We start from the raw sequence: 56977 nt of genomic DNA on the forward strand, positions 1-56977 counted from the left end.
GCGACGACATCCATGAAGCCTTCATGACCCTTGCCGCTGCGATCATCTGCTGGCGACGCCTCGTCCGCTGATCTTTCTGTTAGGACCTCTAAGTGGGTGGCTATTGGGAGAGCGCGCCAGCGGGGCTCTCCTCAAGGAGCGGCAGGGTCGGCTCGGGAGACTTAATCCCAAGCACCTCCATGACTCGCTTGGCTGTGACCCGCCCCGGCCCACGCACGGTGGTGATCTTGTCGCGGGTGATGATGTTGCCCTGCCAGATCTCGGCGTTGCGGCGCCAGTCGATCTTCGTGGCGCCATGCTGCGTCCGGGTTCTTTTCGATCTCATAGGCGACATGTTGATGTAGTTCTTGCGGAAGTCGACCACCTGGTTTGCCGGGCCGCCCGACGTGGGCGGCGCCACGATGGAGTTCCATGAGGCCATGTGCTCGGTGAGCGTGGTGAGCATCGCTTGGGTGCGCTCGACGAAAGCGTCCTGGGCCTCGGTAGTACCGATCACCTGTGCACTGCGGGCGGGGATGCTGGCCTCGCTGAGCGCGTAGTCATGGAAGAGGAGTTCCTTGACCATTCCTCGCACCTGGTTGAGGAGGAACACCGCCGGAGAATTCTTCGAGAGGCTCTTCGACGTCTCGTCGATGCGGCCTCGAAGGAACGGTGACTCGTCCACGATCTTCGTGAGGACCCTGTTCAAGGGCTCACGAGTGTTGAAGGCGGCGAGGAGGCTGGCGGCGATCTGCTTCGTCTGGGCGGCGTCCGCGAAGTCCTGGTGGATTCTCGCGAGGTCGGGTTCGACGACGATTGTTCTCAGGACAATGGAGAGTCCACCTGGACGGCTGTTCCTGCTGTCCCTCCTTGCGGTGCTTCGCACGCCCTTCTGAGCGCGCTGCGCGCGGAAGACAGGCTGTAACACCCTGGGGGCAGTCCCGGTGTTGCAGCAGGTTTTGGCCCTGGCGGGCTGCCCGGAAGGGACGGCCCGCCAGGCGAGCGATCACGAGCGATGGTGGTGTGCCATCCTCCGTCCGATACCAGGGCCAAGGCGCATGCTCACCTCCTGCACCCATCAGCAAACTCCCCGGCCTTTTGTCTTGAGCGTTGCACCGTCAGCAAGAAGAGTCGCTAGGTCATCGATTGGGTACTCCTTGCCATCCTCGATCGGACTGGGGACGATCACGACGGCCCTTTGCTAATCGGTTGCGGGCACCATCTGGCTCAGGACTGATGAGGCCGAAAGACTCGAAGTGGCAGAAAGGCCGAAGGACAGGAGCAGGCAGTGACCCAGTGGAACCAGATCGAGGACGTTCTGCGTCGGCACCACGTCACCGACGTCCTCGTCCCCGGTCTGATCGATCGGGACGAGGGCCCCTTCCCCATGTTCCGCCCGCAGCCGCTCGTTGTGCACGTGGTGCTCGGCGACGAGCAGGCGTTGCGGCTCGAATCGGTCGGTCAGAACGACCAGTTGACGGTGCGGGTGGTGGATTCCATATCCCTCGAAGGCGTCGAGTTCTTCGAGCGAGTCGAGGAGGAGACGGACGACGAGATCGCCCAGGCATCCTGGGGGGAACAGCTTTTCGGGGACGGTTGGTCCCAGCTTCGGTGTACTGTCGCCCGTCCGTACACGGATGGCGGGTCCAATGCCGCCGAGGGCGTCATCAAGTGTCTCGCCCTCGAACTCGAGTCCCGCTACTGGCTGTTCTTCGATCCGACCTGGACCTTCGGCATTAAGATCGGAACCGCCGAAGACATGCGGCGTTGGGAGCAGGAGCACTAGGTGAGCTCGTCGGGGCGGGGGTAAGTGCGGTGAAGACGAGGGCGAGGCGATGGCGAGACGCAATTTCACGCCAGAAGCCTGCAAAGGCCGCGCCCTCTCCCGTATCAGCCGACCGTTCGGGAGAACCTCTGGCGAAGGTCAGGTCTCTGCGTCAGTGAACATCCTGATGTCGTCCAAGGCGTTCTCCACCGCGCCGCCGATCTCGGGATCGTCCAGGAGGGCTTGGAGCCGGGGAACTACGAGGTCGTGGTCGATGTAGCGGTGGATGCGCGCCACATGGCCCACGGTGAGCGCCGCCGTGTGCCGCACGTCGGCTGACGGATGAGCGAGCAGTTCCAGCGCCCAATCCTGGACCCATTTCCCGTCGTCCTCATGGAAGGCGGCAGAAATCAGCGCCGTGCAGATGGCCGCGACGTCGCCTGCGGCCACCGCCGAAGGAAGCTGCTCTCGACCGCCCGGTTGTGGCTCCACGTACTTCATTAGTTCTTCGGTCTTCCCTTCTTGTCCAGGCCAAAGGCCCTGCGCAACACGGACTGCTGCTTGTTGTCCAGCTCCTCCCAGGATCGCTGGTGCCCGTGGTATTCGTCGCCCCTGGTCCTGTCGAACACGACGAACTCGCCAGTGCTCTCATCGCGCGCGAGCCGGCGGTCGGTGTTGGGGCCCTGCGCGATGGAGTTGTCGAGGGACTCCTGAGGACGGCTCGGTGCCGCGTTCGACCGGCCTCCCTGGCTGTTGCGGCCCTCTTGGTGCTTTGGGCTTCCGCCCCACCAGCGGCCCGACGACCCGCTGTTGCCCGACGACCCATTGCCGCTCGAGTTGTTCTGCGACGATCCGCCGTTCCCGGAGGACTCCCCCTGGTTGCGCTTGTTGCGGCGGCTCATCAGCGTCATGCCCGGCATGTCGCGATCCACCCCGGGCCCTCGCGAGGTGTTGAGTCTGGGCAGACCTCTGCGGACCTCGTCGAACCGGCCGGTGGAGCCGCGCGCGAGGGCGGGCCGGAACATCCGATGTACGCCCTCGGCGCCTTCGCGCCGGACCCTGAGGATCCGGATTCTGCCGCGGGCCAGCTCGCGCATCGTCAGCAAGCTCACTGCGGGCCCGCCCATCAGCATCGTCGTGAGCACCCGGGCGGAGGTGTAGATTGCGCCGCTGATCACCGCCACCTGGACGCCGGTGGCCAGAGAGGCGGCACCGGTCAGCAGCCGCGGCACGTACTCCACCGCCGATACCGCCTTGCCCATCAACTCCAGCGCCCCACCTGGAGCGCTGTACAGCGCGACCAGTTTGGTCGAGGACTCCCCCTGGTAGTTCTCGCCCACCGCACGCACCGAGGCAGCCACCTGCGCGGCTGTCTCTGCCGACCCGGCCAGCACAGCGTTCCAGGCGTCGCGCTGCCGCAGAATCTCCGGCACCCTGACGTCCGGGCGGGGGAGGCCCATTAATTCCAGGACCATGTCGGCTTCGGGGGGAAACGGCATATCCGGCATGTGGTATCCCTCAGCCTGGATAGGCGAGGTCGGCCGCCTGCGACTGGCCGAACGGGACAGACTCGACCTCGGCGATGTTGGCTCGAACTGTGTTCAGCCCGTCGCCGGTCTCGGTAAGGAAGCGAGAAACGCTCAGCAACGCTTCCACCCCGTAGCTGCCGCACCGGGCGTACTCGTCGTACAGCCCGGAGAACAGCCCGGTGTTGTCCCCCCACGATTGGCAGCCGTATCCGCTCTCCTGGAGCCGCTGCAGGGCGGCGGTGTACTGCTCGCCATGGAGACGCATCAGCCCCGCATAATGCGTGACCTGTGGTCCTGCGATCTCGATCCCCGAATTCATGTCGCGTCACCCTAGCGCAGTGAATTTATCCTAAGGCCATGGAAAGCAGCCATTGCCAGGCGATTGTCCCGTACCGCGCTGAAGTCTCTCTGAAGTTCCGCTGAATCAGCAGAACCGGTGTCTGTTTAGGCGCTCATGTTTACCTCCCGTCCGCCGTCGATAACGTTGGTCGCGAAGCGTGAGGGTGATGGCTGTTTGCGTGGGCCGACCGATTTGCTCGTGGCATCGACACTCCCGCACGGCATGAGCGAGCTATGTCGCCACGCGCGACATTCGCCATTTTTTGTGTGGCAGACTGGGCGATCGTAATTGTGCCGACCACTTGGAGTCACGTGACCCCGATTACCCCTTCGCCACAAGACGACGTCGAGTTGGCGGAGCAGATCCTGCGCCGAGGCCGTGAGGTGACCCGGCGGATTCAGCAGGCCAGAGCGCAGGTTGCGGACGTCACTGGACAGGCGGAGGGCGCAGATGGCATGGTCAAAGCGATCAGCGATGGACGCGGTGTCATCACGGAGCTGAGCTTGAACCCGCGCGCGATGCGACTCGGTCATCTGGCGCTCGGCGAGCAGGTGACCGCTGTGCTCCAGCAAGCCCAGCGGGATGCTGAGCGGCAGACCCAAGAGATCGTTGATGGCGCGCTCGCCGACACCGCTGATCTGCCGAGGCGACTGGACGAGACCTTCATCCGTGAGCGGCTCGAGCAGATCGCCCGTGACTTTCTCTGACTGCGGAGGTGAGTGTGCTCGGACCTCGTAAGATGCCCGCTGACATCAGCGCGGAAGAACACGCCTTCGACGCCGAAGAGGTCGAACGGATCCTCGCGTGGAGCGAGCGGGTGCAGGCCGACATCGAGAATGTCGTCGGAACCGGCGCAGGTGCCTCAGGTCAGATCACCGCGACCGTGGCGGCGGACGGCACGGTGCTGAAGGTCTTCATTGAGGAGCGCGCCATGCGGCTGGACAGCCGGACAGTGGCCGCAGAGGTGCTGTCCGCCGTCCACCAGGCCGGGGCGGACGTGGCTCGCCATATTGAGAAGCTGATCCGGGAGGGCCTGCCGGGCTTCGATCCGTCCCGATTCGCCGCCGGGTTCGAACGCCTGGTGAACCTCGACATATGAGGACTCCTGCGGGAGTACTGTCAACTCGGCAACGGCTCCGTCAGATTTCCTTGCCGCCTGGAGTGAGAGGGACGCGCTCGTGGCGCTAGAGACAATTGAACTAAAGGGATGAGCCCAGCGGGGTCCACGCATAGGCATCAAGGGGTGGCGGCGGCGCTGCCACTCGGCCATGGGCCTGCCGCCCACCAGGCATGCGACTTGGGAGGGATCGGCTCGGCAAAGCCACGCTGAGCCGCATCTTTGTCCCTAGCGCTCGAACGTCTTGCCGAAGCCGGGCTGATCATTGCTCCGAGTCAGTCTTGGTGCCTCGGCGATGCGTTGTCCACTTGCGTCGGACGCGGACGATGCCGGCCGACTAGGCCGGGGATGGTGGTGAACCAGAAGCGTTGCCCCTTCTTGGTCAGGCCGCAGCCGAGGGCGACCTCGCGCCAGGACGCCCGGATGCTGATGGCCGTGATCGGGAAGCCCACGACGAGCCAGAAGGAGTGGTAATGCCAGCGGAGCCAGGCCCGGAGCCCGGCTGTGATGGCGGCCAGGACGCCAAGCTCTCGGGGCGTTCACTTGTCGGGGTCGAGGTCGGTCCTGGCGATGACCGCGCGGAAGGCGCGTCGCACGTTGTGGGAGTCGAGCGGAGTGTCCACGGCCGAGGTGAACACGAGCGCGTGTTCCATCGCTCGCCCGCCTCTTCCTTGTCCGCCTCCTGCTGAGCCCTCTGCGCTTTGAGCGCTTCCAGGCAGCGCTGTGGGAGCGCCAGAGTGCGTCGGGACTTCCGGGTTTTGGTGTCCCCGCCGGTACGGCCGGACTGCCACACGGCCACGTATGGGGGAACGGCGCGGGAAGTGTTCCTGGTGTTCCTCGTGTCCCCGGATCGTCTCTGACCAGGGCAAACACGCCTGATCATGAGGTGCGGCAGAGGGGCACCGGCTCTACGTCTGCCCCTCGTTCGAGACTGAGTGCCTGTATGATCACAAACCGCAACAATCGCCCCATCCGTCACAGAGGCCTACAGAGTTCTGCGAGGACGGTGGGGCTCAGCGGAAGGAAGGGCATGAACATTCGGACCAAGCTCGCGGCCTTGGCCGGCGCTGCGGTGGTTTCCACCGGCCTGGTCGCCAGCGCTACGCCGGCATACGCGGCTGGCCCCTGCGGCAGCAGCTACTACCAGATCGACGTGTACAAGATCAGCAATAGCTCGGGCGGGACGGTCGGCCGCATTCATCTCTACTACTCCAAGTCCACCAAGAAGAACTGCGCCCTCACCTACGCCACGCCCACCAAGCGCGGCTACAAGGAGGTGAAAATCCGTAACTCGGATGGCACGCGATGGAACGACACTGACGCGGGGACCTTCAGCGAGTACGCGGGCCCGGCTTACGTCTCCGCTCCGGGCGACTGCATCGACATCTCAGGAAAGGTCGGCGGCAACGGCGCCACGTACTACGACAGGCATTGTGGCTGAGTCGTTCTAGGCCGCTCGTGAGTTGAGGCCCTCTCAGAGACGCACTGGGAAGGGTGAGACATTTGGCGCTTCGCGCGTCTATCCGCGCTCCGCGCGGCTCTGGAAGGGCGCGCGAAGCGCCATCTTCGTGTGACTTGTGAGTTACGTACTGAGTGACAACGACGGAAGGCGATCAGGGGGCAGGCCGTGAACGTAGGTAAACGTGCTGCCCTCCGCCGCTTCGGTCAGTCAGGCGTGCTTGTCAGGATTCCTGATCATCGCGCCATGCTCCCAGCAGCGACCGACAACACAGAATGCGCCCGAGGTTGCCGTCACGCCAGTCGGTATTAGGCCATTTCAGAGGCATCAAATATCATTTCCGGATCGGCTGGATGAGACTTTTCTCTCCGCTTTTCAAGCCGCCGCCCGTCGGGCGCCGGGCGCGTGGCCTCTCCGGCCGGTTCCGCCCGGCCGGCCTGCCGCACAACGGACGCGGGCAGAACCGCGCGCAGGATATTCATCAGCAAGACGCGGGACGCCCACTTCCGGACAGCGCCGACGAGGTCAAAGCTTGCCTCTGGCGGAGCAATCCGGCACCGAGGTGATCGCAAAACGGCCCTGGACGTAGATGAGTGGCTGAGGGCTGATCACCTAAGGGAACGACGACGTCGAGTGAGTGACCACATGGGTGACTATCGCGGTGGACGCTTTCGGATGTCCGGAGACGGTTGAAGACTTCCTGGCTGGTCAGGCGGGGCTTGTCCGGTGTCGGAGGCATGGGACAAGTGGCTTCGCATCGAGGCAGCGGTAGACGATGGCCGCTGTCGATCAGGTAGGGGAAAGGCAGGCCATGCTCCGGCGGCGCTACTTACGATGGTGGCTGGCTGCGCCGGCGACGTGCCTCCTGAGTTTCCTGTTCTTGTGGCTGCCGGCGTTCGTTGCCGGTGATGCGGGCGTGGCATGTGGCGGCCCGCTGTCGCTCAGCCCGTCCGAGATGAAGTCCGGTCTCGAACGGAAGTGGGAGCGTCTGCGCGAGCCCGTGACGTCCACGTTTGAGCAGGTTTTGGTTTTCAACGCTCTGCCTTCTGTGAGCGCCCTGCTGTCAGGCGCGTTCGCCGCCCGGGCGGGGCGGCGGCTCAGTACGGCGGTGGGGGCGCTGGCTGTTTCGGTCATGCTGGTAGTCGCGCTTGACTGGATGTACCTCGCGCTCGGGTACTACAGGCTGCTCAACTGTGCGGGCTGGGATGGAGAGCTTCCGTGGCTGCTGTGGCATCTTCTCCCAGTGCTTGGCTACAGCAGTGCTGCCGTTTTGCTGGCCGTGGGAGTCGTGGCCCGTTGGAGGTCGCCGCGGAGCGGAGGATCTGGTCCGGTGCGTTATGACGAGGTGATCGGTCCTCTCCGGACGGCATACGACGACGGTGCCCGACAACGTGATGTCATGGGTAAGGCTCCGTGGAAGCTGGCGGAGCGTGAGGCGTTTCTGAAACGTCTAAATGGCCATGGTTGTCGGCGGCTGCTGGAGGTCGGTGCCGGGAGCGGCCAGGACAGTGCGTACTTTCAGGAGAACGGTCTGGAAGTCGTGGCCGTCGATCTGTCGCCCGCCATGGTTGCTCTCTGCCGAGAGAAAGGAATTGAGGCCTATGTCATGGACTTTCTGGGTCTCGATTTCGCGGCCGGTTCGTTCGATGCCGTGTACGCGCTGAACTGCTTGCTGCATGTCCCCAACCGTGACCTCGCGGCGGTTCTGGATGCGATCCATGCGCTGATGCGGCCCGGTGGCCTGTTCTTTCTCGGTGTGTACGGCCTGGCCGACACGACTGAGGAGGGTCCCTTCGAAGGGGATGATCATTACCCGCCCCGGTTCTTCTCCTTCCGTAGCGATGAGCGGCTTCAGGAGTACGCGCGGAAGGCTTTCGAGATCGTGGACTTCCATGTCGTGGAAGCCGGCGGACACAGGTTTCAGTCGCTCACGTTGCAGCGGGCAGTGTGATCAACGGGTTATGGCGTCGTTCTGGACGAGGGCGTGAGAACGGTGTCGAGTTGGGCCTGCTGTTCCTGGGTGAAGGCGCGGCGGGGGAGGAAGCCGGTGAGTTGCCTGTTCACGAAGAACAGCCAGAATTCGGGGTCGTGCACCACCTGGCTGAAGAAGGACCATCGCATGGAGGTGGTGGTCTGCTCCGTACGGGAGTCGATACCGTCGTCTGTCACGTGGATCGTGGTGGGAATGCACAGGTAGCCCAGTTGTCTGCGCGCGGTCCGGCGGATCGACCAGGTCAGGGCGAAGGGGAACACGACCGCCCCGGCCAGCATGCCGATGCCCAGGCCCAGGTTCCCGAGGAGGAGGCAGAGCGCGCCCAGCACCAGCAGGACGGCTATCAGGGTCCGGATCGGGACCTTGAGCTGCCGTCGCAGGCCCAGCTTCAACGCTCGCGCCACTTCGTCGGGCGTGGGCTCATAATCGACGGTGAAATTCAACGTGCCGCCTTGGTGGAGGGGAATGCCGCGGGGGCGAGTGCGTGCTGCGGCCTGGTGGACGGTTGATCGGTCGCGCGGTCGGCGATTAGCATCGCGACTCCGATCTCCCGTCAATTGTCAAAGGGGCGGTCATGTCCGTGACCGGGAATGTTCGCAGGGCCGTGGCGGTGGCGTTAGCCGTCGTCCTGGCCATGACCGTGGCGTCTCAGGCCGGGGCCGGGACGGTTGTCAAGCCCAGACAGCCGAACGTCATCTTCTTTCTCGTCGATGATCTTTCGGCCGAATTGCTCCAGTATATGGACGCCGTGAGCGGGCTGGCCCGCGACGGTACGACGTTCAGCAACTACTACGTCTCCAACTCGCTCTGCTGCCCGTCGCGGGCCTCCATGTTCACCGGCCAGTTCCCGCACAACACGGGGGTCGAGACGAACAAGGGGTCGGACGGAGGCGGCTATCGGGCCTTCGAGAAGCATGAGGGACGGACGTACGCCGCCGCCCTCGACCAGGCCGGCTACCGTACGGGCTACCTCGGGAAATACATCAACGAATACCCGCTGAACGCCGACTACCGCGTGCCCGTCGGCTGGGACGAATGGCATGTGGCGGGCGGGGGCGGATACAGCGAGTTCAAGTACCAGCTCACGCGTTACGTCAAGGAGGAGTCGGCCGGAGAGAAGCCCATCGACCCCTCCGACGGGACCTACTTGGTGGACGAGCTCGGGCAGCGGGCCGTGGACTTCATCGAACGGTCGAGGCGGCACGCGCCGGGGGAGCCGTTCTTTCTCCAGGTCTCGCCGTTCGCGCCGCATTCCAGGATCGACGCGAAGCCGGGGGAGAAGGAGCCGCGTTTCCCGCCCGCGCGCCGGGACCGGCCGAAGGACCAGTTCCCCGCCGGGGAGTTCCCGCACGGTGACTGCGGCGGGCCCGACTGCGCCACGATCGACGTGGCCGCGCTGCCCGCGTTCGACGAGGACACGGCCGACAAACCGGCCTGGGTTCGCCGGGAGCCGCTCGGCCCGCAACTCGTCAAGGAACTGCGTCAGGACTTCCGGGATCGGATCCGCATGGTGCAGTCGGTGGACGACATGGTGGAGCGGGTGCTGGGCACGCTGTCGGACGCGGAGCGGCGCTCCACGTACGTGGTGTTCACCAGCGACAACGGGTTCCACCTGGGGCAGCATCGGCTCCTGCGCGGCAAGTCCACGGCCTACGACCACGACGTACGAGTGCCGCTACTGGTCAAGCGGCCGGCGGCGGGACGGCACGGCGACCTGGTGAGCGAGGCCATCGTGCAGAACGTGGACCTCTTCGCGACCTTCCTCGACCTGGCCGGGGTCCGGAACGCGGGAGACCGCGACGGACGCAGCCTGGTGCCGCTCGTCCAGGGGCGCAAGGTCGGGCAGTGGCGGCAGGCGGCGCTGATCGAGCACGTCAGGCCGGATCCGGCCGCGCCCGGCGAGCCGGACCCCGACGCGGAGGAGATGCAGGCGGGAATGCCCGGCTACGCGGCGGTACGTACCGCTGGCGAGCTGTATGTCGAGTACGAGGGGGTTGAGCAGCCCGAGTACTACGACACCGTGCGGGATCCGCATCAGGAGTCCAACGACCCCGGCAACGCGAGGACGGCGGAGCTGGCCAAGGTGCTCGATCGGTTGCGGGGGTGCGGGCAGCCTGGGGCCGAGGACTGCTGGCGGGCCGCCTCACACCTGCGCTGAGGCCGGTACGGCTACGGGCACGGGAAATGGGTGGGGCTGGGTTTGGCTCAGAGGGGAACGAGGGGTGGGTGTCAGTTGAGCAGGGTTCTGGTTTCGGCCAGCAGGTCGACCTGGGCTCGCCAGTCGTCGCCGCCCGAGATGCCGATGATCGCGTGGGTCGCCCCGGCCTCGCGGTACTCGGCCAGCCGCTCAGCCGCTGCCTCCGGGCGGCCGGTGAGGGGGATGTCGATGACGTCCTGGAGGGGACGGCCGTAGGCGGAGCCGATGCCTGAGGCGAGCGCCTCTCGGGACGGGAGCCCCGGGCCGTCTCCGAGTGCGGAGGTGCCGCCGATGGCGATCAGCGGGGTGGGGCGGCCGTGTTCGGCGGCCAGTTCCGCCAGCCGGGCCCGGCCCTCGGCGACCTCGCGGGGAGAGATGAGTGACGGGAACCAGCCGTCGCCCAGCCGGGCGGCTCTCCGGATGGCCGCGGGTGAGGCGTTCCCCACCCAAACGGGTGGCATCGTGACGGCAGGGGTCAGCTCGACGGGCTCGCCGCGCTCAATGGCAGGGGGCAGCTCGACGGGCTCGCCGCGTTCAACGGCGGGGGTCAGCTCGACGGGCTCGCCGTGCTCTACGGCGGGGGTCAGCTCGACGGGCTCGCCGCTCTCCTCCGGGAGCGTGGCGGCCGAAGCCTGCTCGTACGGCAGCCGCGTCGGCTCGCCCGCCAGCAGCCGGGGCAGCAGTTCCAGGGCCGTGTCCGTACGCCGCCCCCGCTGTGCGTACGTGACCCCGGCCGCCGCCCACTGCCCAGCGCCCCCGCCGGACCCGACCCCGAGCACGAGGCGGTCCCCGGAGACGTACTGGAGGGTCGCGATCTGCTTGGCGGCCCAGGCCAGGGGGCGGATGGCCGGTACGAAGACGCTGGTGCCGATCCGGATGCGGCTCGTGGCCGTGGCGGCGGTGGCCAGGACGATGGGCGCGTCCAGCGTGGGCGCGCCGATGGCCAGGTGGTCTCCGTGCCAGACGCCGTCCAGTCCCACGTCCTCCACGTGCCTGGCGGCCGCCGCGGGCGTGATGCCTTCCCTGCGCTGTACGGCCACCCCGGGCAGGATGACGCCGATCTCGAGATTTCCCACGAGGACCACCCTGCAACCTCAAGTCAGGTTGACGTCAACGGGGAAACCGATGGCGGGGACGGGTGATCGGCGAAACGATGTCGCGCTATGACCGAACCAGTCCATGCCCTCGTCCGTCCGGCCACAGAGCGGGACGCGGCCGTCCTGGCGGAGTTGAACCGCTTCGTCCACGCCCTCCACGTCGAGGCGCGGCCGGACGTCTTCAGGACGGCGGCCTCCGAGACCGGCGAACTTGCCGCGATCTTCGCCTCCTTCCTGGCCGGGGACGACACCCTGGCGTACGTCGCCGAGGTGCGGGGGCGGCCGGCCGGTTACGTCACGGCGGTCGTGCATCGGCGTCCGGGGGACGAGATGACGCGGGCCAGGAGTTTCGTGTCCGTGGAGCACCTCGCCGTGGATCCCGGGGTGGCCCGTGGCGGGGTCGGTACGGCGCTGGTCGAGGCGGTGCGTACGGCCGGACGGGAGGCGGGCTGCACCGCCGTGCTCACCGACGTCTGGGACTTCAACCAGACCGCCCTGGACTTCTTCGAGGGCCTGGGTTTCACGCCCATGCGACACTGGCTGGAGCACCCGCTGTGAGCGGTTTGTCCCGAAGCGTGGGAGTGCTCTTGCAAGCCCGCTCCTAATCGCTTAGGAAGGTTTCCTATCTATATATAGGGAGTTGAGGCGGGTGCGCGCAGTCTTAGCGATCCTCGGGCTCCTCCTGGCCACCGCCTGTGGGCAGGCCCAGCCCGAGTCGCCGGTCAACGCCGAGGACGTGATGTTCGTGCAGATGATGGTGCAGCATCACCGCCAGGGCATCGAGATCGCCAAGGTGGGCACGTCCCGTACCAAGAATCCCGAGGTCAAGACGTTGACCGCGGCCATCGAGAGCACGCAGCAGGACGAGGTCGAGAGGATGCTGCGCTGGCTGCACGCCTGGGGACAGCCGCTGACGCCCGCGACCGGCGCGCACGACCACCACGGCGGCATGCCCGAGACCGACCTCAAGCAGATCCAGTCGCTGCGGAAGTCGAAGAACTTCGACTACGACCTGCTCAATCTGCTGATCGCGCATCAGGACGACGCCGTCCAGATGGCCGCCGCAGAGGTGTCGGGCGGGGCCAACCCCGAGGTCCAGGAGTGGGCGGCCCAGGTGCAGACGTCCCGCCGGGGGCAGATCGACATGATGATGAACCTCGTCAAGCGGTGAGGTGGCCGGTGCCGCTTCACCGCGCCCGCTCCTAGCGGGGTGCTCCCGGCGTCGGCGTCGACGCCCGCGCGTGCCGGGCGCCTCGACGCCGACGCCGACGGCATGCAGGGTGTCTCGACGTGCCGTGCGCCGGGCGTGACGACGTCCTCCGAGCCTGGCAGGCCCTGGACGGGTGTCGCAGAACGCGTCATCACAGCTCTCAAGTAACGAAATCCAAGTTCCTCATAGACGGCAAGGGGAGAAAAGTGATTAGATCACTTGATATGTCCGAGGTAGCGCGGCCCACGCTTTCCGACGCTCTGACCGAGCGCATGCTGGAGCTCATCCGTACGGGAGGGCACCGGCCAGGCGACAGGCTGCCCTCGACCAGGGAGCTCTCCCAGCGCTTCGCCGTCACCACCCCGACGCTGCGCGAGGCGCTACGCAGGCTCGAGGCCACCGGGGCCATCGAGATGCGCCATGGCTCCGGCATCTATGTCGGAGCCGACATCGAGCGGCTGGTCCTGCCCAACCCGAACATGCGCGAGATGCACGCCGCGCAGCTCCTCGACCTGCTCGGCGCGCGGATCGTCATCGAACCCCCGCTGGCGGCCCTGGCCGCCGAGAACGCCGGTCACGAGGAGCTGGCGGCGCTCAAGCGGGTGCTCGACGAGGCGGGCAGGCACCTGCGCGGCGAGGACGCCGAGCTGCACGACGCCAACATGACCTTCCACCGGGCGACGGCCGGGATGGCGGGCAACAGCGTGCTGCACGAGATCGTCGACTCGCTGCTCACCGTCCACGGCCCGGAGCAGCGGGAGATCCTGCAGATCTTCGACGACCGGCGCCGTGACTACGACGAGCACCTGGCGATCCTGGAGGCCATCGAAGCACGTGACGCGGCGCAGGCCGAGGCACGGATGAGGGCCCACCTGGTCGACGTGAAGACGGTTATAGAGCACAGGGTGCAATCCCCCCGATGAGATCCAAGGAGGCCGGCCCATGTTCCGGTCACGTGTGGCCACGCTCGGCGTGGCGGCTCTGGTCCTGACCGCCTGCGGTGGCAACGGCGCCGCGACGCAACAGAAGAAGACCGAGCTGACGCTGTACAACGACAAGGGCGCGTGGACGAAGTACTTCGACGAGATGGGCGCGCTGTCCAAGCAGCGCATCGGCCTGGGCATGAAGCCGACCGGGTACACGGACTCGGCGCAGTACCAGGCGTTCATCAAGGCGTCGTTCCGTACGAACGTCAAGCCCGACCTGTTCACCTGGCAGACCGGGGGGATGCTGGCGGAGATCGTCGAGCAGAAGCAGGTGGCCGACACCACGGCCATCTGGCAGGAGGCGATCAAGGCGGGCGACCTCTCGCAGGACCTCCTGCCGTACTACACGGTCGGCGGCAAGCAGTACTGCGTGCCCATGAACGTCGCCTACTGGGGCATGTTCTACAACAAGAAGATCTTCGACCAGTACGACCTGAAGCCCCCGCAGACGTGGGACGACCTCGTGCAGGTCGCCGAGACCCTCAAGAAGAACGGCATCAAGGCGTTCTACCACACCAGCGTGCTGTTCTCGTTCGTCTGGTTCGAGCAGCTCATGGCCGGCACCGACCCCGACCTGTACGACCGGCTGTCCACCGGCAAGGCGAAGTACACCGACCCCGGTGTGGTCCAGGTGATGGAGAAGTGGAAGCAGCTCATCGACGCCGGCTACTTCATCAACCCGGGCGACAAGACCGACCCCGGTGACGTGCTGAAGAACGGCAAGGCCGCGATGGTGTCGTTCGGCACCTGGTTCAACACCAGCATGACCACGCGGGAGATGAAGGCGGGCACCGACTACGACTTCTTCGTCATCCCCAACGTCAACCCGGCGCTGCCCAAGACCTCGATGATCTTCGAGAGCGGCCCGCTGTGCTCGCTGACCAAGGCGGCCGATCCCGAGGCCGGCATGAAGTACCTCAAGTGGTGGACGTCGTCGGAGGCCCAGGAGAAGTGGGCGACCAGCCGCGGTGACGTGAGCGCCAACCCGAAGGTCGTGATCGACGACAAGGCGCTCGGCGCGGTCACCAAGGACGCGGGCGGCGGCAAGTACCGCCTGGTCAACCGCTACTTCGAGGCAACGCCGCCGCCCGTGCTGAGTGCCGCGCTCGACGGGTTCAGCAAGTTCGTGACGGAGCCGGGCACGTACAAGGAGGTCCTGGAGACCATCCAGAAGGCCGCCGACGAGTACTGGAGCACGCATCAGTGAGTGCTCGAGCCCCGAGGTTCGGCCGGTTCAGGTATGGCTACGTGGCGCCCGCGGCGCTGCTGGTCGCGGTGCTGCTCTACGCGCCGTTCCTGTGGACGGCCTACCTGAGCCTGACCCGCTACGACGGCCTGGAGCCGCCCGCGTGGAGCGGCCTGGCGAACTTCGCCAAACTGTTCGACGACGCCGCGCTGCTCACCTCGACCCGTAACACGCTCATCTGGGTGATCGGCACGATGGTGCTGCCGGTCGGGCTCGGCCTGCTGGTCGCGGTGCTGTCGTACGACATCAGGGGCGGCGCGTGGTTCCGGGTGCCGTTCATGCTGCCGTACGCGCTGAGCGGCGCGGGCCTGGCCATGGTGTGGAGCCCGATCCTGTCCCATGACGGCATCGCGAACCTGCTGCTCGGCGTGGACACCGCGTTCCTTCAGGAGGCCCCGGCCAACACGTTCGCGATGCTGGCCGTCTGGACGTGGCAGCAGCTCGGCGTGAACACGCTGCTGTTCGTCGTGGGGCTCCAGTCGATCCCCAGGGAGCCGGTCGAGGCCGCGCGGATCGACGGGGCCTCGGGGTGGCGGTTGTTCCGGCACGTGATCTGGCCGCTCATGCGTCCGCTGACGGCGGTCGTGGTGGGGCTGGCGCTGGTGGCGAGCCTGAAGACGTTCGACATCGTGTGGGTGCTGACGCAGGGCGGGCCGGGGCGCAACTCGGAGACGCTGGCGGTGACCATGTACAAGGAGACGTTCGTGGCCGGCGACTACGGTTACGGCTCGGCGGTGGCGGTGCTGCTGACCGTCGTGACGGGGCTCGCGTCCTACCTCTACCTGCGCAGGCAGGTGACGGCCACATGATCAGGCGTGCCGTGCTCGTCGTGCTCGGGCTGGTCTGGCTCGGGCCGACGTACCTGCTGCTCGTCAACGCCTCGCGGCCGGCGAGCTCGTACGACCCGGGCAGCGCCTGGGCGCCCTCCGGGGACTTCGCGCTGTTCGAGAACTTCGGCAAGGCCCTGGAGAGCGCGAACCTCACGCAGAGCCTGGCCTCCACCGCGCTCTACAGCATCCTGTCGCCGCTGCTCGGCGTGATCATCGGGGCGCTGGCCGGGTATGTGATCGTGGTGCTGCGGCTGAGGGGCGGGTTCTGGTGGTTCCTGCTGATCTTCGGCGGCACCGTGTTCCCCTCCCAGATGCTGCTCGTGCCGCTCTTCGTCGGCTACAGCGACGCCGGCCTGTACGACAGCCGCCTCGGCATGATCCTCATCTACACGGCCGTCAACGTGCCGCTGGCCGCGTTCGTCCTGCGGAACTTCTACACCGGCGTGGCCTTCTCGATCTTCGAGGCCGCCCGGATGGACGGCGCCTCGACGTGGCGCATCTTCTGGCGCATCTACCTGCCGATCTCGCTCACCGCGCTGACGGCCGTGTTCATCCTCGAGTTCACCTTCATCTGGAACGACCTCGTCTTCGGCCTGACCCTGACCCAGACCGAGGAGGTACGGCCGGTGATGACGGCCATCGCGGGCCTCATGTCCGACGTGTACGCCGGCACCCCGGTGCCCGTCGGCCTGGCCGCCGGGCTCGTGGTCTCGTTGCCGACCGTGCTGTTGTTCCTCGCCACCCAGCGCCTCTTCGCCAGGGGCCTGTCTCTAGGGAGTGTTCAATGACCAGCCGGTTGCTCCAGCGCAGCCTGGGGAGCCCCGACTACGACGGGATCAGGCAGGCGCTGCGCGACGACACCTCGACGCCCGTCATCAGCGTGCGCGGGCTGGAGGTACGGGTCGCGGTGCTGCCGCTGTTCACCCACGACGGCCGCCAGGCGGTCCGGGTCTCCAGCACCGAGCCACTGACGCACGTGCTGGTCGGCGTGGACAGCGCGTCGGGCCGCGACGTGACGCTGCTGGTGCCCGAGGTGGACGCGCCGCGCGTGCTGACCCTGGAGTGCCGCGACGACGCCGGCGTGGTCGGCAGCGCGCAGGTCACGGTGACCCCGCAGCGCAAGTGGAGCGTGTTCGTGGTGCACCACTCGCACCTCGACATCGGCTACACCGACCCGCAGGGCACCGTGCTGCGCCACCACCTCGACTACCTCGACGCGGCGGTGCGGCTGGCCGAGGAGACCGCGTCCTGGCCGGACGACGCCAGGTTCAGGTGGTCGGTCGAGTCGTCGATGCCGGCGCTGAAGTGGCTCGACGCCCGGCCCAAGGAGCTGGTCGACTCGTTCGCCGCGCTGGCCAGGGCGGGCCAGATCGAGGTGACCGCGCTGCCGTTCCAGCTCCACACCGAGGCGTGCTCGACCGAGGAGCTGCACCGGCAGCTCCGCTTCACCGCCCAGCTCGAACGCCGCCACGGGTTCACGACCAGGTCGGCCATGCACACCGACGTGCCGGGGGCGGTCGTGGGCCTGGTGGACGCGCTCAGCGCGGCGGGGGTGCGCTACCTGGCCGCCGCGCACAACTGGGCGGGCCGGTCGGTGCCGTACCTGCACGGCGGCGACAAGCTCACCCGGCCGTTCCGCTGGCGGGCGCCCAGCGGGAACGAGATCATCGTGTGGTTCACCGACACGCCGCACGGCATGGCGTACATGGAGGGCAACACGGTCGGGCTGACCGACTCGTACGAGCTGGCCGACGACCTCCTGCCGCGTTACCTGTCGGCGCTGGCCACGCGGGGTTACCCGTACGGGCCGGGGACGTTCGGCTGGCAGGGGCCGGACGCGCCGAAGGAGCCGTACGAGCTGGACGCGCTGCACCTGCGCGTGCAGGGCGCGCACGCCGACAACGCGGGCCCGTCGATCGTGCCGGCCACGATCGCGCGCCGGTGGAACGAGCAGTGGGCCTACCCGCGCCTGCGCTCGGCGGTCAACAGCGACTTCTTCGAGCACGTCGAGGAGCGCTACCACGACCGGCTGGCCGTGCACGAGGGCGACTGGACCGACTGGTGGGCCGACGGGCTCGGCTCGGGCGCGCGCCCACTCGGCTACGTACGCAGGGCGCAGTCGGCACTGCGGGTGGCGGAGACGCTGCACACCATCGCCGGCGTGGACGCCACCGAGCAGGTGGACGCCGCCTACGACAAGGTCGCCCTGTTCAACGAGCACACCTGGGGCGCGGCCAACCCGTGGGAGGACGCAGAGGAGGGGGGCGACTCCGGCGGCCTGCAGTGGACGCGCAAGTCGTCCGGCGCGTACGCGGCCCAGGACGACGCGTCCGACCTGTTGCAGGCCGGGATCCGCAGGTTCGCCGCGGCGCTGTCGGAGGCGGGCACCGAGGGCGGCGCGCTGGCCTCGTTCGCCGTCTTCAACCCGGGCACCCGCGCCAGGACCGACGTCGTGCGCGCGTTCCTGCCCCGCGACGTGGTGGGCCTGGAGGTGCCGATCGCGCTGGTGGACTCGCGTACCGGGCAGACGCTGCCGCACCACGAGGAGCCGGTGCAGCCGGAGGAGTGGCCGACCCGGCCGATCGGGCGGCACGTGCACGCCGTCGTGCCCGGCGTCCCGGGATACGCCTACGCGCGGGTGGACGTGGTCCCCGGCGAGTCCCCGGCCCCCGAGCCGGTCGAGCTCGACCCGAGCGGGGTGATCGAGAACGAGTTCTACCGCGTCGCGTACGACGTCAGGGAGGGCTACGTCAGCTCGATCTTCGACAAGCGGGCCGGGCGGGAGCTGGTCAACGGCGAGGCCGCGGCGGGCTTCGGCCAGTACGTCTACGACCAGTACGCCACCGCCCCGCACTTCAACCACCTGTCGGGACACGTCGGCGCGCACGACCGCACGCTGCTCGGCGACCGCGCCATCGGCACGCACGCCACGATCCGCGAGGCGAGGCGGACGGCGGTCGGCGAGCGGCTCGTCGTGGAGCTGCGCGGCAAGGGCGTCGACTGGATCCGCGCCACGATCGAGGTGTACCACGGGGTGCCCAGGGTCGACCTGACCTACCGGCTCGCCAAGCAGGGCACCCCGGCCAAGGAGGCGGTCTTCCTGGCCTTCCCGTTCGCCGCGGGCGGAGCCACCGCCTGGGAGCTGACCGGCGGCGTCGGCGGGCCGGACGTGCCCAGGGTGCCAGGCTCGGCCGAGTACATGCTGCCGATCAGGCACTGGATCGCCTTCGAGGACCCCGAGCTGACCATCGCCTGGGCCACGCTGGAGGCCCCGCTGGTGCAGCTCGGCACCATCCACATGCCGTACGCGCCCTTCCCGCCCACCCTCGACCAGGAGGACGGCACGGTCTACTCCTGGGCGCTCAACAACATCTGGGACACCAACTTCCCCGCGCAGCAGCAGGGCGAGACCACGTTCCGCTACGCGGTGACCTCGGAGGCGGGCGTCCAGGGTCGGCGGCTCGGCGCGGCGGTGGCCTCCGGGCTGACCGAGCCGTTCGTCGGGGCGCTGATCACCGACAGCCCCGAGGTGTCGGAGGCGTACGTGTCGGTGGACCATCCCGACGTGCTGGTCACCTCGCTCGGGCGGGACGGCGACGAGCGGGTGGTCAGGCTGCAGTCGCTGGCGGCCGAGCCGGTCGAGGTCGAGGTGGCGATGCCGGGTTACGAGACGATCGAGGTTCGGCTGCCCGCGTGCGGTGTGGCCGTGGTCAGGGGGACGCGTCAGTGAAGATCGTTGACATCAGGGCCACGACGGTCGCGGTCCCGCTGGAGGCACCGCTGCGGCACAGCAACGGCGCGCACTGGGGCCGGTTCGTGCGCACGATCGTCGAGGTCGAGGCCGACAACGGGCTGGTCGGCCTGGGGGAGATGGGAGGCGGGGGTGAGAGCGCCGAGGGGGCCTTCCGCGCCCTGGTGCCGTATCTGAAGGGCCACGACCCCTTCCAGCTCGAAGCGCTGCGCTTCAAGATCGCGAACCCGACGGCCTCGCTCTACAACAACCGTACGCAGCTCCTGGCCGCCATCGAGTTCGCCTGCCTCGACCTGGTCGGCCAGCACCTCGAGGTGCCCGTGCACGACCTGCTCGGCGGGCGGATCCGCGACGCGGTGCCGTTCGCGTCGTACCTGTTCTTCCGGTACGCCGCCGACGGCCACCCCGAGATCCGCACGCCCGAGCAGCTCGTCGAGCACACGGCCCGGCTCAAGGAGGCGCACGGGTTCACCGTCCACAAGCTCAAGGGCGGCGTGTTCCCGCCGGACCACGAGCTGGAGTGCTATCGCGCACTGGCCGAGGCGTTCCCCGGCGACCGGCTCAGGTACGACCCGAACGCCGTGCTGTCGGTGGCCGAGGGCCTGCGGTTCGGCAGGGCCATCGAGGGCCTGAACAACGACTACCTGGAGGACCCGGTCTGGGGGCTCGAAGGGATGCGGACCGTCAGGGAGCAGGTGAGGGTGCCGCTGGCGACCAACACCGTCGTGGTCAACTTCGAGCAGCTCGCCTCGAACGTGCTGCGCAGGAGCGCGGACGTGATCCTGCTGGACACGACGTTCTGGGGCGGGATCAGGCCGTGCGTGAAGGCGGCGGGGGTGTGCGAGACCTTCCAGCTCGGGGTGGCCGTGCACTCGTCGGGGGAGCTGGGCATCCAGCTCGCGACCATGCTGCACCTGGGCGCGGTGCTGCCGAACCTCACCTACTCCGCCGACGCCCACTACCACCAGCTCAGGGACGACGTGATCGAGGGCGGCAGGATGGCGTACTCGGAGGGCGCCATCCCGGTGCCGTCTGGCCCGGGGCTGGGCGTGCGGCTGGACCCGGACCGGGTGACCCGCTACGCCGAGCTGTACAGGGAGCTGGGCGGCTATCCGTACGACCGCGACCCGGGCAGGCCGGGCTGGTACGCCACGGTGCCCAACGAGCGGTTCGCGGACCCGGGGGTGGAAGTGGACCTCGGCATGGAGATCACGCAGTAGATCGCATAATAATGGGCGGATATGTCTGAAGAGTTGAAGCCCGCCGCCCCCGCCGACAACCTCGTCACCACCTCCCACACCCTGCCGTCCGGCCAGTCGTACACCGCCACCACCGGCACCATGGTGCTGCGTGAGGAGGTGATCACCGACGGCACGTTCGAGGGACTGCGGCCCAAGGCCGAGGTGTTCGTCACCGCGTACACGCTCGACGGGGCCGAGCCGCTGAGCAGGCCGGTCACGTTCGCCTTCAACGGCGGGCCCGGGTCGTCCAGCGTGTGGCTGCACCTGGGGGTGCTCGGGCCGCGCCGGGTCGTGATGGGGGACGCGGGGGCGCTGCTGCCGCCCCCGTACGGGCTGGCCGACAACGAAGAGAGCCTGCTCAGGGTGAGCGACCTGGTCTTCATCGACCCGGTCTCCACCGGGTTCTCGCGGGCGGCCGCCGGGGAGAAGGCGGAGGCGTTCCACGGCTTCGCCGGTGACCTGGAGTCCGTCGGCGAGGTGATCAGGCTGTGGACCACCAGGAACGGGCGGTGGATGTCGCCGAAGTTCCTGGCGGGCGAGTCGTACGGCACCGTGCGGGCCGCCGGGCTGGCCGACCACCTCCAGTCGCGGTACGGCCTGTTCCTCAACGGCGTGATGCTGATCTCCTCGGTGCTGGACTTCCAGACCATCCGCTTCACCGAGGGCAACGACCTCGCCTACAGCCTCTTTCTGCCGACTTATGCGGCTATCGCGCACTATCACGGCCTGCACGGTGACCGGCCGCTGGCCGACGTTCTACGCGAGGCGGAGGCGTACGCCGAGCGCGACTACCCCTGGGCGCTGGCCCGCGGCAGCCGGCTCACCGGCGAGGAGCGCTCGGCCGCGGTCAGCGAGATCGCCCGGCTGACCGGGCTCAGCGAGGACTACGTCGACCGGGTGGACCTGCGGATCGAGCACCAGCGCTACTTCACCGAGGTGCTGCGCCCGCAGCGCAAGGTCGTCGGGCGCCTCGACAGCCGCTTCACCGGCTGGGACCCGGACGCCGGGGCCGAACGGTTCTCGGCCGACCCCAGCATGAACGCGATCATGGGCCCCTACAGCGCCGCGCTCAACCACTACCTGCGCACGGAGCTGGGTTACGTCAACGACCTGCCGTACGAGGTGCTCACCTCGCGCGTGCAGCCGTGGTCGTACAAGGAGTTCGAGGGCGCGCACGTCACGGTGGCGGGCAAGCTGGCCGCGGCCATGCGCACGAACCCGCACCTGCGCGTGCACGTGGCCTGCGGCTACCACGACGGCGCGACCCCGTACTACGCGGCCGAGCACGCCTTCGCCCACCTGCCCCTGCCCGCCGAGCTGACCGGCAACATCGAGTTCAGGTACTACGAGGCCGGCCACATGATGTACGTCCACGAGCCCAGCAGGCTGGCGCAGTCAGCGGACCTGGCGGCTTTCGTGCTCGGTGAGCAGGTGTGAGGCCCGGCTCAGGCGCTGCCTGAGATTGGCCCGCAGGGCGGCGAAGCGCTCCGGGTTGTCGCGGACGACCGCCCGCTGCAACTCGGCGTCGGCCGCGTACCAGGCGGCGACCAGGCCCGACGACCACTTGCAGGCGGTGTCGGCGGTCGCGGTCTGCTTCTCCTCCTCGCTCACGGGCGGTTTGTCGAGGTCCCAGCGGCCGTCGGCGATGGCCGCCTCAGGAGCCGGGTAGGAAAATCCGGCCTGGGTCATGCACGACTGCCAGCGCTTGACCGCCGTGGTCACCGACGGGTGCTTGGCGGCCTGTTCCAGCGTGAGCGAGTCCTGCAAGGCCAGCCACGGCCAGTCGGCCTTGCGTGCCCCCTTGTCCAGGGTGAGCGTCGCGCGGTCCAGGCAGCCCCGGTCGGCCGCGGTGCCGTACAGCCGGTGCCGGGCCCGGATGGGCAGCTTGCCGGCCCACGCGCCGGTCGTGTCGGGAGAGGGCGGTCTGGCCAGGTGGTATCCGTGGCTCCCGGCCGCCTCGACGTCGGCGACGCCGTAGCGGCGGGAGTTGCCGGGGTCCACGGCGGAGATGGTGTCCGGGTCCTCGGCGGGTGGCTTGATGGTGATGCCCTGGCGGCGCATGCAGTGAACGACGAGTTGGTTGTGGGCGTTGCCCAGGACGGCCCGCTGCTCGGGAGTGGTCTTGTAGGCGTCGAACGGCAGCACGAGCTGCGACACCGAAGTGACGCCCCGTACGGGCGCCGGCGGCGCGGGCTCTTCTGCGCCGCAGGCCGCGGTCGTCACCAGCAGCAGGGCGCTGGCGAGCACTCCGCGGCAGCCGGTTTCCGGCGGCCAAGCCCGGAAACCGGCACTCCCTGTATTGCTTAGCGGCACCAGATGTCGAGCGCGCTGGCGCGGTTGTTGCCGATGGCGTTGTTCGCCAGGAAACCGTCGTTCGAGTTGTGCGTGAACGTGCTGTGGGCACCGGTGTAACCGGGGTGCTGCCAGAGCGTGGCGGCGCAGCCGATGCGGTTGCGGATCGAGCTGGTCTCGTTGTTCATGCTGTGCCAGGAATTGCTGAAGTCCCAGTTCAGCCAGTTGTTGTCGGCGAAGTTCGAGTCGTCCGCGGTGAAGTCCCGCCAGTGGTCGATCTGGCCGCGGTTGTAGTCGAAGCCGGCGTACAGGCAGACCCGACCGCCGTAGCAGGTCGAGCGGGGGCTCGCCGCCGCGGCGGCGGCGGGGGCGGCCACGGCGAACAGCGCGACGGCCGCGACGAAGCCGGCGGCCTTCTTGGATAGCCTCACAGGTCTCTCCTCGATCGGTGAGTCGTTTCGACCTCGGTAACTTAGCGTGCCGTTTCGCGTGCGAGGCGTCATGACTCGCAGCGCGAAAGGGCTACGCGCCCGGATGGGGTCGCGTGCCCCGGCCCGCTCGAAACCCACTCGTACCAGGGCTGTGAACGGAGAGTTCGTCGCATTGACGCAACTCTTGCCAGCTCGGGTGAGTGACCGGAGGAACCCGTGGCCTTCGCTCGACCTACTCGGGAGGCATTGTTTGGGGGCGCCCATTTCGGGAGCCCGCAATTGAGGACGGCGTCATTCGGGAAGCGCCGCGGGGTTCTGCGCCAGCAGGCCGCCGTCCACGCGGTGCTCGGCTCCCGTGATGAACGACGACCGCGGCCCCGCCAGGAACGCCACCAGCTCCGCCACCTCCTCAGGACGCCCCACGCGGCCCAGCGGGTGGGCCCGGCCCCACTGCGCCACCTGCTCCTCCTGCGACAGCTCGCCCCGCCACAGGTCCGCCGCCCACCGCAGCATGGGGGTGTCGACCGAGCCGGGGCAGACCGCGTTCACCCTGATGCCGTCGGGCGCGTGGTCGAGCGCCATGGCCCTGGTCAGGCCGTTGAGCGCGGCCTTGCTCGCGGTGTAGGCCGCCACCCGCGCCTGAGAGGAGAACGCCTGCACCGACGACATGACCACGATCGAGCCGCCGCCGCGGGCGCGCAGCGCGGGGACGGCGGCCCCGCAGGTGAGGTAGACGCCCTTGAGGTTGATGTCGAGCACCTCGTCCCAGACCTCCTCCGGGGTGTCCTCGACGGTGCCGTAGCGCTGCACGCCCGCGCAGGTCACCACGACGTCGAGGCCGCCGTACCGGGAGACGGCCAGGTCCACCAGGCCGCGTACGTCCTCGGCCCGGCGCACGTCGGCGATCCTGCCGGTCACGTGCGCGCTGTCGAGTTCGGCGTCCTTGTCGACCCCGCAGAACACCACGGACGCGCCGCCGTCGGCCAGCCGGTCGACCACCGCCCGCCCGATCCCCATCGAACCCCCCGTGACCAGCGCCACCTTGCCGTCGAACTCACGCTCGTTCACGCCAGCACCTCCGCGCGCAACCTCAGCACCTTCGTTTCGTGCGGGTCCAGGACGAGGGCCGTGCCGTTGGCCACGGCGGCGGCCAGGCCGTCGGTCGGCATGCTGGAGAACGGCTCCAGCCCGACCGTGTACACCCGCCCCCACCACGGGTGACCGGTGGACGCCCCGAGCTCCTGCCACATCCACAGGTACGGCAGCAGCCTCGCATCCCACTCCACCCGCATACCGATATCCCCGGAGATCTCATACCAACCCTCGTCGAAGCCGGTCAGATAGACGATGTCGCTCGGCGCCCCCCGCTCGGGCACCACGCTCAGGTCCGTCTCGCCTCCGCCGTCGGCCGGGACCACGGGCCACTGCCACGGCCCGCCCGCCCGCACCCTGCGCCCCGCCTCCGGGTTGATCGCGCTCTCGTGCGGGATCACGGTGACGCCCTCCGGCAGCCTGATCCGGGCGCCGGGGCGCAGGAACGGCAGGCCGTACACGATGTGCTGACCCCACATCGCGTGCAGCGGCAGGCCCGACTCGTTCGTGGCCCACCCCTCGATCTCCAGCGCCGCCGTGCCCGAGCGCAGCCGGAAGACCTTCTCCACCCGGTACGGCAGCCGCCGCGTCCGCACGCTCAGCCGTACCGCGACCTCCTCGGGGGAGTCGGCCACTACCGCGCACTCCCACGGCAGCCCGGACACCTCGCCGTGCTGCGCCAGCCGCGCGCCCCGGTACTCGCTGGGCGCGCCGCCGTTGGGGAAGACCTCCTGCCAGCCGCCCTCGTAGTGGTCGGTGAACCGGGCGACGTCGTCGGACGCACCCTGGAGGTGGTCGCGCGGGTCGCGCAGGCCCTGGGGAGAGAGCCAGACGAGGTCGGTGTCGGTGGGCTTGTGCAGGAACTCCACCACGTCACCGCCCTTGCCCGGAAGGACCGTCACGCGCAGCCGCTCGTTCTCCAGCGTGACCGCCCGCAGCCCGTCGATCGTGCCGAGCCGCAGGCGGGCCGCCCAGTTGCGTCTCACCCGAACGTCACATCCAGGAACCGGGGCCGGTAGATGGAGACGTCGCGGTAGTGGTCGGTGTTGACGAAGCTGTTGACGTTGTACGACACCACGAGCCCGCCACCCGCGATGTCGGGATGGGCGTGGGCGTTGTAGGTGAAGACGTCCCCGCGGGTCTCGGGGGTCGTGTAGACGTGCTGCTTGCCGGTGAACGGCCCGGCGGGCGAGCAGGCGGAGTAGGCCACGATGTTCGGGCTCAGCGCCTCGGTGGTGTCGTGCGTGATCAGCACGTATCCGGAGCCGACCCGGCTGACGCTGTACTCGTTCGCGACGCCGCCCATCACCCGGGCCGAGTCGGCCTCGTTCGCCGACCAGGTGCCGTCGGCCCTGCGGTACTCCCACCTGCCGAGCAGGCTCTCCCCCTTGACCCGGGCGAGGTGCATGTACTTGGTCGAGCCGAGGTCCTCGACGCCGTAGACGTAGGTGTGGCCGCCGTCCTTCAGCACCGCGGAGGCCCAGGCCACGCCGCTCCCCGAGGGCAGGTCGTGCACGCTGATGGGCCGCTCCAGCCGCCCGGGGGCGAACCGGGCCACCACGTTGCGGTGCCAGCGCCAGTCCCAGGCGCCGGTGCCGTAGCGCTCGTACTCCTGGTAGGTGACCTCCACGATCCCGCCGGCCAGCGTCGCGTCGCCGGCCCAGTACCAGTGCTTGCCGTCGCGCGGGGGCATCACGGCCGTGGGCTTGGCCTCGGTGCCGTCGTGGATGGTGGACAGCCGGCCGTCGCGTTCGACGGCGAAGGAGTTGTTGAGGAAGACCGTCGTGCCGCCCTCCTCGACCACGGGCGGCCGGGTGCCGTCGGGGTTGACCCGGCCGAGGAAGGTGTCGGAGAACACCCACAGCTCGCGTCCGTTCGGGAGCTTGAGCGAGTAGGTGCCGTCGGCGCCCGTCCAGTCGTCGAGGCGGCTGTTGTCGTTGCCGTAGGTGGTGAACAGGTTGGTCAGGCGGGCGTTGGTGGTGGCGCCTTTGACGGTGGGGGCACAGGCGGGGGCGGCCGTGACCGCGGCCTGCTGCCGCTCCTGCGCCGACGGCACCGGTTTGGGCGGGGCGGCCCAGGCCGGCTGCGGTACGGCCGTGAAGCCGAGCAACGCGATGGCGAGGGGTGCCAGGGCTGAGCGGAATCGCGTCATCACTTTTTCCTTGGGGGAGGGGGTTCCCTACAGTTCTAGTCATTAGATCACTTGCTGTCCAGAGTCTGGGTGAGGGCGCGGAAATCCATGTGACCGGATGGCGGGCCGACGGTTACCCTGCCGTGGTGGGCCACGTGGAAGTAGGACATTTGACGTACGTGCTGCCCGATGGGCGGCCTCTGCTCAACGACGTGTCCTTTCGCATCGGCGAAGGCGTCAAGGCGGCGCTCGTCGGGCCCAACGGCGCGGGCAAGACCACGCTGATGCGGCTGGTGGCCGGCGACCTGCAGCCGGTCGAGGGCAGCGTGGCCAGCTCCGGCGGGCTGGGCGTGATGCGGCAGTTCATCGGCAGCGTGCGCGACGGCAGCGACGTACGCGACCTGCTGCTGGGCGTCGCGCCCCCCGCGGTGCGACAGGCGGCGCGGCGGCTCGACGAGGCCGAGCTGGCGATGATGGAGCGCGACGACGAGAAGACGCAGATGCGTTACGCGCAGGCCATCAGCGACTACACCGACGCCGGCGGCTACGAGATCGAGGTGCTCTGGGACACCTGCACGGTGGCCGCCCTCGGCATCCCCTACGAGCAGGTGAAATACCGCGACGTGGCCACGCTGTCGGGCGGCGAGCAGAAACGCCTGGTCCTGGAGGCCCTGCTGCGCGGCCCCGACCAGACCCTGCTGCTCGACGAGCCCGACAACTACCTCGACGTCCCCGGCAAGGAATGGCTGGAGGCGCAGCTCAACGAGACGCCGAAGACCGTGCTGCTGGTCAGCCACGACCGCCGCCTCCTGGCCAACGCGGCCGACCGCATCATCACCGTCGAGTCCGGCAACATCTGGATCCACGGCGGCGGCTTCGCCACCTACAGCGAGGCCCGCAAGGCCCGCAACGAGCGCCTCGACGAGCTGCGCAGGCGCTGGGACGAAGAGCACGCCAAGCTCAAGGCCCTGGTCAACATGCTGAAGAACAAGGCGCGCTACAACGACGGCATGGCCCCCGCCTACCACGCCGCCCAGACCCGGCTGCGCAAGTTCGAGGAGGCCGGGCCGCCCGAGGTGTCCCCGGGCGAGCAGCACATCACGATGCGCCTGCGCGGCGGACGCACCGGCAAGCGCGCGGTCACCTGCGAGGGGCTCGAGCTGACCGGCCTCATGAGCCCGTTCGATGTGGAGGTCTGGTACGGCGAGCGCGTCGCGGTGCTCGGCTCCAACGGCTCGGGCAAGTCCCACTTCCTGCGCCTGCTGGCCGGGGAGCCGGTCGCCCACGAGGGCCTGGCCAGGCTCGGGGCCCGCGTGGTGCCCGGCCACTTCGCCCAGACGCACGCCCGGCCCGACCTGCTCGGCCGCACCCCGGTCGAGATCGTCATGACCGAGCACGCCCGGCTCAAGAACGAGGCCATGAAGACCCTGGCCCGCTACGAGCTGGCCGGGCGGGTCGCCGAGCAGCGCTTCGACACGCTGTCGGGCGGCCAGCAGGCCCGGCTGCAGATCCTGCTACTCGAGCTGTCCGGGGCCACGCTGCTGCTGCTCGACGAGCCGACCGACAACCTCGACCTGGCCAGCGCCGAGGCGTTGCAGGCGGGGATGGAGGCGTTCGACGGCACGGTGCTGGCGGTCACGCACGACCGCTGGTTCGCCGCCGACTTCGACCGCTACCTGGTCTTCGGCTCCGACGGCAGGGTCTACGAGTCGCCCGACCCGGTCTGGGACGAGACCAGGGTGGTCCGCCCGAGGTAAAGACAAGCGCCTGCGTTAAAGACTTGGTACGGCTGGCGCGTGTCCCCTGCCAGCCGTGCCCATGCTCGGGTTATCACGGCAAAGTGATCCCGCGTAGCCGAACCGTCAGCCTCCTCGCACTCGGGGCGATCTGCCTCGCCGGGTGCGCGAGCGAGGAACGACCCGTACAAGAGCTCAAGCCGCTCGCGCTCAAGGAGCAGGTCTCCACCATCGTCAAGTCCGCCGACGGGTACGCCGTCAACTGGTCGGGCGTGCTCAGCAACGCCAACCCGTGGCACTTCGGCGAGCACGTGGTGGCCACGATCGTCGGGCGCGACGCCAAGGGCACCGAGGTGCTCAAGCTGGACCAGCCGCTCGACGCGGTGCCGCCGGGTGGGTCGCTGGCCTTCACCGGTCAGGCCAGCGCCGCCCAGAAGCCGGAGAAGGTGACGATCCAGTACCGTCCGGCGCAATGGCGGCCCGCGGCCAGGATCGCCTCGGCGTTCCAGCGGTTCCCGATCTCGCGCGTACAGACAATGCGTCAAAAAGACGGCATGTATCTAATTACTGGATATGTCAGTAATCCATATCAGGTTTCGGCGAGCACTTTGGTCGTCAGCGCGTTGCTGCGCGACAAGACGGGCAAGTTGCTCGGCGGCGGCAGCACGTTCGTGGACGAGGTCGAGGCGGGCAGTCCGCCGAGGTTCATCCTGACGGTGGGCGGCCTGCCGAAGGAAGCCCAGGTCGCCAGGACCGACATCACCGCCAGGACCTGGGGATCCACCGGCCGTCCCTTCGAGGATCTGGCGCTGGCCGGAGCCGTGCCCGTCCACACCGTCAAGCCGACGAGCGAACCGTTCGCGGTGGATCGGAGCACGCAGGTCGTGTCCGAGCACAAGCAGTGATTTACCTTAATATCGGGCCGTAGGGCTCGACTGGATGAATTTTCCGCACGAAATTGCGGCACGTCGGCAGACAAGTGATGCCATCGGCGTGGAACAGGTGGAACTACTAGTTACCGATCCATTACCTTCGGTTATATGAATGACCGCGCCCTGGTCGAAGCACTCCGCGCCCGCGAACCGGGAGCACTCGCCGCGCTGTACGACGCGTACGCGGAGAGCGTCTACCGCTACTGCTGGTCCCTCCTCCTGAGCCGCGACAGCGCCCAGGTGGCGCTCCGCGACACGCTGATCGCCGCCGAGGCGCACGTGGGCGCCCTGGCCGACCCGGAAAGGCTGCGTACCTGGCTGTACGCGTTGGCCAGGGCCGAGTGCCTGCGCCGCCGGGCCACCGCGCCGCCCGGCGCCGCCGAGGTCCTGGCCCAGGCGCCGGCGCTCGACGACCCCGCCGACGCCGACCTGCGGGTCATGGCCTGGAACGCCGTGCGGAGCCTGCCCGTGGCCGAGCGGGAGGTCCTGGAGCTGGTCCACGGGCACGAGCTGCCCGCCGGCGAGCTGGCCCAGGTGCTCGCGACCCCGCCGCGCCAGATCGAGCTGCTGGTGGAGGAGGCCCGCGAGAGCCTGCGCGACGCGATCACCGCCGAGATCCTGGCCAGGAAGGGCCCGTACGACTGCCCGCGGCGGGCCCGCATCCTGGCCGGCTTCTCCGGCGAGCTGACCCAGGAGATGCGCGAGCACCTGGTCAGGCACCTGCCGCAGTGCGAGATCTGCGCCCCCCACCGCACCCGCGAGGTGTCGGCGGCCAAGGTCTACGAGCTGCTGCCGGGGGCCGCGCTGCCTGGCGCCCTGCGCGTCCGGGTGATGAGCTGCTTCGTCGACCCCGAGCTGCTGCCCTACCGCCGCTACGTGGCCAGGCGCACGGCAGCCCTGGGCGCGGCCGGGTTTCCCGTCTCCGGCGGGAGAGGGGGCCGGCGATGGCGTCGGGCGGTGGCGGGCACGCTGGCGGCGGTCGCGGCCGTGGTGGCGATCGCGGTGATCTTCGATCGGATCGGGCGGGACAACGGCGGGGTGACCGGGGTCGCGACGGCCGCGTTCCCTGCCACGGGAGAGCCGCCCGGCATCCGGCTGCCCTGGCACGACCGGCCGCAGGACGTGCCGCTGACGGTGGCGCCCATCCTCGACCACGCCACCACGCGGCCCCTGGGGGTGACGGGGACGCCGGAGCCGCCTGCCCTTCTGCCGTCCCAGGTGTGGGCCTCGCCGAGCAGCGGCCCGCCCCCGTCGGCGCCGCCCCACCTCCCGCGGCCGGGCGGCACGACGCCGGGGGAGTTCCCGACCCAGGTCACCCCGGCCGAGCCGGCGCCGTCGTGGGAGCCCACCCGGCGCCCGACCAAGCGGCCGACGCCGTGGCATCCGGGCACGCGTACGCCCTGGCCCACTCCGACACACACTCCGACACACACGTCAACGCCCTCGCCGACCCCGACGCCCACCCGGACCGCCACGCCCTTGCCGACCGCCACTCCCTCCGAGACGGTCGCTCCCACGCCGACGGAGCAGCCCTCGGTCAGCCCTTCGGCGTCGCCGGGCTGATCCCCGCCAAGAGTTCCCCAGCCCCGCCGCAGCTTCTCCCCAAGGAACCGCCGCCCGGCGACCGGTCCCCCCAAAATGAACTCCCACCTCGATTGATCACGTTACGTGAGTTAATTGCCGGGAACTGTGTGCATAGAGTAGTCATTTGTTTCCAGGGGGACCTATGCGCGCATTCCGGGCCGGCCTCCTATCGACGTGCCTGGTCGCGGTCATGTGCCCCCCGGTGGCGGCCGACCCGGACGGGCCGTCCTCGCGCGAGGTCGAGAGGGCCCGCCAGACCGTACGCGAACGGTCGCACGACCTCAGCCGCACGACGGCCGAGCTGGTCACCGCCCAGTCCAGGCTGAACGAGCTGGCCGCCGCGGTGGAGCGGCTGGTGGAGGCGTACAACGGGGAGGTCGTCCGCCTGCGGCAGGCCGAGCAGGCGCACGCGCAGGCCCAGGTCAGGCTGGCGGCGGCGGCCGTGGAGGTGGAGCGGGCCAGACAGGACGCGGCGCTGCTGGCGACCGAGAGCTACGGCGGGCTGGGCTCGTTGAAGCCGTTCATGGGCATGATCGTCGACCGGGGCGGCACGGACGGGTTCCTGCACCGCGCGGGGGTGCTCGGGCACCTGCGGGACGAGCGGGCGGCGTTCCTGCGCCGGGTGCGCGACGCCCAGGAGGTCGAGACGATCCTGCGTACCCAGGCCGAGTGGGCCCACGCCGCCCAGCAGGAAGCCTCGGAACGCGCCCGCCAGGCCAAGCTCGCCGCCGAGGCGGCGGTGGCCAGGCAGCGGCGCGACACCAGGGAGCTGGTGGCGCGCAAGGACAGCCTGGAGCGCCAGGTGGACGCGGCCCGCACCCGGGCGGAGCTGCTGGCCAGGCAGCGCGCGGCGGCGACGGCCGGACTGGTCGCGGGCGGCTCCGCGATGGGCGACCTGGCCGCGAACTGGGCGCTGACGCAGCTCGGCAAGCCGTACGTGTGGGCCGCTGCCGGCCCGCAGACCTATGACTGCTCGGGCCTGACCATGCGGGCCTGGGAACGGGCCGGGGTGGGGCTCGACCACTGGACCGGCACGCAGTGGACCTCGGGCCCACACGTGCCACTGGACCAGCTACGCCGCGGCGACCTGCTCTTCTTCGGGCACATCACCAGCGACCCCGCGACGATCCACCACGTGGGGATCTACGTCGGGCGCGGCCAGATGGTGCACGCGCCGCAGACCGGCGACGTGGTGCGGGTGGCCTCGATCTGGCGCGGGGACCTGGTGGGCGCCACCAGGCCCCGCTGAAGCGGACCCCTAATGGTGGCCCTGCTCCTTGGCCCGACGGAACGAGCGCTCGATCTCGGCCTCGGCCTCGATGCGGCCCACCCAGTTGGCGCCCTCGACGGACTTGCCCGGCTCGAGGTCCTTGTAGACCTCGAAGAAGTGCTGGATCTCCAGCCGGTCGAACTCCGACACGTGATGGATGTCCTGGATGTGGTGCATGCGAGGGTCGGTGGACGGCACGCAGAGCACCTTGTCGTCGCCGCCCTTCTCGTCGGTCATCCGGAACATCCCCACCGCCCGGCACGTGATGTAGCAGCCCGGGAACGTCGGCTCCTGCAGCAGCACGAGGGCGTCGAGCGGGTCGCCGTCCTCGCCGAGGGTGTGCTCGATGAAGCCGTAGTCGGCGGGATACTGCGTGGAGGTGAACAGGAGCCGGTCAAGCCTGATCTTTCCCGTCTCATGGTCCACTTCGTACTTGTTCCGTTGCCCCTTGGGAATCTCAACGACAACGTCGAACTCCACCGCGGTTCCTCCGCTCAGGCCCCCGGGCACCCCCGGTTGGGCATTAATGTCTCGTAAGCGAACACAGAGAAAGGGCAGGCGACGTGGCGCGGCGCGACCGGTTGGTGATGCTGACCACCCTCGCCGTGCTCCAAGCCCTGACGATCGTCACCGGCGTTTACGCCGTGACCACCGACTTCAGCCTGGGAGCGCTGACGAGCGGGTCGTCACCGACCGAGCCGACGGCGTCTCCGGCGGAAGGCTCTCCCCCCATCCCCGTGGTCACCTCAGGGCCTGTGCTGGCCCAGCTTTCGGCGACGTCAGGAGACGGACCTCTCCCGACCAAGGGTACTTTGACGAAACAGTTGGCCAGCGCGCTGGGTGACCAAGCGCTGGGCGGCCGGGTGGGGGCGGTCGTCCTCGACACGGTCACGGGTGAGCAAATCTTCGCCTCGAATCCCGGCACCGCCGTCACCCCCGCCTCAACCACCAAGATCGTCTCGTGCGCCGCGGCCCTGGCCTCGCTCGGCCCCGAGACCCGCCTGTCCACCCGTACCGTCCAGGGCGCCAAGCCGGGCACGGTGATCCTCGTCGGCGGCGGAGACCCCCTTCTGGCGGGCCCAGAGGCCAAGCAGGGGGACTATCCGAAGCAGGCGAGCCTGGCCACCCTGGCGGCCCGTACGGCGGCCACGCTCAAGTCCCAGGGCGTGCGCAAGGTCACCCTCTCGTACGACACCTCGCTCTTCACCGGCACGCCCAAGGCCCCCGGCTGGAAGCCGAACTACATCCCCGACGGCGAGGTGGCCCCCATCTACGCCCTCACCATCGACGAGGGCCGCCAGGACCCCGAGTTCCGCAGCCCCAGGGTGGCCGACCCGCCCCAGTTCGCCGCCGACGCCTTCGCCAAGCTGTTGGGCAAGCAGGGCATCTCGGTCGCCAAGTCCGTACGCCCGGCCAAGGCCCCCGCGGGCGCCGCCGAGCTGGGCAAGGTCGACTCGGCCCCCCTCTACGCCCTCGTCGAGCACACGCTCACCCGCAGCGACAACGACCTCGCCGAGGCCCTGATCAGGCACGTCGCGATCAAGGAGGGCCAGGAGGCGTCGTTCGCGGGCGCCACCAAGGCCGTGGTCGAAGTGCTGCGGCGCCTCGGGGTCACCCAGGACATCGCGCTCTCCGACGGCAGCGGCCTGTCGATCCGCAACCGCATCAGCCCGGAGGCGCTGGCCAGGACGCTCGCCCTGGCCAGCGCCGCGAACCGCCCCGACCTGCACGCCGTCGCCACCGGCATGCCGATCGCCGGCTTCTCCGGCACGCTGGGCAACGGCCGGCGCTTCACCGGCAGCGACAGCAGAGACCAGGTCGGCCTCGTACGCGCCAAGACCGGCACGCTCAACAACATCAACACGCTGGCCGGCATGGCGACCACGAAGGACGGGCGGCTGGTCACGTTCGCGTTCATGGCCGACCGGGTGCCGGTCAACGCCGAGCCCGTGCTCGACCGGCTGGCCGCCATCGTCGCGCGTTCTTGACGCCGGTCCTTCGCGGCCCCGGCGAGAACCACGTACGGTGGACGTTATGCAGGTGATCGACTGGGATCTGGCCGTCACGACCGGCACGCGCCTGGTGCGCCCCGGCCCTCAGGTGAGCCGGGAGGAGGCCAGAGCGGCCGTCACCGAGCTCCGCACCCTGTCGCGTGAGGCCGAGGGCCACGTGCGCCAGTTCACCAAGATCCATACGGAGACCGCGCCGCAGCCCGCGACCATCGTCGACCGGCCCGGCTGGATCAAGGCCAACGTCGAGGGCTTCCGCGTGGTGCTCGAGCCGCTCACGCAGCGCATGGGCAGCGGCCCCAACCAGCCGCCGGCCATCGTCACGGCCGTGGGCTCGCGCATCACGGGCGTCGAGGTCGGGGCCGTGCTGGCCTTCCTCGCCTCCCGCGTGCTCGGGCAGTACGAGCTGTTCCTCCCCCCCGACCCCACGGGGCAGGAGGCGGCCGGGCGGCTGACCCTCGTCGCGCCCAACATCGTCCACGCCGAGCGCGAGATGGGCGTCCACCCCCACGACTTCCGCCTGTGGGTCTGCCTCCACGAGGAGACGCACCGGGTGCAGTTCACGGGCGTGACGTGGCTGCGCGAATACGTGCGCTCGCAGATGACCGAGTTCCTGCTCGCCTCCGACCTCGACCTGCCCACCCTGCTCGAACGCCTGCGCAACGCCGCCGACACGGTGGCCGACGTGGTGCGCGGCGGCGAGGGCAACCTGATCGACGCCATCCAGTCGCCGGGCCAGAAGGAGATCCTCGACCGCCTGACCGCCGTGATGACCCTCGTGGAGGGCCACGGCGACTACGTCATGGACGCGGTGGGCCCGTCCGTGGTGCCCTCGGTGGCCGACATCCGCGCCAAGTTCGCCCAGCGCCGCGAGGGCGGCTCCCGCCTCGACCGCACGGTGCGGCGGCTGCTGGGCATCGAGGTCAAGATGAAGCAGTACGCGGAGGGGTCGGCGTTCGTGCGGACCGTGGTCGACCGCGTGGGCATGGACGGCTTCAACAAGGTCTGGACGTCACCGGAGACCCTGCCGACGACCCCCGAGATCGCCGACCCGGACGCCTGGGTCCGCCGCGTGATCGGCACCCCCGCCCTCCCCGCCTGACCACCCGCCCGACCACCAGCCCGACCACGGCGCCTCGATCGCTCAGGTCCGCGACAGGGGCCGCGTGTTGGCGGTGGGGTGGGGTGAGCCGCGACAATGGCACCCGTGGGCCCTCAGCCAGCCGTAGCCGACGTCCGCCGCGCCGTGCGGGAGGCGCTGGCCGACGTCCCCGAGGGCGCGCTGGTGCTGGCCGCCTGCAGCGGCGGGGCCGACTCGCTGGCCCTGGCCGCCGCGCTGGCCTTCGTCGCGCCCCGCATGCGCCTGCGTGCCGGGCTCCTGACCGTCGACCACCAGCTCCAGCCCGGCTCGGACCAGCGGGCCCAGACCGTGGCCGCCCTGGCGACCGAGCTGGGCCTGACCCCGGCCGAGGTGCTCACCGTCACGGTGGGCACGGCGGGCGGCCCAGAGGCGGCGGCGCGCGAGGCCAGGTACACGGCGCTCGCGCGGGCCGCCGACCGGCTGCGAGCGGAGGTCGTGCTGCTCGGCCACACCCGTGACGACCAGGCCGAGACCGTGCTGCTCGGCCTGGCCAGGGGCAGCGGCCCGCGGTCGCTGTCGGGCATGGCGCCCGTCGCCGGCCGCTACCGGCGGCCGCTGCTCGGCCTCCCCCGGTCCACCACCGTGGCCGCCTGCCGGGCCCAGGGGCTCACCCCGTGGGACGACCCGCACAACGAGGACTCCCGTTACACGAGAGTGCGCGTGCGCGGGAAGGTGCTCCCCGTGCTGGAGGAGGAGCTCGGCCCCGGAGTGGCCGAGGCGCTCGCGAGAACGGCCGCGCTGGCGCGACAGGACGCGGACGCCCTCGATCAGTGGGCCGAATCGGCGTACCAGGATTGCGCTCTTAGCGATATCGGCGCGTCGGTACGGCTGTCGGTGGCCGAAGTGGAGAAGCTGCCCGACGCCGTCAGGCGGCGGGTGCTGCGGCGTGCGGCGATCGTCGCCGGTGCGCCGTCCGGAGCCCTGTCCGCAGGCCACGTACTGGCCGTGGACCGGCTGGTCACGCACTGGCACGGGCAGAAAGCCGTGGACCTGCCCGGGGGTCTGTCCGCGATCCGCCGGTATGGCACCCTGATATTCGCCATCAGTCCCATCCCGTAAGGAACCACAGGTGGACGCTGCCGACATGGGCAATGACCTGGAAAAAGTGCTCATTCCCGAGGACGAGCTCCAGGCCAAGATCAAAGAGCTTGCCGGGCGGATAGACGAGGATTACGCGGGCGAGGAGCTCCTGCTCGTGGGCGTGCTGAAGGGCGCCGTCATGGTGATGGCCGACCTGGCCAGGGCGTTGCACGTGCCGGTGCAGATGGACTGGATGGCGGTGTCGTCGTACGGCGCGGGCACCAAGTCGTCCGGTGTCGTACGCGTGTTGAAAGACCTCGACACCGACATCCTGAATCGTCACGTGCTGATCGTCGAGGACATCATCGACTCCGGCCTGACCCTGCACTGGCTGCTGGAAAACCTGAAGTCGCGCAATCCCGCGTCCCTGGAGATCTGCACCGCGCTGCGGAAACCCGACGCGGTGAAGGTGCCGATCGACGTCAAATACGTGGGCTTCGACATTCCCAGCGAGTTCGTCATCGGTTATGGGCTCGACTATGCCGAGCGATACCGCAACCTGCCCTTCATCGGCACGCTCGCCCCGCACGTTTACAAGTAGCTTCTCCCCGCCATGGCCGGGAACATCGCGCATCGTGACGTACGTTGATAGGGCAAGACCGGTGTAGCGGGCGGGTCCCTCCGTGCGCTGTGCCGGTGTACCTTCAGACTCCGGGAGGGTGACCGCGCGTCCCCTTCGGGTAGTCAGAAGTCGCGGTCGGATGCCGCGGCCCCGGGCGTGCCCGGGGTTCCAGGCCATGGTCAGGAAGGGACGGGCCCGCAAGGGGTTCCGCATCGGATGGATCTCAAGCGATTTACACGTGGGCCACTGCTGTGGATCCTGGGCATCGTCGTGCTGCTCCTCCTCGTCACCCAGTTGTGGAGTGGCGGCGGAAACTATAAGTCGGCCGACACGTCCTTGGTCCTTCAGCAGATTCGCGCCGGAAACGTCAGCAACGCCAAGATTGTCGACAAGGACAACCGGATCGAGGTGACGCTGGTCAACCCGGTCCCGGTCAAGCCCGGCGACACCCCGACCAAGCTCATCCAGTCCGACTGGGTCACGGGCTACGGCAGCAAGCTGACCGATGAGCTGCAGGCTCAGGTCGACGCGGGCAAGACCAAGAGCTTCACGACCGAGGTGCCGCAGGAAAACGTCCTGCTGAGCCTGCTCGTGAGCCTCCTGCCGATCGTCATCATCGTGCTGATCTTCCTGTTCATCATGAACCAGATGCAGGGCGGCGGCTCGCGGGTGATGAACTTCGGCAAGTCGAAGGCCAAGCTCATCACGAAAGACACCCCCAAGACCACCTTCGCCGACGTCGCGGGCGCCGACGAGGCCATCGAGGAGCTCCAGGAGATCAAGGAGTTCCTGCAGGCCCCGGCCAAGTTCCAGGCGATCGGCGCCAAGATCCCCAAGGGCGTGCTGCTCTACGGCCCGCCCGGCACAGGCAAGACGCTGCTGGCCCGTGCCGTCGCCGGTGAGGCCGGTGTGCCGTTCTACTCGATCTCCGGTTCCGACTTCGTCGAGATGTTCGTCGGCGTCGGCGCCTCGCGCGTTCGCGACCTGTTCGAGCAGGCGAAGGCCAACGCCCCGGCGATCATCTTCATCGACGAGATCGATGCCGTCGGCCGCCACCGCGGGGCCGGCCTGGGCGGCGGTCACGACGAGCGCGAGCAGACGCTCAACCAGTTGCTCGTCGAGATGGACGGCTTCGACGTCAAGGGCGGCGTGATCCTCATCGCCGCGACCAACCGGCCCGACATCCTCGACCCGGCGCTGCTGCGTCCCGGCCGGTTCGACCGGCAGGTCACCGTCGACCGTCCCGACCTCGAGGGCCGCAAGGGCATCCTCAAGGTGCACGGCCGCGGCAAGCCGTTCTCACCCGACGTCGACCTCGACGTGATCGCCCGCCGCACCCCCGGGTTCACCGGCGCCGACCTGGCCAACGTGATCAACGAGGCGGCCCTGCTCACCGCGCGGGCCGACCAGAAGCTGATCACGATGGACGTCCTCGAGGAGGCGATCGACCGTGTCATGGCAGGGCCCGAGCGCAAGACGCGGGTCATGTCCGACAAGGAGAAGAAGATGATCGCCTACCACGAGGGCGGTCACGCGCTGGTGGCGCACGCGCTGCCGAACTCCGACCCGGTCCACAAGATCACGATCCTGTCCCGTGGGCGCGCGCTCGGCTACACGATGACGCTGCCGATGGAGGACAAGTTCCTGGCCACCAGGTCGGAGATGATGGACCAGCTCGCGATGCTGCTCGGCGGTCGCGCGGCGGAGGAGCTCGTCTTCCACGAGCCCACCACCGGCGCCTCCAACGACATCGAGAAGGCCACGGCCGTCGCCCGCCGCATGGTGACCGAATACGGCATGAGCGAGCAGCTCGGCGCCCGTAAGTTCGGCTCCGGGCAGGCCGAGGTCTTTTTGGGCCGCGAGATGGGCCACGAGCGCGACTACTCCGAGAAGATCGCCTCCACGATTGACGAGGAGGTCCGCCGGATGATCGAGACGGCGCACGACCAGGCCTGGGACATCCTGGTCGAATACCGCGACGTGCTCGACAACCTGGTGCTGGAGCTCATGGAGAAGGAGACCCTCTCCCGCGATCAGGTGCTGCAGATCTTCGCCCCGGTGGTCATCAAGGCGCACCGCCCGTCCTACGCGGGCTACGGCAAGCGGCTGCCCTCCGACCGTCCGCCGATCCTGACGCCGAAGGAGCAGTCGGCCAACGGCTCGCTCACCTCGGGTCACCAGGACGCGCTGCCGTCAGGGGACAGTGCGTGACACAGCACGACGTCGACTTCGGGCGGATCGAGAAGGCCGTACGCGAGATCCTCTACGCCATCGGCGAGGATCCCGACCGTGACGGCCTGATCGAGACCCCCGCCCGGGTCGCCCGCGCCATGGCCGAGCAGTATTCCGGGCTCGGCCAGGCGCCGGAAGACGTGCTCAACAAGGTCTTCGACGTCGATCACGACGAGATGGTGCTCGTCCGCGACATCGAGGTCTACTCCAACTGCGAGCACCACCTCGTCCCGTTCCACGGGCTGGCCCACGTGGGCTACATCCCCAACGAGAAGGGCCAGATCACCGGCTTGTCCAAGCTGGCCCGCCTGGTCGACATCTTCGCCCGTCGCCCCCAGGTGCAGGAGCGCATGACCTCCCAGATCGCCGACTCGCTCATGCGGGTCCTGGAGCCCCGCGGGGTCATCGTGGTCGTCGAGGCCGAGCACCTGTGCATGACGATGCGCGGCGTACGCAAGCCGGGCGCCAAGACGGTCACCTCGGCCGTCCGCGGCGACTTCCGCACCAGCGACAAGACCCGCTCCGAGGCCATGGCGCTCATCCTGGCCGGCCGCTGAAGAGCCCCGTCCACGTGCCCGCCGAAGACCGAACGGGGTACCCACGATGTCAGCAGGTGTGGGGAAGCGCCTAGGCTTGGCCCATGACTAGCGTGCCCATCAACGCGCCGGGAGGTGCGGAGCGGTGCCTCGTCATGGGCGTGGTCAATGTGACGCCCGACTCGTTCTCCGACGGCGGGCTGTGGTTCGACCCGGCGATCGCCATCCAGCACGGGCTTGACCTGGTGCGGGAGGGCGCCGACCTGGTCGACGTGGGCGGCGAGTCCACCCGTCCCGGCGCGGCCAGGGTGTCTCTGGAGGAAGAGCTGGCCAGGGTCGTCCCGGTGATCAGGGCGCTGCACGCCGAGGGGGTGCCGGTCAGCGTCGACACCATGCGCGCCGAGGTCGCCAAGGCCGCCGTCGAGGCGGGCGCGCGGCTCGTCAACGACGTGAGCGGCGGCCTGGCCGACCCCGAGATGCCCCGCGTGGTGGCCGCGACCGGCGTTCCCTACGTCGTGATGCACTGGCGCGGGCACAGCCACGACATGTACTCTCGCGCGGTCTACGCCGACGTGGTCACCGAGGTGTGTGAAGAGCTGGCCAAGCGGGTCGACCTGGTGCTGGCCGAAGGCGTCGCGGAGGAGCAGATCGTGCTCGACCCCGGCCTCGGCTTCGCCAAGAACGCCGAGCACAACTGGGCCCTGATGGCCGGCATCCCGCGCCTGGCCGAGCTGGGCTATCCCCTGCTCATCGGGGCTTCCCGCAAACGTTTCCTGGGCCGGCTGCTGGCCGGTCCCGACGGCACGCCGCGGCCGTTCAGCCGCAGCGACGACGCCACGCTCGCCGTGACCGCGCTGGCCGCGCACGCCGGAGCCTGGTGCGTACGCGTGCACGAAGTAGGTCCCAACGCCGATGCCGTGCGCGTGGCCGCCGCATGGAAGAGAGCCGGAGCTGGCACATGAGCGTCGACACCGCCGCCATCGAGACGGTCAACCAGGAGTTCTACGCCGCGATCGAGAGCGGTGATCTCGACAAGATGACCGAGATCTGGGCCGAAGACTCCGCGGACGACCAGGTGAGCTGCGTCCATCCGGGCTGGACGATGCTGACCGGCCGGTCCGAGGTGCTGCGGTCGTGGGCCCTGATCATGGCCAACACCACCTACATCCAGTTCGTGCTGACCGACGTCAGCACTACCGTGCTGGGTGACGTGGCGGTCCTCACCTGTGTGGAGAACATCCTGACCGCGGGGGAGGAGGGTGAGGCCAGCTTCGCCGCGGGCAAGGTGGTGGCCAGCAACGTCTACATCCGCACCCCGCAGGGCTGGCGGCTGTGGATGCACCACGGCTCGCCGGTGCTCCAGGGAGACGACGAAGAGGAGGAGGACAGCGAGCTTGAGCCTTGATCGCATCGCTCTCAAGGGCCTGCGCGCCCGCGGCCGGCACGGTGTGCTCGCCGCCGAGCGGGAGCTGGGCCAGGAGTTCGTGGTGGACGCGACGCTGTTCCTCGACACCGCCCCGGCCGCGGCCGGCGACGACCTGACCAAGACCGTCCACTACGGGGAGCTGGCGCAGGCGCTGACCGAGGTGGTGGCGGGCGAGCCGGTCGAGCTGATCGAGACGCTCGCGCAGCGCCTGGCCGACGTGTGCCTGGCCAGCGAGCTGGTGCACAAGGTCGAGGTGAGCGTGCACAAGCCGGCGGCGCCGATCCCGCTGCCGTTCGACGACGTGATCGTGACCATCGAGCGGAGCCGCGCATGAAGGTCGTGCTCTCTCTCGGCAGCAACCTGGGCCACCGCTTCCGTACGCTGCAGGAGGCCGTGGACACCCTGTTCGACGCCCCCGGGCTCGAGTTCGTCAAGGCGTCGCCCGTCTACGAGACCGAACCGGTGGGCGGGCCCGGCGGGCAGCGTCCCTACCTCAACGCGATCGTGGTCGCCGAGACCACGCTGGAGCCGCGTACGCTGCTGGAGCGGGTGCAGGGCGTGGAAAACGCCTTCGGCCGCGTACGCGTGGAGCACTGGGGGCCGCGTACCCTCGACATCGACCTGATCGTGGTGGGCGAGACCGTCTGCGACGACCCCGACCTCACGCTGCCGCACCCCCGGTGCCACGAGCGCGCGTTCGTGCTCGTGCCCTGGTCGATGGCCGACCCCGAGGGCGTGGTGCCCGGGCGCGGTCTGGTGTCGGAGTTGCTGGAGGGGCTCGACAGGCATGGGATACACCTGCGCCCCGACCTGAAGCTGCAGAGGCCCGATTGAAGCCCACCCACCCCGGCCCCCTGGTCGGCATCCTCGTCGTCGTGGCCCTGCTGACCTGGGCGGCGATCAGGCCGGTCTACTCGGGTCTGCCGGTCATGCCGTGGACCGCGATCCCCACGGTGCTGCTGCTGGCCCTCGGCGAGGCGTACAGCGGCTGGGCGACCAAGGCGAGGATCGCGCGCAAGCCGCACACCAAGCCGGTGGAGCCGCTGTCGGTGGCCCGGCTGGCGGCGCTGGCGAAGGCGTCGGCGTACGCGGGGGCGCTGTTCGGCGGCATCTTCGCCGGGTTCGCCCTCTACACGGTGCAGATGCTCGACAGGGCGACGCCGCGTGGCGAGTTCTTCGTGGCGGCGGGCTCGTTCGTGTCGTGTGTCGCGCTGGTCTGCGCCGCCCTCTACCTGGAGCACTCCTGCCGCATCCCCAAGGGGCGCGACGAGCACGACGAGCGCGACGAGCGCGACTAGCGCCCGTCTCGCTCCCTGTCAGCCGTGCCCCGAGCTGATGGACCCGCCGACTTCCGTGTCCCGTGTTCGCCGCACGGGGGTGCGGCGGCCGAAGAGGTAGATGACGGGGGCCGTGCAGATGAGGGGGCCGATGATGGCGATCGGCCGCTCCAGCCACCATTTGAGGTCGGGCGGGATCTTGTCGCCCAGGGTGCCGAACAACCACCACGAAAGTCCCAGCGAGATCGCCATCCCGGTGGTGTGGAACAGGAACAGCGGCAGTGAGTACCGGTTGATGAAGTCGTTCGCCCGGCCCCAGCGCGGACGCGCCAGCACCCGTTCCATGGCCGGGCGCAGCACCTCCACCAGCCCGATCTGGAACAGCAGCAGCGCCACGATCACGAACGTGGGCGGCGCCATGTTCGACCACTTGTCACCGGGCACCCCGACCATCGAGCCCGGGTAGATGCCCGAGTAGACGAGCCCGATCAGGGCGAACAACCCCGTCCACAGCAGGGCGAAGTCGTAGCGCCTGGGCAGCGCAACGACCCGGTCGTAGAAGAACCCGGCCTGGTGGGCCAGCCCCCATACGATGATCATGTTGAACCAGCCGACCCCCTCGATGCCGTACCGGAAACGTACGACGTCGACCACCAGGGCCGCGCCGGCGAGCCAGATCAGGGCCAGCACGTCGTAGCGCCGGTGCAGCCACAGCGCGACCGGCAGCAACGCGATCAGCATCAGGTAGACGGCCAGGAACCACAGCGGGCTGAGCACCAGCACCACCACCCGCCACATCCAGTCCACGTGGAACGTGGACGTCACCACCGCACCGATGATGATCCACACCCCGCACAGGAACAGTGCCGGTAATGCCAGCGCCCGCATGCGCCGCAGCACGAACGCCCCGATGCCCACGCCGCTCTCCTTGGCCCGCTGCCAGGACAGCAGGTGCACGTGCCCGCCGACGTAGAAGAACAGCGGCAGCACCTGCAGCAGCCAGGTCAGGATCCACAGCCCGGAGGTGAAGCCCAGCGGGCTGGTGGCCTCGGGGCCGTGCGGCTTCCACTGCAGGATCGTGAAGGCCCAGTGCCACACCACCACGACGATCAGGCTCAGTGCTCGCAGCCAGTCGACGTATTTGTCGCGTTCCCCCGCTTTCACCGGTCGATGTCCCCCACCACGAAGAACATGGAGCCCAGAATGGCCACCATGTCGGCCACGAGGTGCCCGGGGAGCATCTCGCGCAGTACCTGGACGTTGCTGTAGGAAGCCGAGCGCAGCTTGAGCCGCCACGGCGTTTTGTCCCCCTTGGAGACCAGATAGTAGCCGTTGATGCCGAGTGGGTTCTCCGTCCACGCGTACGTGTGGCCCTCCGGCACCTTGAGCACCTTCGGCAGCCGCTGGTTGATCGGGCCGGGCGGCAGCGAGCGCAGCCGTTCGACGCAGGCGTCGGCCAGGTCGAGCGAGACCTTGAGCTGGTCGAGCAGGACCGCGAAGCGGGCGTGGCAGTCGCCGGCGTCGCGCGTGACGACCGTCACCGGCAGCTCGGGATAGGCCAGGTACGGATCGTCGCGCCGCAGGTCGAAGTCCACTCCGGAGGCGCGGGCGATGGGGCCGCTGACGCCGTACTGCATGATCTGCTCACGGGTGAGCACGCCCACCCCCTTGGTGCGGGCGATGAAGATCTCGTTGTGCAGGATGAGGTTCTCGATGTCGGGCACCCTGCGCCGGGTCTCCGCGACGGTCTCCGACACCCGGTCGAGCCAGCCGAGCGGCAGGTCCTCCTTGAGCCCGCCCACCCGGTTGAACATGTAGTGCATGCGCCCGCCGGAGATCTCCTCCATGACGGCCTGGACGCGCTCGCGTTCGTTGAAGGCGTAGAACAGCGGCGTCATCGCGCCCAGTTCGAGCGGGTAGGAGCCGAGGAACATCAGGTGGTTGAGCACCCGGTTGAGCTCGGCCAGCAGCGTACGCGCCCACACGGCCCGCACCGGCGGCTCCATGCCCAGCAGCCGCTCGGCGGCGATGACCACGCCCAGCTCGTTCGCGAAGCCGGAGAGCCAGTCGTGCCGGTTGGCGAGCATGATGATCTGACGGTAGTCACGCACCTCGAACAACTTCTCCGCGCCCCGGTGCATGTAGCCGATGATCGGCTCGGCGGTGGCGATGCGCTCGCCGTCGAGCGTCAGCCGGAGCCTGAGCACCCCGTGGGTGGACGGGTGCTGGGGGCCGATGTTGAGAATCATGTCCTCGGTGGCCAGCTCTTTCGCGCCCGCGCCGATTCCGACCACACGTTCCGTCATATGGCAATGCTGCCACCGCCGGCGGTGGCGAGCCAGCGCGGGGGATGGTCAAGAGATGGTAGGGAAACGCATCCCGAAGCCGGACACGGGGAGTAATAGCCGGGAACGGGGGAGAAAACACCATGAAGAGAGTTGTTTATGATGTCGCGGGTTTGATCGCGCGGATCGCGACGGGCGTGATCTTCGTGGCCCACGGCTGGCAGAAGTGGCAGGGCGGTCAGAGCGTCACCTCGCAGGACTTCAGGGACATGGGGATCCCGATGCCCGAGCTGACCGCCGGGTACACGACCCTCGTCGAGGTCGTGGGCGGCGTCCTGCTGATCCTGGGGTTGCTGGTGCGCCCGGTGGCGCTGTTGTTGCTGCTGGCCATGGTCGGTGCGATCGCTTTCGTGCACGGGGGCAAGGGCGTCATGGTCGAGAACGGCGGCTGGGAGCTGACCGGGGCGCTGGGCGCGCTCTGCCTGCTGTTCCTGGCGTTGGGCGGCGGGCGCATCGGGGTGGACGGCATTTTCGCCCGGATGTTCCGCAGGCGTTCCGAACGGCGGGTCGCCGCGGGGGAGGAGCCGGTCGTGTACCCACCGGGCGCGTACGTGCCGGGCGGGACCGCTGCGGGCGGCACGGCGGTGGGAGACGACACGACCGCCGGGGCCACGACGCACGGGAGGCGGCCGGACGTGCCCAGGCAGCCCGCCGCGCCCACCTCCCGCAGGCTCGACGACGAGGACATGAGGGAGATCGACGCCCTCGTCGCCGACGAGCCGCCCCAGCACCACAAGCCGCCGAACCGCTGAGCCGCCCAACCGCTGAGCTGCCGAACCGCTGAGCCGCTGAGCCGCTGAGCCGCTGAGCCGGCCACCGTCCCGGGTTGTCAGCGGGCGACCAGGTCCCGCAGCGCCTCGATGAGCCGGTCCACGTGCTCCTGCGTGCTGCCGATGCCGATCGAGGCCCGTACCGCGGAGGCGGTGTCGTCATCACAGCCGCCGTCGGAGGCGCCCAGCAGGTGCCGGACGAACGGGTGCGCGCAGAACTTCCCGTCGCGCACCCCGATCCCGTGCTCGCCGGACAGCACCTCGGCCACCTCACGGGCGGAGTACCCGGCCACGGTGAACGACACGATGCCGACCCGCGGGTGATCGTCCCCCCACAGGGACAGCTCGCGTACGCCCGCGATCGAGGCCAGGCCCGAGCGCAGGCGGTCGATCAGCCGCTCCTCCTCGCATACCAACTCGGTCCAGCCGGTGGCGGTCAGCGCGTCGCAGGCGGCGGCCAGGGCGATGGCGCCCAGCACGTTGGGGGTGCCCGCCTCGTGCCGCGGCTCGGGGTCGTCGTGCCACTCGACGTCCTCGCCGACCGAGCGGACCGCCCCGCCCCCCTTGAGGTACGGCTCCCCGCCGGCCAGCCAGTCACGCCGCCCGACCAGCGCGCCCGCGCCGAAGGGGGCGTACAGCTTGTGCCCGGAGAAGGCCACGTAGTCGAGGTCGAGCGCGGTCAGGTTGACCGGCCGATGCGGTACGAGCTGCGCCGCGTCCACCAGGATGCGGGCCCCGTGCCGGTGCGCGATGTGGGCCAGGGCGGCGATGGGCCACAGCTCGCCGGTGACGTTCGAGGCGGCGGTGACGACGAGCAGCTTGGGCCCGTCGATCCCGGCCAGCGCCTCGTCGGCGGCGCGTACGGCCTCGCCGGGGAAGGCGGGCGGCGCCAGGCGGACCGCGTCCGGCCAGGGCAGCAGGGAGGCGTGGTGCTCGGTGTCGAAGACCACGGTGGTGGTGCCCGCGGGCAGGCAGCCGGCCAGCAGGTTCGTGGCGTCGGTGGTGTTGCGGGTGAAGATCACGGCGTCGTCGGGGCGGGCGCCGACGAACGCCCTGACCGTGTGGCGGGCCTGCTCGTACCGGGCGGTGGTGAGCTGCGAGGCGTAGCCGGCGCCGCGGTGGACGCTGGAGTAGGCCGGAAGCGCGGCGGTGACGGCGGCGCTGACCGGCTCCAGACAGGGCGCGCTGGCGGCGTAGTCGAGGTTGGCGTACCCGACCAGCCGGCCGCCCTTGACCGGCACCTCGAGGTCGGCGCCCAGCACGGCGGGGATCGGCCGGCTCGTCGCGGACGCGGGCGCGTCCGCCTCGGCGGAAGAGGTGGAGTTGAAGATCGTCAGCGTGGACACGGCGAAGCTCCTTGGGTCATCGGACCCCAGGAAGTGCCACGGAGCCCGCGCTTGCCCGCCACACCTCGTGGCGGACCTGGTCTTCACCCGGGGCACCCCGCCGCGGACGCGAGGGTTGCCGGCCAGCTAGCCGGGGCTTGACGCTGGCGCTCATGACCTACGAGCGGACTATACCAAGAACAAACCTCCGCATAACACTCCCACCCCGAAGTCGCTCGTGACGGATGTCACGGCGGCGGTCCGCTCCACGGGTTCTGGTGGATGCCGCGGCGGCGCCAGGAGTCCGCTCATGGGAATCGCCCGTGGACTGTCGGTACCGCAGGTCGCCTGCCGATCGGCGCTCCCGCAGGAATCATGATTTTTCGCGAACTAATGAGGCCCTTGGCTCGTTGCTACCGGGAAACCCCCGTCAGCCCCGAGTCATGGAGGTACCCCCGATGCTGGACTGGGTGGCCGACCCACAGATCTGGATCGGCTTCTTCACCCTGGTCGCCCTGGAGATCGTGCTGGGGATCGACAACATCATCTTCATCTCCATCCTCGCCGGAAAGCTGCCACCGGAACAGCGGGACCGGGCACGGGTGCTCGGTCTGGCCGCGGCCCTGATCAGCCGCCTGCTCCTGCTGCTGGGCCTGTCCTGGGTGGTGCAGCTCACCGAGCCGCTGTTCGAGGTGCTCGGTCACGAGATATCGGGACGCGACCTGATCCTGCTGCTCGGCGGCCTGTTCCTGCTGGGCAAGAGCGTCACGGAGATCCACCACAGCATGGAGGCCCCGCACGGCAAGAACGGCAGGAACGCCGCCGCCGCCTCCTTCGCCTCCGTGATCGCGCAGATCATGGTGCTGGACATCGTCTTCTCGCTCGACTCCGTCATCACCGCCGTCGGCATGGTGGACCAGCTCGGCGTGATGATCGCGGCCGTCGTGGTGTCGGTGCTGGTGATGCTGTTCGCCTCCGGGCCGATCAGCAGGTTCGTGGACACCCACCCGAGCATCAAGATGCTGGCGCTGTCGTTCCTGGTGCTGATCGGTGTGGTGCTGGTGGCCGAGGGTCTGGAGCAGCACATCCCGAAGGGCTACATCTACTTCGCGATGGCGTTCTCGGTCATCGTGGAACTGCTCAACATCCGGATGCGGGGCAGGAACGCGAAGCAGCAGCCGGAGGAGGTTCCCGAAACCAACGGAGCATCCTCCTAAGATGCGATAGTGGGCTTTGATCCTTGGAATCCGGATTTCGTGGCGTACCCGTACCGGGTGTACGACGAGTTGAGGCGTGCGGCGCCCGTCAGCTACTTCGAGCCGACGGGCCAGTGGCTGATCGCGCGCCACGCCGACGTGAACGCGCTGCTCAGAGATCGCCGGCTGGGCCGCTCGTACCTGCACGTGGCCACGCACGAGGAGTTCGGCAGGCCGCCGGAGCCGGAGTTCCAGGAGCCGTTCTGGCGCGTGATCAGGGCGGGCATGCTCGACGTGGAGCCGCCGGTGCACACCCGGTTGCGCCGGCTGGTCTCCAAGGCGTTCACGCCGCGCATGGTCGAGTCGCTGCGCCCCCGCGTCCGGGCCATCGCCGAGGGCCTGGTGGAGGCGTACGTGGCCAAGGGCGGCGGTGATCTGATCGCCGAGGTGGCCGAGCCGCTCCCGGTGACCGTCATCGCCGAGATGCTCGGCATCCCCGACCAAGACCGCCACCTGCTGCGCCCCTGGTCGGCCGACATCTGCGGCATGTACGAGCTGAACCCGGCCCCCGAAGCCCAGCACACCGCCGTACGCGCGGCGTCGGAGTTCGCCGGCTACCTCAAGTCCCTGGCCGCCCAGCGCCGCCGCGCCCCGGGTGAGGACCTGATCAGCGCGCTCACCCGCATCGACGAGCTGACCGAGGACGAACTCGTCGGCACCTGCGTGCTGCTGCTCAACGCCGGTCACGAGGCCACCGTGAACGTGACGGGCAACGGCTGGTGGTCGCTGTTCAGGAACCCGGGCGAGCTGGCCAGGCTGCGCGCCGACCGTTCCCTGCTGCCCACGGCGGTGGAGGAGCTGATGCGCTGGGACACGCCGCTGCAGATGTTCGAGCGCTGGGTGCTGGAGGACATCGAGGTGCACGGCGTACGGATCCCGCGCGGCTCGGAGGTGGCCCTGCTCTTCGGCTCGGCCAACCGGGACGAGGCGGTGTTCGAGGACCCCGACCGGCTGGACGTGGGGCGGCCCGACAACCCGCACATCTCGTTCGGCGCCGGGATCCACTTCTGCCTGGGCGCGCCGCTGGCCCGCATCGAGCTGATGGAGTCGTTCGGCGCGCTGCTGGACCGGGCGGGGACGCTGGAGCCGCGCGAGGAGCCGTCGTGGAAGCCGGGATTCGTCATCCGCGGCCTCCAGTCGCTGGACCTGACCGCCGCCGCCTGAATCCCGTGACCTGTTCCGTCGCGTCGTCCGCCCGCGGGTCCAGGCGGGCTCACTTGGTCTGGACGAGCCAGCCGAAGCCGCCCAGCCCCGACGCGTCGATCAGCTCGGCCTCCTCCGAGGCCCGCGCCAGAGCCCGGAGATAGCCGCGCGGGTCACTGCGGGCCTGGTCGAGGGGCGGACGCGCGCCGGTGAGCCCCAGCCGCCGCAGCACCTCGCGCTGTGTGGACAAGCCTGTGGATATCGCACCGGCCCGCCGCCCCGCCTCGGCGCACGCGTCGAGCGCGACGTGCGCCGTGATGTCGCAGCTCCCGTCGGGTACGGGGACCACCACCGCACCATCGCGGTAACCGGTCAGCGTGCCGTGCAGCGGCCGGTTGTCCACAGGGTGTGCATAGTCGACGGCGATCGCCCGGCCGCTGGTCAGGCTCACGAGGACCGAGGCCCACGCCTCGTCGCGCGGGCGGCCGATCTCGGCGCGGTATCCGACCCGGCACAGCGGCCACCACCGCGCCACCCACTCGCGATCGGCGGGCGGGAGGCGGTCGCCGAGGCGTTCCTCGCCCGTACGCACGTCGACCATGACCAGCCGCGGCCCGTCGAGGGTCTGCTCGGCCACGTCGAGCGGCACGTTGTCGAGCCACTCGTTGGCGATGGCCAGCCCGGTGATCTCGCCGGGCAGGGTGCTGGACCACGCGATCCGCTCGGGCAGCCCCTCCGGCCGGGGGGAGAGGTCGACGGCCGTGACGCGCAGCCGGTCGCGCAGCCGGGGCCCGGCGGCCTCCAGCACCTGGGTGACCAGCGCGCCCTCGCCCGCGCCGATGTCGACCAGGTCGAGCGCGCCGGGTTCGCCCAGCTCCGCGTCCACCTCCGCGAGCAGCGACAGCACCGCGCCGGCGAAGGCCGACGAGGCGCTGACCGAGGTGCGGAAGTGGCCCGACGGGCGTTCGCGGAGGTAGAAACCCTGGTCGCCGTACAGCGCGCGCTCCATTGCGGCGCGCCAGGTGAGCCACATGCCAGGACTATCTCATGACTTCCGAGTGACACGTATAGTCATCGCATGACTACCCTAAGTCGCCAACTTGCGGTAACGTTTACATATTGTCAGCGAGTGATTGCGTTGCGCCAACCCCCAATTGGCGGGGCCGGTCGCTCACGAGCAAAAGCACCCAGCGGCACGAGCCGCAAAACTGAGAGGAGCCCTCGTGCTGAAGAAGGTCATGGTCGTCACCGGAGCAGTCGCCATGATGTCGCTGGCCGCCCCGGCGCACGCCGACATCACCAACGGCACCGGTGGCGTGATCTCCGGCAACCAACTCCACATCCCGATCGTCGCCCCGATCAACGTCTGCGGCAACGCTGTCGCCGTCATCGGCGTCGCGGTCGCAGGCTGCAAGGGAGGCGCTGGGGCTTACGCGCCCAGCCACCACTGAGCAACGAAAGAGCCCGGGTCGGCGCAGGCCGGCCCGGGCTCCTCTCCCAGCTGGTCAGTCGGCGGGCGACCAGCCGGCGCACCTCCAAGAGGTCACATCGTGCGGGCGTCGGGTCTCGATCAGGGACTCGGCGCCCGCTGCCTTTGCGATGAACCCCTCTCCTCATCTCTTCCGACAGGGGGTGCACTCTTTGTGTGCCCTTGTCGCTTTTGTCGTTAACTCAACGCGCGGCAAAACACCAGTCACGCTCACCGCTCCGAGGGGCCGTTACGCTGTTCGGCGATGCCATACGGACGAGATGACCGCGTCAGCGAGCCGCCGCCGCATAATCGTGCCTGACCGAGACCCACGGCGGCGGTCCGCTCCGTGGGGCTCTCATTCGCGTTTACAGAGGTGAGACGTGATGGACGCAGGCGATCGCCCGGCACGGTTGGCCGTCGGTGTGCTCGGGGCGGGCAAGGTCGGCTCGGCTCTCGGCGCCGCGCTCGCGCAGGCCGGGCACCGGGTCGTGGCCGCCAGCGGGGTGTCGGACAACTCGCAGCGATGGGCGGCCGAGCGACTCGGCGTCACGCCGTCCCGGCCTGACGAGGTGGTGGCGGCGGCCCAGCTCATCCTGCTCACGGTGCCCGACGACGCGCTGCCCGACCTCGTCAACGGGCTGGCCCGCACGGGGGCCGACCTCAAGGGCAAGATGCTGGTGCACACCAGTGGGGCGTACGGGCTGTCGGTGCTCGATCCGGCGGCGCAGGCCGGGGCGTTGCCGCTCGCGCTGCACCCGGTGATGACGTTCACGGGCCGCGACGACGACCTCAACAAGCTCACCGGCATCTCCTACGGAGTCACGGCCCCAGACCTGCTGCGGCCCGTCGCCGAGGCCCTCGTGATCGAGATGGGCGGCGAGCCGGTGTGGATCGCCGACGCCGACCGCCCGCTCTACCACGCGGCCCTGGCGGGGGCGGCCAACCACATGGTCACGCTCATCGCCGAGTCGTCCGACCTGCTGCGGGGCATCGGCGTCGAGCACCCGGGCCGGATGCTGGGCCCGCTGCTCGGCGCGGCGCTCGACAACGTGCTGCGGCTCGGCATCGCGGGGCTGACCGGCCCTGTCGTACGCGGTGACGCCGGCACTGTGCGCAAGCACGTGGACGCGCTGATCCTGGCGGCCCCCGAGGCCGCCGACGCCTACATCGCGCTCGCCCGGCTCACCGCCGACCGGGCGCTGGCCGCGGGGTTGCTCAAACCGGAGGAGGCGGAGCGGCTGCTCGATGCGCTGGGGGGCAATATATGGACCTGACCGTCGCGTTCGGAGGGCAGTTATGGATCTGATCGTCGCCAGGAACCGGGAAGACCTGGTCAAGGCGCGTCGTGCTGGAACGGTGGCGCTGGTGCCGACCATGGGCGCGCTCCACGAGGGCCACATGTCGCTGATCAGGCAGGCTCGGGTCCGCGCCGACCAGGTCGTGGTGAGCGTTTTCGTCAACCCCCTGCAGTTCACCCCTAACGAGGATTTTTCACGCTATCCCCGTACATTTGACGCCGATCTGGACGCGTGCCGGACCGAGGGCGTGGACGTGGTGTTCCACCCCGCGGCCGAGGACATGTACGCGCTCGACCGCCAGGTCGGCATCTCCTCCGGCGAGATGGGCGCCAGGGTCGAGGGCGTGTTCCGGCCGGGCCACTTCGACGGCGTGCTGACGGTGGTGCTCAAGCTGTTCAACCTGGTACGTCCCGACCTGGCGGTCTTCGGCCAGAAGGACGCCCAGCAGCTCGCCCTCATCCGCCGCATGGTCACCGACCTCGACCTGCCCATCGAGATCCTGGGCGTGCCCACCGTACGCGAGCCCGACGGCCTGGCCCTGTCCAGCCGCAACCGCTACCTCTCCGAGGACGACCGGCGGGTGGCGCTGGCGCTCTCGCGGGCCCTGCGTACGGGCGCGGCCCAGTTCACTGCGGCCACGATCAGGGCGGCGGCCCAGGAGGTGCTCGACGCGGCCGGGCCCGACCTCGGCGTCGACTATCTGGCCCTGGTCGACCCGGCCACGTTCACGGAGGTCGGCGACGACTTCGGGGGCGTGGCCGTGCTCGCGGTGGCCGCGAGGGTGGGCGGCACGCGCCTGATCGACAACGTCACCCTCACCCTGAATCCCGCCTGAGGCGCCTTACCGCCGGGCGCCTTACCGCGGAGCGCTCGGCACTGAGCACCCCCGGGGCATGTTCGCGCCGCGCCAAGCGTTATCGTCATGTTGACGAAATCGCCTCAGTGAGGAGACCCCCGATGAGTGCACCGGCGATTCCCCTGCGTCTGACCGCTCCGGCGCCCGGCTGGACCGTCGAGGCGGACGTGGTCGTCGTGGGCTCCGGCATCGCCGGCCTGACCGCGGCCCTGCGCTACGCCGAACTGGAGCCGTCGGCCAAGGTCCTGGTCGTCACCAAGGACGTGCTGTCCTCGGGCTCCACCCGCTGGGCGCAGGGCGGCATCGCGGCCGTGCTCGACCCGCGCGACACCCCCGACGAGCACCTGAACGACACGTTGGTCGCCGGGGTGGGGCTGTGCGACGTACGGGCGGTGCGCACGCTGGTGACCGAAGGGCCGGGCGCGCTGCGGCGGCTCATGGCCCGCGGCGCCCGCTTCGACCGTACGCCCGACGGGGAGCTCCAGCTCACCCGCGAGGGCGGGCACCGGCGGCGGCGTATCGTGCACGCAGGCGGCGACGCCACCGGCGCCGAGGTGCAGCGGGCGCTCGTCGAGGCGGTACGCGCCGGCGCGATCGAGGTGATCGAGCACGCCCTGGTACTCGACCTGCTCAAGGACGCCGAGGGCCGGGCCAGGGGCGTGACCCTGCACGTGATGGGCGAGGGCGCGCGCGACGGCGTGGGCGCGGTGCACGCCAGGGCCGTGGTGCTGGCCACCGGCGGCATGGGCCAGGTCTACTCAGCCACCACCAATCCCGTGGTCTCCACCGGCGACGGCGTGGCCCTCGCGCTCAGGGCGGGGGCGGTGGTGCGCGATCTCGAGTTCGTCCAGTTCCATCCGACCGTGCTGTGGCTCGGCGCGGGCTCGACGGGCCGCCAGCCGCTGATCTCCGAGGCGGTCAGGGGCGAGGGGGCGTTCCTGATCGACCACGAGGGCGAGCGGTTCATGGCCGGCGTGCACGAGCTGGCCGACCTGGCGCCGCGCGACGTCGTGGCCAAGGCCATCGTGCGCAGGATGCGCGAGACCGGGCACGACCACATGTTCCTCGACGGCCGTCACTTCGGGCGCGACACGTGGGAGTCCCGCTTCCCCACGATCTACGCGATCTGCCGCGAGCACGGCGTCGACCCGGTCACGCAGCCGATCCCGGTCGCGCCGGCCGCCCACTACGCCAGCGGCGGCGTCCGTACGGACCTGCGCGGCCGTACCTCGATCGAGGGCCTGTACGCCTGCGGCGAGGTCGCCTGCACCGGCGTGCACGGCGCGAACCGGTTGGCCTCCAACTCCCTGCTCGAAGGGCTCGTCTTCGCCGAGCGCATCGCGGGGGACATCCACGCGGTACGCCCGTCGCCGGGTGCGCCGGTCCCGGGCGAGGAGGTGGAGGGTCTGGTGGACCCGAGGGGCAGGCCCAGGATCCAGGCCCACATGAGCACGGGGGCGAGCGTGCTGCGCAGCCGCGAGTCCCTGACCGACACCGCGCGGGCGCTGCGCGACGCCCGCTGGACCCCGGTCGAGGTGCCCGCGTGCACGGAGTCGTGGGAGGCCACGAACCTGCTCACCGTCGCCACCGTGCTCACCGGCGCGGCGGCGGCCCGGCTGGAGACGCGCGGCTCACACTGGCGCGAGGACCACGACCTGCGCGACGACAACGAATGGCTGGGCCACCTGGACGTGACCCTGACGGAGGAGGGCCTTCGCATGACGTACACGCCCCACGGCGACGCGATGCCGCCGCGACTGGCGCAGGAGCTCGCGGCCGCCGGGCTGGACCCGGCCGAGGTGGACGCGCTCATCGACCGCGCGCTGGAGGAGGATCTGCAGGAGGCCGGCGACGTGACGAGCCAGGCCACCATCCCGGCCGGGCAGCGTTCCGTGGCCGACGTGGTGGCCCGCAGGGACGGCGTCGTGGCGGGGCTCGCGGTGGCCGAGGCGGTGTTCGTCCGGCTGGGGGCGGCTCGGGCCGAGCGGCGGGCCAAGGACGGCGAGCGGGTCGCGGCGGGTGACGTGCTGATGACCGTCGAGGGCCCGGTGCGGGCCCTGCTGACCGCCGAGCGGACCGCGCTCAACCTGCTCACGCACCTGTCCGGGGTGGCCACGCTGACCGGCCGCTGGGTCGAGGCGATCAGCGGCACGCGGGCGCGCGTCCGCGACAGCCGCAAGACGCTGCCGGGGCTGCGGGCGCTGGAGAAGTACGCGGTGCGCTGCGGCGGCGGCGTCAACCACCGGATGTCGCTGTCGGACGCCGCCCTGATCAAGGACAACCACGTGGTGGCCGCCGGAGGGGTGGCCGAGGCGTTCAGGGCGGTCAGGGAGCGCTACCCCGACCTGCCGATCGAGGTGGAGATCGACCGGCTCGACCAGCTCGATCCCGTTCTGGACGAAGGGGCCGAGTTGATCTTGCTCGACAACTTCACGGTCGAGGAGACGAAGCGTGCCGTACATGTCGTGAAAAATCGGGCGAAAAACAGGGTTGCGCTTGAGGCGAGCGGGGGATTGACCTTGGAATCGGCCCGTGATGTGGCGGAAACTGGCGTTGACTACCTGGCGGTGGGATCGCTGACGCACTCAGCGCCGGCCCTGGACATCGCACTGGATCTGCGGGGGTAATTGATGCTGCTCACGATCGACGTCGGCAACACGCACACGGTGCTGGGGCTCTTCGAAGGCGAGGACGTCATCGAGCACTGGCGGCTGGCCACCGACGCCCGCCGCACCGCCGACGAGATCGCGGTCGTCCTCCAGGGGCTGTTGGCACAGTCGCCGCTGCTCAAGGGGGCCGACATCGACGGCATCGCCATCTGTTCCACCGTGCCGAGCGTGCTCAACGAGATGCGCGAGATGTGCCGCCGCTACTACGGCGACGTGACCGCGGTGATCGTGGAGCCGGGCATCCGCACCGGGGTGCCCGTACGCATGGACAACCCCAAAGAGGTCGGCAGTGACCGCATCGTCAACGCGCTGGCCGCCATCGACCAGTACGGCGGCCCCTGCGTGATCGTCGACTTCGGCACCGCGACCTCGTTCGACGCGGTCTCCGCCAAGGGCGAGTACGTCGGCGCGGTCACCGCCCCCGGCATCGAGATCTCCGTGGACGCGCTGGCCGCCGCGGGCGCGCAGCTCCACAAGGTCGAGCTGGTCAGGCCGCGCTCGGTGATCGCCAAGAACACCGTCGAGGCGCTGCAGGCCGGCATCATCTACGGCTTCGCGGGCCAGGTGGACGGCATCGTCGAGCGCATGGCCGCCGAGCTGGCCGACGACCCCGACGAGGTGACGGTGGTGGCCACCGGCGGGCACGCGGCGCTGGTGGTGGGCGAGTCGCGCTCGATCGACGTGCACGAGCCGTGGCTGACCCTCATCGGCCTGCGGCTGATCTACCACCGGAACGCCTCGTAGCAGCATGTGAGGTGTGCGGCACACGGAGGAGCGGCCCCCGCCGCCGCGGGAGCCGCTCGCCTTCGTCCGGGGTCACTCGCTCTCGGCGGTGTAGAGGTACTCCCAGGGGCCGCACTTGGTCGGGTACTTGCTGTACTGGCCGATCTGGCACACCTTCACCCGCAGGCTGAAGACGTCGTGCTCCTGGAAGGAGAACTTCTGGTAGCCGGGGTAGCCGCAGTACTTCTTGGAGTAGACCGGGGACCAGTCGTGGTCGAAGTCGCTGGCCTCGAACTTCACGTACGCGCACTTGCCACCCTGCTTGTAGGTACGGTTGTCCCGGTCGTACAGCCGGCCGTTGACCGTGACCTCGTTCGACTCGCCGTCGTGGTCCCAGTTGACGCCGACCCAGCCCTGCGCCTTGGCGAGGTACTGCTTGGCGTAGACGGGGCCCCAGTACTCGGAGTAGTCGTCGGAGTCGGACGAGGCGGTGGCGCTGGCGGCCGACGGAAGCGAGAGGGCGACGGCGGTGGCGGCGGCTGCGGCGACTAAGCCGGTCGCGATCTTCTTGAACATCTCATCTCCCTGAGCTCCCCTGTGGGCCGGCTCCCTGCCGGCTCCCCCCTGAGCTCGTGGGACATTGGTAATCG

The 56977-nt window shown here is 69.4% G+C and carries 55 protein-coding genes and 1 riboswitch; of the genes, 38 read left to right on the forward strand and 17 right to left on the reverse strand.

What is annotated here, in order from left to right:
- Window positions 1-100 precede the first annotated feature (100 nt).
- A complete protein-coding gene (locus tag ABD844_RS36625; protein WP_344888427.1) occupies window positions 101-865 on the reverse strand; it encodes a DNA sulfur modification protein DndB in 765 nt (254 codons plus the stop codon).
- 402 nt (window positions 866-1267) lie between these two features.
- Between ABD844_RS36625 and ABD844_RS36630 the strand changes: the two genes are divergently transcribed.
- Entirely contained in the window at window positions 1268-1765 is a 498-nt protein-coding gene (locus ABD844_RS36630) for a hypothetical protein (RefSeq protein ID WP_344888430.1), read from the forward strand.
- A gap of 138 nt (window positions 1766-1903) precedes the next feature.
- Here ABD844_RS36630 and ABD844_RS36635 read toward each other — a convergent pair whose 3' ends face one another.
- From ABD844_RS36635 to ABD844_RS36645, 3 genes are read right to left on the reverse strand one after another with little or no spacing between them, the layout of a single operon-like run.
- A complete protein-coding gene (locus tag ABD844_RS36635) occupies window positions 1904-2194 on the reverse strand; it encodes a hypothetical protein (protein ID WP_344888434.1) in 291 nt (96 codons plus the stop codon).
- A gap of 50 nt (window positions 2195-2244) precedes the next feature.
- On the reverse strand, window positions 2245-3252 hold the full coding sequence (locus ABD844_RS36640; protein WP_344888437.1) for a hypothetical protein: 1008 nt from the start codon (window positions 3250-3252) through the stop codon (window positions 2245-2247).
- Between the two features lie 10 nt (window positions 3253-3262).
- Complete coding sequence (locus ABD844_RS36645; protein WP_344888440.1) at window positions 3263-3592, reverse strand: hypothetical protein; 330 nt, start codon at window positions 3590-3592, stop codon at window positions 3263-3265.
- 332 nt (window positions 3593-3924) lie between these two features.
- On the opposite strand from ABD844_RS36645, the gene ABD844_RS36650 reads away from it, so the two are divergent.
- The 4 genes from ABD844_RS36650 (at window position 3925) to ABD844_RS36665 (ending at window position 8140) form a co-directional block, all read left to right on the forward strand.
- Window positions 3925-4320 (forward strand): YbaB/EbfC family nucleoid-associated protein, encoded by a 396-nt coding sequence (locus tag ABD844_RS36650; protein ID WP_344888443.1) that lies wholly within the window; start codon window positions 3925-3927, stop codon window positions 4318-4320.
- 32 nt (window positions 4321-4352) lie between these two features.
- Window positions 4353-4712 (forward strand): YbaB/EbfC family nucleoid-associated protein, encoded by a 360-nt coding sequence (locus ABD844_RS36655; protein WP_344888446.1) that lies wholly within the window; start codon window positions 4353-4355, stop codon window positions 4710-4712.
- A 1048-nt stretch (window positions 4713-5760) separates the two neighbouring features.
- Complete coding sequence (locus ABD844_RS36660; RefSeq protein WP_344888449.1) at window positions 5761-6171, forward strand: hypothetical protein; 411 nt, start codon at window positions 5761-5763, stop codon at window positions 6169-6171.
- Window positions 6172-6964: 793 nt separating this feature from the next.
- Window positions 6965-8140, forward strand: a complete 1176-nt coding sequence (locus ABD844_RS36665; protein ID WP_344888452.1) for a class I SAM-dependent methyltransferase — start codon at window positions 6965-6967, stop codon at window positions 8138-8140.
- An 8-nt stretch (window positions 8141-8148) separates the two neighbouring features.
- On the opposite strand, the gene ABD844_RS36670 is transcribed toward ABD844_RS36665, so the two are convergent.
- On the reverse strand, window positions 8149-8625 hold the full coding sequence (locus ABD844_RS36670; RefSeq protein WP_344888455.1) for a YcxB family protein: 477 nt from the start codon (window positions 8623-8625) through the stop codon (window positions 8149-8151).
- 131 nt (window positions 8626-8756) lie between these two features.
- On the opposite strand from ABD844_RS36670, the gene ABD844_RS36675 reads away from it, so the two are divergent.
- Complete coding sequence (locus tag ABD844_RS36675) at window positions 8757-10340, forward strand: sulfatase family protein (protein ID WP_344888458.1); 1584 nt, start codon at window positions 8757-8759, stop codon at window positions 10338-10340.
- Window positions 10341-10411: 71 nt separating this feature from the next.
- Here ABD844_RS36675 and ABD844_RS36680 read toward each other — a convergent pair whose 3' ends face one another.
- Window positions 10412-11455, reverse strand: a complete 1044-nt coding sequence (locus tag ABD844_RS36680) for an LLM class flavin-dependent oxidoreductase (protein WP_344888461.1) — start codon at window positions 11453-11455, stop codon at window positions 10412-10414.
- Between the two features lie 87 nt (window positions 11456-11542).
- On the opposite strand from ABD844_RS36680, the gene ABD844_RS36685 reads away from it, so the two are divergent.
- The 9 genes from ABD844_RS36685 (at window position 11543) to ABD844_RS36725 (ending at window position 22177) form a co-directional block, all read left to right on the forward strand.
- Window positions 11543-12034: a GNAT family N-acetyltransferase gene (locus tag ABD844_RS36685; RefSeq protein ID WP_344888464.1), complete on the forward strand. Its 492-nt coding sequence runs from the start codon at window positions 11543-11545 to the stop codon at window positions 12032-12034.
- Window positions 12035-12125: 91 nt separating this feature from the next.
- On the forward strand, window positions 12126-12647 hold the full coding sequence (locus ABD844_RS36690; RefSeq protein WP_344888467.1) for a DUF305 domain-containing protein: 522 nt from the start codon (window positions 12126-12128) through the stop codon (window positions 12645-12647).
- 263 nt (window positions 12648-12910) lie between these two features.
- Window positions 12911-13609 (forward strand): FadR/GntR family transcriptional regulator, encoded by a 699-nt coding sequence (locus tag ABD844_RS36695; protein WP_344888470.1) that lies wholly within the window; start codon window positions 12911-12913, stop codon window positions 13607-13609.
- 19 nt (window positions 13610-13628) lie between these two features.
- Window positions 13629-14879 carry an ABC transporter substrate-binding protein gene (locus tag ABD844_RS36700; RefSeq protein ID WP_344888473.1) on the forward strand — a complete coding sequence of 417 codons (1251 nt, stop codon included), beginning with the start codon at window positions 13629-13631 and terminating at the stop codon, window positions 14877-14879.
- Window positions 14876-15727, forward strand: coding sequence for a carbohydrate ABC transporter permease (locus tag ABD844_RS36705; protein WP_344888476.1), 852 nt, complete (start codon window positions 14876-14878; stop codon window positions 15725-15727). The genes ABD844_RS36700 and ABD844_RS36705 overlap by 4 nt, the downstream gene beginning before the upstream one ends.
- Window positions 15724-16536 carry a carbohydrate ABC transporter permease gene (locus tag ABD844_RS36710; protein ID WP_344888479.1) on the forward strand — a complete coding sequence of 271 codons (813 nt, stop codon included), beginning with the start codon at window positions 15724-15726 and terminating at the stop codon, window positions 16534-16536. The genes ABD844_RS36705 and ABD844_RS36710 overlap by 4 nt, the downstream gene beginning before the upstream one ends.
- Window positions 16533-19478, forward strand: a complete 2946-nt coding sequence (locus ABD844_RS36715; protein WP_344888482.1) for a glycoside hydrolase family 38 N-terminal domain-containing protein — start codon at window positions 16533-16535, stop codon at window positions 19476-19478. The genes ABD844_RS36710 and ABD844_RS36715 overlap by 4 nt, the downstream gene beginning before the upstream one ends.
- A complete protein-coding gene (locus ABD844_RS36720; protein WP_344888485.1) occupies window positions 19475-20719 on the forward strand; it encodes an enolase C-terminal domain-like protein in 1245 nt (414 codons plus the stop codon). Before ABD844_RS36715 ends, ABD844_RS36720 begins: the two co-directional genes overlap by 4 nt.
- Window positions 20720-20740: 21 nt before the next feature.
- Window positions 20741-22177: a S10 family peptidase gene (locus tag ABD844_RS36725; RefSeq protein WP_344888488.1), complete on the forward strand. Its 1437-nt coding sequence runs from the start codon at window positions 20741-20743 to the stop codon at window positions 22175-22177.
- On the opposite strand, the gene ABD844_RS36730 is transcribed toward ABD844_RS36725, so the two are convergent.
- The 5 genes from ABD844_RS36730 to ABD844_RS36750 all read right to left on the reverse strand — a co-directional run bounded on the left by ABD844_RS36730 (window position 22136) and on the right by ABD844_RS36750 (window position 26707).
- Complete coding sequence (locus tag ABD844_RS36730) at window positions 22136-22987, reverse strand: hypothetical protein (protein ID WP_344888491.1); 852 nt, start codon at window positions 22985-22987, stop codon at window positions 22136-22138. The genes ABD844_RS36725 and ABD844_RS36730 overlap by 42 nt on opposite strands.
- Before the next feature lie 56 nt (window positions 22988-23043).
- Complete coding sequence (locus ABD844_RS36735) at window positions 23044-23463, reverse strand: peptidase inhibitor family I36 protein (protein WP_344888494.1); 420 nt, start codon at window positions 23461-23463, stop codon at window positions 23044-23046.
- 291 nt (window positions 23464-23754) lie between these two features.
- Window positions 23755-24531, reverse strand: coding sequence for an SDR family NAD(P)-dependent oxidoreductase (locus tag ABD844_RS36740; protein ID WP_344888497.1), 777 nt, complete (start codon window positions 24529-24531; stop codon window positions 23755-23757).
- Entirely contained in the window at window positions 24528-25541 is a 1014-nt protein-coding gene (locus tag ABD844_RS36745; protein ID WP_344888500.1) for a DUF4432 family protein, read from the reverse strand. Before ABD844_RS36745 ends, ABD844_RS36740 begins: the two co-directional genes overlap by 4 nt.
- Entirely contained in the window at window positions 25538-26707 is a 1170-nt protein-coding gene (locus tag ABD844_RS36750; protein WP_344888504.1) for a glycoside hydrolase family 183 protein, read from the reverse strand. The genes ABD844_RS36745 and ABD844_RS36750 overlap by 4 nt, the downstream gene beginning before the upstream one ends.
- Window positions 26708-26832: 125 nt before the next feature.
- Here ABD844_RS36750 and ABD844_RS36755 point away from each other — a divergent pair, with 125 nt between their 5' ends.
- The 4 genes from ABD844_RS36755 (at window position 26833) to ABD844_RS36770 (ending at window position 32187) form a co-directional block, all read left to right on the forward strand.
- Window positions 26833-28443: an ABC-F family ATP-binding cassette domain-containing protein gene (locus ABD844_RS36755; RefSeq protein ID WP_344888507.1), complete on the forward strand. Its 1611-nt coding sequence runs from the start codon at window positions 26833-26835 to the stop codon at window positions 28441-28443.
- Between the two features lie 83 nt (window positions 28444-28526).
- Window positions 28527-29327, forward strand: a complete 801-nt coding sequence (locus tag ABD844_RS36760; RefSeq protein ID WP_344888510.1) for a hypothetical protein — start codon at window positions 28527-28529, stop codon at window positions 29325-29327.
- 135 nt (window positions 29328-29462) lie between these two features.
- Window positions 29463-30917, forward strand: a complete 1455-nt coding sequence (locus ABD844_RS36765) for an RNA polymerase sigma factor (RefSeq protein ID WP_344888513.1) — start codon at window positions 29463-29465, stop codon at window positions 30915-30917.
- A gap of 163 nt (window positions 30918-31080) precedes the next feature.
- Entirely contained in the window at window positions 31081-32187 is a 1107-nt protein-coding gene (locus tag ABD844_RS36770) for a C40 family peptidase (RefSeq protein WP_344888516.1), read from the forward strand.
- Between the two features lie 9 nt (window positions 32188-32196).
- On the opposite strand, the gene ABD844_RS36775 is transcribed toward ABD844_RS36770, so the two are convergent.
- The gene (locus tag ABD844_RS36775) at window positions 32197-32688 is read right to left on the reverse strand and encodes an inorganic diphosphatase (RefSeq protein ID WP_344888520.1); all 492 of its coding nucleotides are present in this window, start codon (window positions 32686-32688) and stop codon (window positions 32197-32199) included.
- 83 nt (window positions 32689-32771) lie between these two features.
- Here ABD844_RS36775 and dacB point away from each other — a divergent pair, with 83 nt between their 5' ends.
- The 11 genes from dacB to ABD844_RS36830 all read left to right on the forward strand — a co-directional run bounded on the left by dacB (window position 32772) and on the right by ABD844_RS36830 (window position 42492).
- Window positions 32772-34196, forward strand: coding sequence for a D-alanyl-D-alanine carboxypeptidase/D-alanyl-D-alanine endopeptidase (gene dacB / locus ABD844_RS36780; RefSeq protein ID WP_344888523.1), 1425 nt, complete (start codon window positions 32772-32774; stop codon window positions 34194-34196).
- A gap of 46 nt (window positions 34197-34242) precedes the next feature.
- Window positions 34243-35319 (forward strand): zinc-dependent metalloprotease, encoded by a 1077-nt coding sequence (locus ABD844_RS36785; protein WP_344888526.1) that lies wholly within the window; start codon window positions 34243-34245, stop codon window positions 35317-35319.
- A gap of 96 nt (window positions 35320-35415) precedes the next feature.
- Window positions 35416-36417, forward strand: a complete 1002-nt coding sequence (gene tilS, locus ABD844_RS36790; protein WP_344888529.1) for a tRNA lysidine(34) synthetase TilS — start codon at window positions 35416-35418, stop codon at window positions 36415-36417.
- 10 nt (window positions 36418-36427) lie between these two features.
- A complete protein-coding gene (gene hpt, locus ABD844_RS36795) occupies window positions 36428-36979 on the forward strand; it encodes a hypoxanthine phosphoribosyltransferase (protein ID WP_344888532.1) in 552 nt (183 codons plus the stop codon).
- Between the two features lie 237 nt (window positions 36980-37216).
- On the forward strand, window positions 37217-39211 hold the full coding sequence (gene ftsH / locus ABD844_RS36800; RefSeq protein ID WP_344888535.1) for an ATP-dependent zinc metalloprotease FtsH: 1995 nt from the start codon (window positions 37217-37219) through the stop codon (window positions 39209-39211).
- Window positions 39208-39789 carry a GTP cyclohydrolase I FolE gene (folE, locus tag ABD844_RS36805; RefSeq protein ID WP_344888538.1) on the forward strand — a complete coding sequence of 194 codons (582 nt, stop codon included), beginning with the start codon at window positions 39208-39210 and terminating at the stop codon, window positions 39787-39789. Before ftsH ends, folE begins: the two co-directional genes overlap by 4 nt.
- Before the next feature lie 83 nt (window positions 39790-39872).
- Entirely contained in the window at window positions 39873-40730 is an 858-nt protein-coding gene (gene folP, locus ABD844_RS36810; protein ID WP_486348546.1) for a dihydropteroate synthase, read from the forward strand.
- Window positions 40727-41173, forward strand: a complete 447-nt coding sequence (locus ABD844_RS36815) for a nuclear transport factor 2 family protein (RefSeq protein ID WP_344888541.1) — start codon at window positions 40727-40729, stop codon at window positions 41171-41173. Before folP ends, ABD844_RS36815 begins: the two co-directional genes overlap by 4 nt.
- Window positions 41163-41528 carry a dihydroneopterin aldolase gene (gene folB, locus ABD844_RS36820; protein WP_344888544.1) on the forward strand — a complete coding sequence of 122 codons (366 nt, stop codon included), beginning with the start codon at window positions 41163-41165 and terminating at the stop codon, window positions 41526-41528. The genes ABD844_RS36815 and folB overlap by 11 nt, the downstream gene beginning before the upstream one ends.
- The gene (gene folK / locus ABD844_RS36825; RefSeq protein WP_344888547.1) at window positions 41525-42028 is read left to right on the forward strand and encodes a 2-amino-4-hydroxy-6-hydroxymethyldihydropteridine diphosphokinase; all 504 of its coding nucleotides are present in this window, start codon (window positions 41525-41527) and stop codon (window positions 42026-42028) included. Before folB ends, folK begins: the two co-directional genes overlap by 4 nt.
- Window positions 42025-42492 carry a DUF3180 domain-containing protein gene (locus ABD844_RS36830; RefSeq protein WP_344888550.1) on the forward strand — a complete coding sequence of 156 codons (468 nt, stop codon included), beginning with the start codon at window positions 42025-42027 and terminating at the stop codon, window positions 42490-42492. Before folK ends, ABD844_RS36830 begins: the two co-directional genes overlap by 4 nt.
- An 18-nt stretch (window positions 42493-42510) precedes the next feature.
- On the opposite strand, the gene ABD844_RS36835 is transcribed toward ABD844_RS36830, so the two are convergent.
- A complete protein-coding gene (locus ABD844_RS36835; protein WP_344888553.1) occupies window positions 42511-43635 on the reverse strand; it encodes an acyltransferase family protein in 1125 nt (374 codons plus the stop codon).
- Window positions 43632-44777: an NADH-quinone oxidoreductase subunit D gene (locus ABD844_RS36840; RefSeq protein WP_344888556.1), complete on the reverse strand. Its 1146-nt coding sequence runs from the start codon at window positions 44775-44777 to the stop codon at window positions 43632-43634. The genes ABD844_RS36835 and ABD844_RS36840 overlap by 4 nt, the downstream gene beginning before the upstream one ends.
- A 122-nt stretch (window positions 44778-44899) precedes the next feature.
- Here ABD844_RS36840 and ABD844_RS36845 point away from each other — a divergent pair, with 122 nt between their 5' ends.
- Entirely contained in the window at window positions 44900-45568 is a 669-nt protein-coding gene (locus tag ABD844_RS36845) for a DoxX family protein (protein ID WP_344888559.1), read from the forward strand.
- Window positions 45569-45645: 77 nt separating this feature from the next.
- Here the strand turns inward: ABD844_RS36845 and ABD844_RS36850 are convergent, their stop codons facing one another.
- The gene (locus ABD844_RS36850) at window positions 45646-46932 is read right to left on the reverse strand and encodes an aminotransferase class V-fold PLP-dependent enzyme (protein WP_344888562.1); all 1287 of its coding nucleotides are present in this window, start codon (window positions 46930-46932) and stop codon (window positions 45646-45648) included.
- A 42-nt stretch (window positions 46933-46974) separates the two neighbouring features.
- Window positions 46975-47090, reverse strand: a riboswitch (SAM riboswitch).
- Window positions 47091-47369: 279 nt separating this feature from the next.
- Between ABD844_RS36850 and ABD844_RS36855 the strand changes: the two genes are divergently transcribed.
- Together ABD844_RS36855 and ABD844_RS36860 are read left to right on the forward strand one after the other, a co-directional pair.
- Window positions 47370-48128, forward strand: a complete 759-nt coding sequence (locus ABD844_RS36855) for a TerC family protein (RefSeq protein WP_344888565.1) — start codon at window positions 47370-47372, stop codon at window positions 48126-48128.
- 9 nt (window positions 48129-48137) lie between these two features.
- Entirely contained in the window at window positions 48138-49331 is a 1194-nt protein-coding gene (locus tag ABD844_RS36860; RefSeq protein ID WP_344888568.1) for a cytochrome P450, read from the forward strand.
- Window positions 49332-49380: 49 nt separating this feature from the next.
- Here ABD844_RS36860 and ABD844_RS36865 read toward each other — a convergent pair whose 3' ends face one another.
- Window positions 49381-50343, reverse strand: a complete 963-nt coding sequence (locus ABD844_RS36865) for an SAM-dependent methyltransferase (RefSeq protein ID WP_344888571.1) — start codon at window positions 50341-50343, stop codon at window positions 49381-49383.
- Window positions 50344-50533: 190 nt separating this feature from the next.
- Here ABD844_RS36865 and ABD844_RS36870 point away from each other — a divergent pair, with 190 nt between their 5' ends.
- The 5 genes from ABD844_RS36870 to ABD844_RS36890 all read left to right on the forward strand — a co-directional run bounded on the left by ABD844_RS36870 (window position 50534) and on the right by ABD844_RS36890 (window position 56348).
- Window positions 50534-50761: a chaplin family protein gene (locus ABD844_RS36870; RefSeq protein WP_344888574.1), complete on the forward strand. Its 228-nt coding sequence runs from the start codon at window positions 50534-50536 to the stop codon at window positions 50759-50761.
- 403 nt (window positions 50762-51164) lie between these two features.
- Window positions 51165-52055 (forward strand): Rossmann-like and DUF2520 domain-containing protein, encoded by an 891-nt coding sequence (locus ABD844_RS36875; protein ID WP_344888577.1) that lies wholly within the window; start codon window positions 51165-51167, stop codon window positions 52053-52055.
- A 22-nt stretch (window positions 52056-52077) separates the two neighbouring features.
- The gene (gene panC, locus ABD844_RS36880) at window positions 52078-52914 is read left to right on the forward strand and encodes a pantoate--beta-alanine ligase (protein ID WP_344888580.1); all 837 of its coding nucleotides are present in this window, start codon (window positions 52078-52080) and stop codon (window positions 52912-52914) included.
- Window positions 52915-53036: 122 nt separating this feature from the next.
- The gene (locus ABD844_RS36885; RefSeq protein ID WP_344888583.1) at window positions 53037-55562 is read left to right on the forward strand and encodes an L-aspartate oxidase; all 2526 of its coding nucleotides are present in this window, start codon (window positions 53037-53039) and stop codon (window positions 55560-55562) included.
- A 3-nt stretch (window positions 55563-55565) separates the two neighbouring features.
- Entirely contained in the window at window positions 55566-56348 is a 783-nt protein-coding gene (locus tag ABD844_RS36890; RefSeq protein WP_344888586.1) for a type III pantothenate kinase, read from the forward strand.
- Window positions 56349-56420: 72 nt separating this feature from the next.
- On the opposite strand, the gene ABD844_RS36895 is transcribed toward ABD844_RS36890, so the two are convergent.
- Window positions 56421-56903, reverse strand: a complete 483-nt coding sequence (locus ABD844_RS36895; protein WP_344888589.1) for a hypothetical protein — start codon at window positions 56901-56903, stop codon at window positions 56421-56423.
- Window positions 56904-56977 lie beyond the last annotated feature (74 nt).

It is taken from the genome of Nonomuraea antimicrobica (genome assembly GCF_039536965.1).
GTDB lineage: Bacteria > Actinomycetota > Actinomycetes > Streptosporangiales > Streptosporangiaceae > Nonomuraea > Nonomuraea antimicrobica.

What these genes read in the sequence shown, in the direction of transcription:
- ABD844_RS36640 (WP_344888437.1), bottom strand. Translation starts at nt 3,252, where the DNA reads ATGCCGGATATGCCGTTTCCCCCCGAAGCCGACATGGTCCTGGAATTA.
- ftsH (WP_344888535.1), top strand. Translation starts at nt 37,217, where the DNA reads ATGGATCTCAAGCGATTTACACGTGGGCCACTGCTGTGGATCCTGGGC.
- folK (WP_344888547.1), top strand. Translation starts at nt 41,525, where the DNA reads ATGAAGGTCGTGCTCTCTCTCGGCAGCAACCTGGGCCACCGCTTCCGT.
- ABD844_RS36765 (WP_344888513.1), top strand. Translation starts at nt 29,463, where the DNA reads ATGAATGACCGCGCCCTGGTCGAAGCACTCCGCGCCCGCGAACCGGGA.
- panC (WP_344888580.1), top strand. Translation starts at nt 52,078, where the DNA reads ATGGATCTGATCGTCGCCAGGAACCGGGAAGACCTGGTCAAGGCGCGT.
- ABD844_RS36725 (WP_344888488.1), top strand. Translation starts at nt 20,741, where the DNA reads ATGTCTGAAGAGTTGAAGCCCGCCGCCCCCGCCGACAACCTCGTCACC.
- ABD844_RS36655 (WP_344888446.1), top strand. Translation starts at nt 4,353, where the DNA reads ATGCCCGCTGACATCAGCGCGGAAGAACACGCCTTCGACGCCGAAGAG.
- ABD844_RS36840 (WP_344888556.1), bottom strand. Translation starts at nt 44,777, where the DNA reads ATGACGGAACGTGTGGTCGGAATCGGCGCGGGCGCGAAAGAGCTGGCC.
- ABD844_RS36890 (WP_344888586.1), top strand. Translation starts at nt 55,566, where the DNA reads ATGCTGCTCACGATCGACGTCGGCAACACGCACACGGTGCTGGGGCTC.
- ABD844_RS36885 (WP_344888583.1), top strand. Translation starts at nt 53,037, where the DNA reads ATGAGTGCACCGGCGATTCCCCTGCGTCTGACCGCTCCGGCGCCCGGC.
- ABD844_RS36785 (WP_344888526.1), top strand. Translation starts at nt 34,243, where the DNA reads ATGCAGGTGATCGACTGGGATCTGGCCGTCACGACCGGCACGCGCCTG.
- ABD844_RS36695 (WP_344888470.1), top strand. Translation starts at nt 12,911, where the DNA reads ATGTCCGAGGTAGCGCGGCCCACGCTTTCCGACGCTCTGACCGAGCGC.
- ABD844_RS36815 (WP_344888541.1), top strand. Translation starts at nt 40,727, where the DNA reads ATGAGCGTCGACACCGCCGCCATCGAGACGGTCAACCAGGAGTTCTAC.
- ABD844_RS36845 (WP_344888559.1), top strand. Translation starts at nt 44,900, where the DNA reads ATGAAGAGAGTTGTTTATGATGTCGCGGGTTTGATCGCGCGGATCGCG.
- ABD844_RS36665 (WP_344888452.1), top strand. Translation starts at nt 6,965, where the DNA reads ATGGCCGCTGTCGATCAGGTAGGGGAAAGGCAGGCCATGCTCCGGCGG.
- ABD844_RS36895 (WP_344888589.1), bottom strand. Translation starts at nt 56,903, where the DNA reads ATGTTCAAGAAGATCGCGACCGGCTTAGTCGCCGCAGCCGCCGCCACC.
- ABD844_RS36685 (WP_344888464.1), top strand. Translation starts at nt 11,543, where the DNA reads ATGACCGAACCAGTCCATGCCCTCGTCCGTCCGGCCACAGAGCGGGAC.
- ABD844_RS36750 (WP_344888504.1), bottom strand. Translation starts at nt 26,707, where the DNA reads ATGACGCGATTCCGCTCAGCCCTGGCACCCCTCGCCATCGCGTTGCTC.
- ABD844_RS36865 (WP_344888571.1), bottom strand. Translation starts at nt 50,343, where the DNA reads ATGTGGCTCACCTGGCGCGCCGCAATGGAGCGCGCGCTGTACGGCGAC.
- tilS (WP_344888529.1), top strand. Translation starts at nt 35,416, where the DNA reads ATGGCACCCGTGGGCCCTCAGCCAGCCGTAGCCGACGTCCGCCGCGCC.
- ABD844_RS36855 (WP_344888565.1), top strand. Translation starts at nt 47,370, where the DNA reads ATGCTGGACTGGGTGGCCGACCCACAGATCTGGATCGGCTTCTTCACC.
- ABD844_RS36715 (WP_344888482.1), top strand. Translation starts at nt 16,533, where the DNA reads ATGACCAGCCGGTTGCTCCAGCGCAGCCTGGGGAGCCCCGACTACGAC.
- ABD844_RS36675 (WP_344888458.1), top strand. Translation starts at nt 8,757, where the DNA reads ATGTCCGTGACCGGGAATGTTCGCAGGGCCGTGGCGGTGGCGTTAGCC.
- ABD844_RS36710 (WP_344888479.1), top strand. Translation starts at nt 15,724, where the DNA reads ATGATCAGGCGTGCCGTGCTCGTCGTGCTCGGGCTGGTCTGGCTCGGG.
- ABD844_RS36770 (WP_344888516.1), top strand. Translation starts at nt 31,081, where the DNA reads ATGCGCGCATTCCGGGCCGGCCTCCTATCGACGTGCCTGGTCGCGGTC.
- ABD844_RS36875 (WP_344888577.1), top strand. Translation starts at nt 51,165, where the DNA reads ATGGACGCAGGCGATCGCCCGGCACGGTTGGCCGTCGGTGTGCTCGGG.
- folP (WP_486348546.1), top strand. Translation starts at nt 39,873, where the DNA reads ATGACTAGCGTGCCCATCAACGCGCCGGGAGGTGCGGAGCGGTGCCTC.
- ABD844_RS36700 (WP_344888473.1), top strand. Translation starts at nt 13,629, where the DNA reads ATGTTCCGGTCACGTGTGGCCACGCTCGGCGTGGCGGCTCTGGTCCTG.
- ABD844_RS36660 (WP_344888449.1), top strand. Translation starts at nt 5,761, where the DNA reads ATGAACATTCGGACCAAGCTCGCGGCCTTGGCCGGCGCTGCGGTGGTT.
- ABD844_RS36645 (WP_344888440.1), bottom strand. Translation starts at nt 3,592, where the DNA reads ATGAATTCGGGGATCGAGATCGCAGGACCACAGGTCACGCATTATGCG.